We start from the raw sequence: 54,027 nt of genomic DNA, 5'->3' as shown, positions 1-54,027 counted from the left end.
CGCTATCGGCTGGATCCGGGAGAACCTCTTCTCGGGGCCGCTCAACACCATCCTGACGCTCGCCTCGATCGCGGTCGTCGCCCTCGCGCTGCCGGGCGTTCTCGACTGGGCGCTGTTCAAGTCGGTCTGGAACGCCTCGTCGCTGAGCGAGTGCCGCTCGATCATCGCCGAGAGCTTCGGCGAAGGGCAGGGCGGCGCCTGCTGGGCGGTGATCCGCGAGCGTTTCGACCAGTTGCTCTACGGCTTCTATCCCGCCGAGCTGCGCTGGCGGCCGAACGTGGCGTTCGTGCTGCTGATCGTCGCCATAGCGCCGATCCTGTTCGACAACGTCCGCGCCCTCGCCGTCGGGGCCGCCGCGATCGTCGCGCTGAAGGCGCTCGCAGGCGCGGCGGGCGTTGTGGACGGCGGCGTCGGCGGGCTCTTCGGCGCCACGACCGTCGTCCTCGCGGCGGCTGGCGCGCTGGCGTGGTTCTTCGGCGGCGGCGCGCACCGGCGCTACTGGCTGATGTTCTCGGCGGCGTTCCCGGTCATCGCCTATTTCCTGCTCTGGGGCGGGCTCGGGCTCGAGCCGGTGGCGTCGTCGCGGTTCGGCGGCTTCCTGCTGACCATGATCATCGGCGTGACCGGCATCGCCGCGTCGCTGCCGCTGGGCATATTGCTGGCGCTGGGCCGTCAGTCGAAGCTGATCTTCATCCACGCCATCTGCGTCGGCTTCATCGAGTTCATCCGCGGCGTGCCGCTGATCACGCTGCTGTTCGTGGCCTCGACGCTGCTGAACTACTTCATGCCGCCGGGGACGAACTTCGACCTGATCCTGCGCGTGCTGATCATGGTGACGCTGTTCGCCTCGGCCTACATGGCCGAGGTGATCCGCGGCGGCCTCGCGGCGCTGCCCAAGGGCCAGTACGAGGCGGCCGACGCGATGGGGCTGACCTATGCGCAGTCGATGCGGCTGATCGTGCTGCCGCAGGCGCTGAAGATCTCCATTCCGGGCATCGTCAACACGTTCATCGGCCTCTTCAAGGACACCACGCTGGTGGCGGTGATCGGCCTGCTCGACCCGCTCGGCCTGACCAACCCGATCCGCGCCGACAGCAACTGGAACGGCATCGTGTGGGAGCTATACGGCTTCATCGCGTTCTGCTTCTTCCTGTTCTGCTTCGGCATGTCCCGTTACTCGATGCACCTCGAAGGCCGCCTGCGCGCCGGCGAGCGACGCTGAGGAGACAGCCCATGAACGCACCCGCAGACGCCGCCGTGCAGGACCGCGCGATCGACCGGTCCAACATGAAGGTCTCCGACGAGATCGCCGTCGAACTCGTCGGGATGAACAAGTGGTACGGCGAGTTCCATGTCCTCAAGGACATCAACCTCACCGTCAACAAGGGTGAGCGGATCGTCATCTGCGGTCCGTCCGGCTCGGGCAAGTCGACGCTGATCCGCTGCATCAACCGGCTGGAGGAGCACCAGAAGGGCCGCATCATCGTCGACGGGATCGAGCTGACCTCGGACCTCAAGAAGATCGACGAGATCCGCCGCGAGGTCGGCATGGTGTTCCAGCACTTCAACCTGTTTCCGCACCTGACCATCCTGGAGAACTGCACGCTGGCGCCGATCTGGGTGCGCAAGGTTCCCAAGCGCGAGGCGGAGCAGACGGCGATGCACTTCCTGGAGCGGGTGCGCATCCCGGAGCAGGCGAACAAGTATCCCGGCCAGCTCTCCGGCGGTCAGCAGCAGCGCGTGGCCATCGCCCGCGCGCTCTGCATGCGGCCCAACGTGATGCTGTTCGACGAACCGACCTCCGCGCTCGACCCCGAGATGATCAAGGAGGTGCTCGACACCATGATCGGACTGGCGGAGGAGGGCATGACCATGCTCTGCGTCACGCACGAGATGGGCTTCGCGCGTCAGGTCGCGAATCGGGTGATCTTCATGGACCGCGGGCAGATCGTCGAGCAGAACGAGCCGGAGGAGTTCTTCAACAACCCCCGCTCCGACCGCACGAAGCTGTTTCTCAGCCAGATTCTGGGGCACTGATGCGCGCCCTCGTCCCTTTCGCGCTCGCGCTGCTGGCGGGCTGCGCCCAGCCGGTGGACTTCGCCGGGGTCGAGGGCGCGGGCCCGTCGCCGGCTGGCGCAGACGGTCCGATAGCGTTCTACACCGCCGGGCCCGGCGACGTGATGGTGGTCGCCGACCGCTGCGCCGTGGATATCTGCGACGACGCCGGGCTGGCCGCCGCCGACCGCTACTCCAGCCTCTCCTATCTCGGGATGCGCAGCGACACCGAGGCGGTGTTCCTGCGTCGCGTCGACGCCGCGCCGCCCGCAGACCTCCGGCCGACCGATGCGCGCGGGCTGTTCACGCCGGTGCGCCCGGAGACGCCGGCGACGATGGGAGATTTCATTCCGCCGCGTCCCGAGGGCGCGCCGGCCCCGCACGGCGTCGCAGAGATCGTGGTCAACCCGATCGCCGGCGTGGCGTTCGGGACGGACGCGTTCGAGATCGACATCGCCTCGGCGACGCCGGCGCGGGTGGTCTACACGATGTCGCCGGCGTTCTGACGGCGGCTTGCCCGCTCAGACGAGTTCGCGCGGGCAGGCGAAGGCCGTGAAACGGGCCGCGCCCCAGTCGACGGCGCTCCACGAAGCCGCGTCGAACTCGAACACCGCCGCCGCCGCCGTGGGATAGTGCTGGAAGGCGCGCGCGCACTGCGCCGGCGCCTCTCCGCGGCAGAGCTTCCGCGCAAAGCCGCCCACCCCCGGCTGATGGCCGATCATCAGCACCGTGCGCGCTTCCGTGGGGGCCGCGCGCAGGGCGTCGAGCATCGTCGCGGGGTCGGCATGGTAGAGCAGGGGCGTGACTAGCGGTTCCGGCGGCGCGTCGAACGCTGCGCTGGCCAGCGCCCAGGTCTCCTGCGTGCGCGCGCTGTCGGACATCGTCACATGGTCCGGGGCGAGGCCCTGCTCGCGCATCCAACCGCCCATCATCGGCGCCGCGCGCCTGCCGCGGGCGTTCAGGGGGCGGGCGTGATCGTCGAGTTCGGGGTCCGACCACGACGACTTGGCGTGACGCAGCAGTATCAGGCGGCGCATGGCGTGCTCCGGGGTGCGGCGATGGCGCGGGGGGCTCAAGATACGGTCCAGGGCGGCGGCAGGCGGGAAAAGAAGGCGGCGACGCCGGTTTCGGCCTCCGGGTCCTCCCACGCGTCGGCGAGCCGGGCGGCCGTGTCGGCGAGAACGGCGTCGTCGATGTCGGCCGCGAGGCTGCGCGCCAGCGCCTTTGCGCGGGCCGCGGCGCCCGGCGCCGTCTGGAGACAGGGCGCGATCTCCTCCTGCGCCGCGGCGTCGAGCTCGTCGGGCGTCGCGAGACGGTGCGCGAGGCCCATCGCCAGCGCCTCCGCGCCGCTGAAGCTGCGCGCCGAGACGAAGAGCCGCCGCGCCGCGCCGACGCCCACGCGCGCGACGACATAGGGCGCGATGGTGGCCGGGATCAGCCCGAGACGCGCCTCGGTGAGGCCGAAGCTTGCGTCCTCAGCCGCGACCACGGCGTCGCAGACCGCCATCAGCCCGACGCCGCCGCCATAGGCCCCGCCCTGGACGCGCCCGATGAGCGGCTTCGGCAGCCGGTCGAGGGCGCGCAGCATCCGCGCGAGCGCCATGGCGGAGGCGATGCGCGTCGCGCGGTCGGCGCCCATCTGCGCGCGCATCCAGTCGAGGTCGCCGCCGGCGCAGAACACGGCCCCGGTCCCCGAGAGCTCGACGACGCGCACGCCGGGGTCGGCCCCCAGCTTTTCGGCCGCATCGGTCAGCTCGGCGATCATCGTCGCCGACATGGCGTTGCGCTTTTCGGGGCGCGCCAGCGCCAGCCGCGCCACGCCGCGGGCGTCGACCGCGAGGGAGACCGTCTGATACGCCACGCCGCTCATTCCCAAGGGTTCTCCGGCGCATCGGCCTCGCGCCAGCCGAACAGCTCCCAGGTGCGGGCCATGTGCTCGGGCAGCGGCGCGGAGAGGTTCAGCACGCCGCCGTCGGGGTGGGGGATCTGGAGCGCGCGGGCGTGCAGGTGCAGCTTGCGGCTCACCGGCCCGCCGAGCTGCGCGCCCCAGCCGTCGCCCTCGTTGGTCTGGGAGTTGCCGCCATACTTGCCGTCGCCGACCACCGGGCAGCCGATCTCCGCCATGTGGGCGCGGAGCTGGTGCGTGCGCCCGGTCACGGGCCGCAGCGCCACCCATGAGGCGCGCCCGCCGGCGCTGTCGACCAGCGCATAGTCGCTGACCGCGCGCTGGGCCCCCTCGGTGGCCTTCACCTCGTCGGGGTGGACGCAGAGCATCTTCTCGCCGCGCGGCCCCGGCGCCTTGACCAGCCCGAAGCGGATCGTGCCGCGCGCCGGGCTGGGCTTGCCGGCCACCGCCGCCCAGTAGAGTTTTCGCGTCGTGCGCGCGTGGAAGGCCTTGGCCAGCGCCGCGGCGGCGGGCGCGGTGCGGCCCATCACCAGAACGCCCGAGGTGTCGCGGTCGAGCCTGTGCACCAGTCGCGGCGGCTTGTTCCTGCCGAACATCAACGCCGCCTCGAACTGGCCGAGATGCCTGATCCCGCCGGAGCCGCCCTGCACGGCGAGCCCGGCGGGTTTGTCGAGCGCCAGCACCGAATCGTCGATGTGGATCACGCGGGACTGGATGAAATCGGCGTCGGGTTCGATGACGGGCTTCGGTGGCGGCGGCTGCTCGGCGAGATCGTCGGGAAAGGGCGGCACCCGCACCGTCTGACCCGGCGCAAGGCGCGTCGCGGCGGTCACGCGGCCGCCGTCCACCCGCACCTCGCCCTTGCGCAGCATCTTCTCCAGCCGGCCATGGGGAAGCTGCGGGAAATGGCGGCGGAACCAGCGATCCACGCGCAGCTCGCCGTCGTCCTCGGCCACAATGAGCAGCTGGACCGGGGGCATCAGAGCGACCTCGCCGCGAGAAAGCCGACAAACAGCGCGCCGACGCCGAGCGCCACCGACGCGGCGACATAGGCGCCGGCCCTGAGCGCCTCGCCGCGCTCCAGCATCAGCGCGACCTCCAGCGAGAAGGCCGAGAAGGTGGTGAAGCCGCCCAGAACGCCGGTCAACAGGAACGCCGACCAGCGCGGAAAGGCGCCGGGGAGCCTTTCCATGAGCAGGACGGCGAGCATTCCCATCGCGAGCGACCCCGCGACGTTGACGAACAGGGTTCCCCACGGAAAGCCTGGGCCCATCAGGCGCAGGGCCGCCGCCCCGACAAGGTAGCGCGCCGAGGCGCCGAGGGCGCCGCCGGCGGCGACGGCGGCAAGGGTCGTTGCAGTCACCATGTCGTCATCAAGCCCCGACCGCACCGCGCGTCAAGCCGAACGCGCCGGCCGGGGCGCGCGCGGCGCGAATATCCCCTGTGCGACGGCCATGCCGACGAAGATCAGCGCCAGCGCGAGCAGGGCGCGCGGCGGGATCGCCTCGCCGAGAAACAGCGCGCCGAAGGCCAGCGCCCAGAGCGGGATCATGAAGTTCACCTGGCTGAGAAAGGGCGGTCCGGCGCGGCGCAGCACCTGCACCAGCAGCACCTGTGCGAAGGCCGTCGAGAGCAGCGCCAGCCACGCCACGGCGAGCCAGGCGCGCCCGTCCGGCGCCAGCGCGAAGGGCGCCTCGAACGCCAGCGCGAAGGGCGCGATCAGCGCGAAGCCCAGAAGCTGCACAGCCGCCGACAGGCTGACGGGATGGACCTGCGGCGCCAGCTTCGTGGTGATCGAGCCGAAGGCGTAGGAGATCACCACGCCGAGGCAGGCGAGCTCCGCCAGCAGCGCGACGCCCGCCCCCGAGAGGCCCGCCAGCGCCTGCGGGCCGATCAGCACCACCGCGCCGACCGACCCGGCGACGAAGCCGAGGCCCTTGCGCCGGCTCAGCCGCTCGCCAGGCACGAGCAGATGGCTGAGCGGCAGGATCATCAGCGGCAGCAGCGCCATGAACACCGACGCGACGCCCGCCGCGACATACTGCTGCGCCCAGTTGAGCAGCGCGAAGGGCAGCGCGTTCGAGAGCAGCCCGATGGCCAGCGCGAAGCCCCAGCCGCGCGGCCCCTCGGCCCCCCTGAGCGCCGGCAGCCGCAGGCCCATGGCCCATGCCGCCGCGAGCAGCGCCAGCGCCGCCAGCCCCATCCGCGCCGCGGCCAGAGACAGCGGCGTGAAGCCCTCCAGCGCCATGGCGATGGCGATGAAGGAGCCGCCCCAGACCATGCCGAGGAAGACAAGCCGCGCCCAGGCGCCGATGTCGTTCGAGCCGTTCATGGCGCGGGCGTTACAGCGCGGCGGCGAGCGCGTCCATGAGGCGGTCGACGTCCTCGGCGTCGTTGTAGAGATGCGGCGTGATCCGGAGCGAGTCGCCGCGCCGGCTGACATGCACGCCCTTCGCCGCGAGCCGGGCCGGCAGGTCGCCCGGCGCGCCGTCGGGCAGCGTGAGCGACAGGTAGTGCGGCCCGCGCCACGCCTCGGGCGGCGGCGTCAGGCCGACGGCGCCGGCGCGCGCGGCGATGGAGCGGGTCTGCGCGGCGAGGCTCGCCTCGATGGCGGCCGGCGTCCATTCCAGCAGCTGGCGCAGCGCGGCGACGAAGGCCGGCATCAGAGCGAAATTGGCGCGCTGGCCCATGTCGAAGCGTCTCGCGCCCGGCTGGTAGCCGGCCTGGTAGTCCACCAGCCGCGAGAAATCCTCCGCGCCCGCGCGCCCGAGCCAGGTCTCCTCCAGCGGCCGCCCGTCGCGCCGGTGCGGCGCGACCCACAGGAAACCCGTCGAGTAGGGCCCCAGCAGCCATTTGTAGGCGGCGGCGACGGCGAAATCGGGCTGGATGGCGGCGAAGTCCGTGACCAGCGCACCCGCCGACTGCGTGAGGTCGAGCGCCAGCGCAGCGCCCGCCTCGCGGCAGCGGGCGCCGATGCGCGCGAGGTCGAGCCGGGCGCCGGTCGTCCACAGCACCTCCGGCAGCGCGGCGACCGCGCAGCGCTCGTCGATCGCGGCGAGAACCGCGGCGGTCGGGTCGGCGCAAGCGGCGTCGACCGCGACGACCTCGGCTCCCACCGCCTCGGCCTCGGCGCGCCAGGGATAGACGTTGGAGGGAAACTGGTCCCTTAGCGTCACGACGCGGCGACCGGGGGCCAGCGCAATGTTGCGCGCGGCCACGGCCAGCCCGTAGCTTGCGGCCGGAACCAGCGCCACGCCCTCCGCGTCCGCCCCGACAAGCGCGGCGCACAGGGCGCGCGCCTCATCCGATTCGTCGAAGAAGCTCGACGGCGGCAGGAGCCAGGGGCGCGCCTTGCGGCGGACGCCGGCCTCGCCGGCCGCGACCGCGCTGCGCATCAGCGGGCTCATGTAGGCGCAGTTGAGCCAGGCGACCTCTCGCGGCAGGTCGAAGAGTTCACGCTGGCAGGGCAGCGGCGACGGGGCGGCTGACCCGGTGGAGGCCGGCCTGGGGGAGGCCGGCCCGGGGGCGCCTGGACTGGTGGAGGCGGGCGCGCTCACGTCAGCGCCTGCGCGAGATGCGGGCCGTCCGCCAGCAGCCGTGAGAGCCGCGCGACGCCCTCGGCGAGCTGGGTCCGGCTGGCGCGGGCGCCAAGTGCGACGCGCACGAAATCCCTCCCCTGCGCGCGGCCCACCGCGTAGGCCGCGCGCGGGGCCACCAGCACGTCCTGAGCGGCGGCGGCGGCGGCGAACTCGCCCGAGCTCAGGCCCTCCGGCATCGGCAGCATGACGAAGCCCGCGGCGGGATCGATGCGCGCGCCGCATGCGCCGAGCGCCTCCGTCGCCACCTCGGCGCGGGCGCGGATCTCGGCCGCGACGCGGCGTCGGATGATCTCGGCCTCGCCGCCGTCCACCAGCGCGGCGGCCAGCCCGCTCACGAGCCAGGGCGTCTGGTGCGCGATCGCCTGATGGGCGCGCAGGGTGCGCAGCGTCTCGCCCGGCGGCGTCATGATCATGCCGGCGCGCAGGCCCGCGGCGACGCATTTGGAGAAGCTGGTGACGAGCCAGCAGCGCTCCGGCGCCAGTTCAGCGAGGCTCGGCGGCGGCGCATCGAGCAGGTGGCCGTACACGGCGTCTTCCACCAGCGCCACGTCCCGCGCCCGCGCCACGGCGACGATCTCCTCGCGACGCCGCGCCGACATCGTGGCGAGCGTCGGGTTGTGGAAGGTCGTCGTCAGCAGCACGGCGTCGGGGCGGCGGCGCGCGCAGGCGGCGTGGAGCGCGTCGGGCAGCATTCCCTCGCCGTCCATCGCGATGGGCTCCAGCTTCAGCCGCGCCGCCTCGGCGCAGTCCTTGAGGCCGGGATGCACCAGGGCCTCGGTGAAGGCGACGCCCTCGCCGTTGCGGCTGAGCGCACAGAGGGCGGCCATCACGCCCTCCTGCGCGCCGGCGGTGATGATCAGTCGCCCCGGCTCGGCCGGCGCGCCGAAGCCCTGCAGCCAGCGGGCCAGCGACGCGCGGGCGGGGGCGTCGTCCTCGGCCGTGCGGTAGTCGGTCAGCGACAGCGGAGACGGGCCCTCCATCATGCGGCGCAGGGCGGCGTTGATCTCGACATGCTGGCCGACGTCGACGGCGCGGTTGCCGCGCAGGTCGATCTTGCCGCCGGGCGAGGGCGCCAGCAGCGCGTCCAGCGCGAAGCCGCGTGGGCCCGACGCGCGGGCGAAGGTGCCGCGGCCGACGGTGGCCTCGAGCGCACCGCGCTCGGTCGCGATGCGGTAGGCCCGCGCGACGGCGCCGGGGCTCACCTTGATGTCCCAGGCGAGATCGCGCACCGGAGGCAGCCGCGCGCCGGCCTTGATCGTCCCGCGCGACACCGCGTCGACGATCTGATCGGCGAGGGCGCGGTAGATCGGGCCCGGGGCGGCGGCGATATCGGGGCGCCAGTTTGTGTCCATGACAAGATCCGGGTGGTTCGACGTTTCAGGATTGTGTATCACACTTCTGCCCGATTGGAAGTCAAATCGGGAAAATTGTATCTACCATCGATCACCGGAAGGATTCTCGCCATGTCGCGTCACGCCGCGCCCTTCGCAGACGCCGCCGCCGACCGCGCTTCGGTCGGCGACGGTCTTCGCGCCCTGCCCACCCTCGTCGCCGCGACGCTGCGCCGGTGGTCGGAGCGCAGGCGGTCGCGCCGCGCGCTTGCGCTGCTGACGCCCGAGCTTCTCCGCGACATCGGCCTCGATCGCGAAGCCGCTCTGAACGAGGCCAAAAAACCATTCTGGCTGCGCTGAGCGCGCTCAGCCCGCCGCCGGAGCGAAACGGCGGCGGGCGAGAGCGTCCGCCACTTCAGCCGGCGTCGCGCCGCTTCGGGCGCTTTCTGCGAGCACCGTCTCCAGCGTGCGGGGCAACGCTTCGAGCCGCGCCAGCGCAGCGCCCTCGTCCATGCCGAGCGGCGGCTGCGCGACGCGGATCAATCCGCCGGCGTTGACGAGATAATCGGGACAGTAGAGCGCCCCGCGGGCCGCCAGACGCCCGCCGTCGGCGGCTTCCGCAAGCTGGTTGTTCGCCGCGCCGCAGATGATCTGCGCACCGAGCGCCGGGATTGTATCGATATTGAACTCGCCGCCCATGGCGCAGGGCGCGTAGACGTCGACCTCCGCCGCAAGCGCCGCTTCGACCGGGATGACGGCGGCCCCGAAGGCGCCGGCGGCGCGCGCGGCGACGTCGTCGCGGATGTCGGCGACGGTGAGCGCCGCGCCCGCGCCGTGCAACGCCTCCGCCAGTTTCCAGCCGACCGAGCCGAGCCCCTTCACGCACACCCGCGCGCCGGCGAGGCCGCGCCCGAGCCTGAGCCGCACGGCCGCTTCCAGGCACAGGAAGACGCCGCGCGCCGTCCATGGCGAAGGGTCGCCGACGCCGCCGCGTTCGGGAGAGCGCCCCGTGACATGGGCGGTCTCGTCGGCCATCGCGTCCATGTCCGCGACCGTCGCGCCCATGTCCTCCGCGGCGATGTAGCGGCCTGAAAGGCGCTCCACGGCGCGGCCCATCGCGCGCATCATCGCCGGCGTCTTGTCGCGCGCCGGGTCGGCGAGGACCACCGACTTGCCGCCGCCGAGCGCGAGGCCCGCCAGAGCCGCCTTGTAGGTCATGCCCCGCGACAGGCGCAGCGCGTCGCGCGCGGCGTCGGCCTCATCGGCGTAGGCGTGGATGCGGCAGCCGCCGAGCGCGGGCCCCAGCGCCGTGCTGTGGACTGCGATGACGGCCCGCAGGCCGGTCGCGGCGTCGCTGGCGAAGATCACCTGCTCGTGGTCGTCGAAGTCTGGCGAGTCGAAAACATGCATGGCGACGGCTCCCTTGCGCCTCGCCCCGAGACTCCGCGCCGCGCGCCCCGGTGGCAACCGCCGATCTCGTCGCGCCGCGGCATCCGGGCGCGTGGCGTGAACCGGTGCATGTTCGCGGTTGACCGACCGCGGACCGGGGCGTAACCGAACGGCGGGCGCGTCGCCGATGAGGGCGAGCGGCGGCGGGCTCAGCGATCTCGCCCTGACGATGGAGCGCGTCCCATGACGCTTCCCCCCAAGCCGCAGGCTGCGCCTGCGCGCGCCCTGTTCTCATCCGGTCCCTGCGCCAAGCGCCCCGGCTGGTCCGCCGCGGCGGTCGGCGCCCGCGCCGAGCTCGGCCGGTCGCACCGCGCCGGCGCCGCGAAGGCCCAGCTTCTCGAAGCCATCGAGAAGACGCGGACCCTGCTGGAGATCCCCGCCGACCACCGCATCGGCATCGTGCCCGCATCCGACACCGGCGCCTACGAGATGGCGATGTGGTCGCTGCTCGGCGCGCGGCCGGTGGATGCGCTCGCCTGGGAAAGCTTCGGCGCCGGCTGGGTCACGGACGCGGTGAAGCAGCTGAAGCTCGCCGACTGCCGCGTGATGACCGCCGACTACGGCGCGCTGCCCGACCTCTCGGCGGTGCGGCCCGGGGCCGACGTGCTGTTCACCTGGAACGGCACCACTTCCGGCGCCCGCGTCCCGAACGCCGACTGGATCGCGGCGGACCGCGCGGGCCTGACGCTCTGCGACGCCACCTCGGCGGCCTTTGCGCAGTGCCTCGACTGGCCGAAGATCGACGTCGCGACCTTCTCCTGGCAGAAGGTGATGGGCGGCGAGGCGGCCCATGGCGTGCTCGTGCTCTCTCCCCGCGCCGTCGAGCGGCTGGAAAGCTTCACACCGCCCTGGCCGCTGCCGAAAATCTTCCGGCTGACCAAGGGCGGCAAGCTGATCGAGGGCGTTTTCAAGGGCGAGACGATCAACACGCCCTCGATGCTGTGCGTGGCGGATTATCTCGACGCGCTGGACTGGGGCATCGGTCTCGGCGGCGGCGCGGCGCTGCGGGCGCGGGCCGACGCGAACTTCTCCGCGCTGCAGGGATGGGTGGACGCGACGGCGTGGGTCGAGAATCTCGTCGCCGAGCCCGCCTGCCGCTCCAACACCTCAGTCTGTCTGCGGATCGTCGATCCGGCGGTCTCGGCGCTCGACGACGCCGGCCAGCGCGCCTTCGTCAAGCGGATGACGACGACGCTGGAGAAGGAGGGCGCGGCCTTCGACATCGCCGGCTATCGCGACGCCCCGCCGGGCCTGCGCGTCTGGTGCGGGGCGACGGTCGAGGCGGCGGACGTCGCCGCGCTGACGCCCTGGCTCGACTGGGCCTTCGCCGACGCCCGCGCGGCGCTCGCCGCGGCCTGAGACCCCCTCACCCCGGCCCCCTCACCCCGGCCCCCTCACCTCGGCCCTCTCCCGCAGGCGGGAGAGGGGGCGACATCTTCGCGGACGGCGCCATGACGGCCGCCCCGCGCCAGCAACAGGACTGACAAATGCCCAAGGTTCTCATCTCCGACGCGCTCTCCGACGCCGCCGTGCAGATCTTCCGCGACCGCGGCGTGGAGGTCGATTTCCAGCCCGATCTCGGCAAGGACGCGGCGCGGCTCGCCGAGGTCGTCGGCGGCTATGACGGGCTCGCGATCCGCTCCGCGACGAAGGTCACGGCGGCGATCATCGAGAAGGCCGCCAGGCTGCGCGTGATCGGCCGCGCCGGCATCGGCGTGGACAATGTCGACATCCCCGCCGCCTCGGCGCGCGGGATCGTGGTGATGAACACGCCCTTCGGCAATTCGATCACCACAGCCGAGCACGCCATCGCGATGATGTTCGCCTCCGCCCGGCAGATCCCCGCCGCCGACGCCTCCACCCGCGCCGGCAAGTGGGAGAAGTCGAAGTTCATGGGGACCGAGCTGACCGGCAAGACGCTCGGCGTCGTCGGCTGCGGCAACATCGGCGGCGTGGTGGCGACGCGCGGCGTCGGGCTGCGCATGAAGGTCGTGGCCTACGACCCCTATCTCAGCGCCGACCGCGCGAAGACGCTCGGCGTGGAGAAGATCGAGACGGTCGAGGAGCTTCTGACGCGCGCCGACGTCGTGACGCTGCACCTGCCCAAGACGGCGCAGACCGCGAACCTGCTGAACGCGGAGCGCATCGCCCTGATGAAGCCGACCGCGCGGCTGATCAACTGCGCCCGCGGCGGGCTGGTCGACGAGCAGGCGCTGGCCGACGCGCTGACGGAGGGTCGGCTCGCCGGCGCCGCCTTCGACGTGTTCTCCGAGGAGCCGGCGAAGGACAATCCGCTGTTTCACGCGCCGAACGTCGTCTGCACGCCGCATCTCGGGGCCGCCACCGCCGAGGCGCAGGAAAACGTGGCGCTTCAGGTCGCCGAGCAGATGGCGGACTACCTGATGAACGGCGCGATCCAGAACGCGCTCAACGCGCCCTCGATCACCGCCGAGGAGGCGCCGCTGCTCAAGCCATGGGTGGCGGTCTGCGAGGCGCTGGGCGCCTTCGCCGGGCAGGTGACGGAGAACGCGATCAAGGAGATCGAGATCGACTATGTCGGTGCGCCCGGCCAGCTCAACCTCAAGCCGTTGACGGCCACGGTCACGGCGGCGATGCTGAAGCCGCTGCTCGGCGAGGGCGCGGTGAACATGGTCTCCGCGCCGCTGGTGGCCAAGGAGCGCGGCGTCGCCATCTCCGAGACGCGGCGCGACGCGCAAGGCGCCTTCGGCTCCTATGTGCGGCTGACGGTGGTGACGGAGAAGCAGACGCGCAGCGTCGCCGCGACGGTGTTCTCCGACGGCAAGCCGCGCTTCATCCAGATCAAGGGCATCGATCTGGAGGCCGAGCCGCAGCCCTTCATGCTCTACACCACCAACGAGGACACGCCCGGCTACATCGGCGCGCTGGGGGCGAAGCTCGGGGCGCTCGGCGTCAACATCGCCACCTTCGCGCTGGGCCGCGCGAGCAAGGGCGGGGAGGCGATCGCGCTGATGGGGGTGGACGAGGAGGTGCCGGCGGCGGCGCTGGCGGAGATCGTGGCGCTGCCGCAGGTGCGGCAGGCCAAGGCGCTGCGGTTCTGAACAGGCGCCGCAGGCGAAGACCGCGCCGGGCGCGCACTTCCGGCGCGGGCCCGGCGCTGGTAGCGTCCTCACGCATATCGAGGGGAAACGCATGGCCAACGTCGCGGTGATCGGCGCCCAGTGGGGCGACGAGGGTAAGGGCAAGCTGGTCGACTGGCTCAGCGAGCGCGCCGATGTCATCGTCCGCTTCCAGGGCGGCCACAACGCCGGGCACACGCTGGTCATCGGCGGCGTGACCTACAAGCTGTCGCTGCTGCCGTCGGGCATCGTCCGGCCCGGCAAGCTGTCGGTGATCGGCAACGGCGTGGTGCTCGACCCCTGGGCGCTGGTGGCGGAGATCGACAAGCTGCGCGGGCAGGGCGTCGAGATCTCGCCCGAGACGCTGATGATCGCCGAGAACGCCCCGCTGATCCTGCCCGTCCATGGCGAACTCGACCGCGCGCGGGAGACGGCGAACACCGTGGCGCGCATCGGCACCACGGGGCGCGGCATCGGCCCGGCCTATGAGGACAAGGTTGGGCGGCGCACCGTGCGCGTGGCGGACCTCGCCGACGACGCGACGCTCGAGCTCAGGCTCGACCGCCTGCTCGTGCATCACGACGCGCTGCGCCGGGGGCTCGGTCTCGACCCGGTGGACCGCGCGGCGCTCACCGCGGCGCTGAAGGAGGTGCGCGAGCACATCCTGCCCTACGCCGCGCCGGTCTGGCGGGTGCTGGCGGAGAAGCGCCGCGCGGGCAGGCGCATCCTGTTCGAGGGCGCGCAGGGCGCGCTGCTCGACGTGGATTTCGGCACCTATCCGTTCGTGACCTCCTCCAACACGCTGGCCGGCGCGGCGGCGGCGGGGTCCGGCATCGGGCCGGACGCGATCAACTTCGTGCTCGGCATCGTCAAGGCCTACACCACCCGCGTCGGCGAGGGGCCGTTCCCGACCGAGCTGCACGACGCGATCGGCCAGCGCCTCGGCGAGCGGGGCCGCGAGTTCGGCACGGTGACGGGGCGCAAGCGCCGCTGCGGCTGGTTCGACGCGGCGCTCGTGCGCCAGACCTGCGCCGTCTCGGGCGTGAAGGGCGTCGCGCTCACCAAGCTCGACGTGCTCGACGGACTTGAGGAGCTGAAGATCTGCACCGGCTACCGGCTGGACGGGCGCGAACTCGACTACCTGCCCACCGCCGCCGACCTGCAGGCCCGCGTCGAGCCGATCTACGAGACGTTGCCCGGCTGGTCGGAGAGCACCTTCGAGGCGCGGCGCTGGCTCGACCTGCCCGCCGAGGCGATCAAGTACGTCAAGCGCGTCGAGGAGCTGATCGGCGCGCCGGTGGCTCTGCTCTCCACCAGCCCCGAGCGCGACGACACCATTCTCGTGACGGACCCTTTCGCGGACTGATTTTCCTTTGTCATCGCCGGCCTGCGACATATTCTCTCTCTCGACGCCGAGCTAATCGGCGCGACGCGATGGGAGGATACGCGATGATGGAACCTCGGTTCAGCCGACGTGGATTTCTTGTGGGCGCCGGAGGCGCGACGGCGCTCGGCGCCGGCGGCGTGGCGTTCGACGGCGCCCATGCGCCGGCCGCGGCGCAGGAGGGCGGCCTGCCCGACTATGCCGCATGGAAGGACGCCGACGCGCTCATCATCCACTCCAGGAACACCATGGAGACGAAGCGGGGCGCGGTCGGATCCGGCGGACTGACGGCGTCGGACCGGCTTTTCATCCGCAACAACCTGCCGTCGCCGGACGCTTCGATCACCGCCGACCCCGACGCGTGGGAGATCGCGATCGAGGGCGTGGCGCGGCCGGGGACGATGACGCTGGGCCAGCTCAAGCGGCTCGGCGTGACGTCCGAGGCGTCTGTGCTGCAGTGCTCCGGCAACGGCCGCGGCTTCTTCACGCACGGCGCCAGCGGGTCGCAGTGGCTCACGGGCGCGGCGGGCTGCGTGATCTGGACGGGCGTGCCGGTCGCCGCGATCGTCGAGGCGATGGGCGGCCCGGCCGAAGGCGCCACCCTGATGACGTCCACCGGCGGCGAGACCCTGCCCGACGGCGTGGACCCCGCCTCGATCATGGTGGAGCGTTCCGTGCCGATCGCCGCGCACGCGCATGCGATGATCGCTTTCGAGATGAACGGCGCGCCGCTTCCGCTGACCCATGGCGGCCCGGCGCGCGTGGTGATCCCAGGCTATTACGGCGTGAACAACGTCAAGTACGTCAAGCGGCTGGCCTTCGGAACGCAGGAGAGCGGCGCCAAGATCCAGACCTCGGGCTATCGCGTGCGTCCGGTGGGCGAGGGCGGCGCCGCCTCCCAGCCGTCGATGTGGGACATGACGGTGAAATCGTGGGTCACGCATCCGCTGACCGACCCCGGTTCGGGCCGGGTGCAGATCCATGGCGTCGCCTTCGCGGGGCCGGAGCGCGCATCGGGCGTGGCGGTCTCGCTCGACGGGGGGCAAAGCTGGGAGCAGGCCCGCTTCTACGGACCCGACCTCGGGCGCTTCGCGTGGCGCAGCTTCGTGATGGAGGCCGATCTGGCGCCGGGCGTCTACGCCGTGGCGAGCAGGGCGACCGCCGAGGGCGGCTCCGTCCAGCCGGAGGACTTCCCGCCCAACGAGCGGGGCTACGGCCATAACGGCTGGCGCGCGCACGCCGTCGAACTGACGGTCGCGTGATGCCGCGGCCCGTTGCGGCGATGGCGGCGGGGCTTGCGGTGGCCGCAGGCGTCGCCATGGCCGACGACCTCGCCGAGGGCCGCCGCCTGTTCGTGGAGGGGACGGAGCCGGCCTGCGCCATCTGCCACAGCCTCGCCGATGCGGGGGCGGAGGGCGAGATCGGGCCCAGTCTCGATGAACTCAGGCCGGACGCCGCCCGGGTGGCCCGGGCGGTGCGCGGCGGCGTGGGGGTGATGCCGGCGTTCCAGGAGACGCTGAGCGAGGACCAGATCGCCGCCATCGCCGCCTATGTCGCGCGGGCCGCCGGCGGCGGATGACCATGGGGGCAGCGCGGGAAAATCGCGGGCGGGCGCGCGCAGGCCCGCCCTGTTAGGGCGGCGCTAACGGGCGGGGCGCAACGTCGCCCCCATGGTTACAGTAGCCCCGACCATGTCCTGCGGGTCCGTCCCGTCACAGCGTCCGCCCAGTTCGCTGGGCTATGTCGCCGCCATGCTGTCCATGGCCGCATTCGACGCCGTGATGACCGCGATCTTCGCCGTCGTGTCGGGCCGCCCCGAGGCGATGTTTGCGCGCGCGCCCGAGATGGCGCTGTTTCTGGTGGTGCTGACGCTCGCAGGCGCGCGCGGCATCTACGGTCCGGTTGCGCTCTGCGCGGCCGGGCGCGGCGATCCGGCGGCGGCGGCCAGTCGCCTCACGCGACTGGCCAGGGATTCGGCCTTCTGGGCTCTCTTCACCGGCGGGCTCTTCTCGATATGGGCGTTCATCGTCGCGCCCATCATGCTGTTCGACGCGCCGCCGACATCGGACGTTCTGGCGCTGCTGTTTTCGCGGGCGCTGGTCTGGATCGTGCTGCTGCCGTTCCTCGTCTATTTTCTGGTGCATGACCATGCGAGGCTCATGCTGCGGTGGATCTTCGAGACCTACGGCGTGACGGCGCCGCCCGGCGACGTGCGCCTCGGGGGCAAGCTGGCGCTGATCCTCGGCGCGGGGGCCGTGGCTCCGGGTCTCGCGGTGGCCGCCACGATGGCGTTCGTGCCCCCGGTCTCGCCGATCACGGGCCTGCCGCGCGAGACCATCGTGCTGGTGACGCTGCTCGGCGGCGCCGTCGCGCTGTCGGTCGCCTTCTGGAGCGTCGAGCGCGCCATGAGCGAGAGCGTGCGCTCGCTGACGGACGCGCTGGATGCGATCCGCGCCGGCGACGTGGCGCCCCGCCTCGCCGTCGAGACCGACGACGAGCTCGGCAAGCTCAGCGCCGGCGTCAACGCGCTGGCCGCTGCGCTGGAGGAAAGCCGCAGCGCGGAGTCCCGCAGCGCCGCCGAACGCGCGGAGGCCGCCACGATGTTTCACGAGGCGCAGAAGCAGTCGGCGCTCGGCCAGCTCGCCGCCGGCGTCGCGCATGACTTCAACAACATCCTGACCATCGTGCTGGGCTACACGCAGTCGGCGCGCAAGCGCATGGGCGAGGAGGATCCCTCCCGCAAGCGGCTTGGCGAGGTTCTGTCCGCGGCCGAGCGCGGCCGGGCGCTCATCGCGCAGATCCTCGCCTTCGCCCGCGCCGGGTCTCCCGACCGCAAGCCGGTCGATCTGTCCGCCTGCGTCGGCGAGAGCGTCGAGTGGCTCCGGGCGACCCTCGGCGCGGCCTATCCGATCCGCTTCTCGACGCCGGACACGCCGGCCGTCATTCTTGGAGAGCCCGCCTCGGTCCACCAGATCGTCGCCAACCTCTGCATCAACGCGTCGCACGCGATGGCCGGCGGCGGCCGCCTCGACGTGTGGATCGACACGCTCGACATCGACGGCGGCCGCGCCGAGGGCCTGTCGCGCCGCGGTCTGCCGAAGGGGCCGGAACTCCTTGTCGAGGCGACGCCCGAGGGCGGCGCCAGGGCCTGGGTCGGCGTTCTGCACCCCGGGCCGCACGCCCGCCTGACTGTCGCCGATGTCGGCAAGGGGATGGACGCGGCCACGCTCCGCCGCGTCTTCGAGCCCTATTTCACGACCAAGGCCGTTGGCGAGGGCTCCGGGCTCGGCCTCGCCGCCGTGCACGGGGTCGTCAGCGGATGGGCCGGCGCCATCGCGGTGCAGACCATGCCGGCCCCCGCGGACGGGCATGGAACCCGCTTCGAGGTATTTCTGCCCCTAGCACCCGCTTCCGGAGACTGACGCCATGGCGCATGTTCTGCTGATCGACGACGAACCGGCCATCGGCGCGCTTTTCGCCGAGGCGCTCGAGGAGGCCGGCCACCGCGTCGACGTCGCCAGCGACGGCCGGGTGGTCCACGGCAAGGGCGCCACCGATCACTACGACGTGGTCGTGACGGACCTCATGATGCCGAACGTCGACGGGCTCGAGGTCATCCGCATCGTGGCGATGGCCAATCCGCGCGCCCGAATCCTTGCGGTGTCGGGCGGCGGCGCCTTCGTGAGCGCCGACTACCTGCCCATCGCGAAGGAGCTCGGCGCCCATGTCGTGCTCTACAAGCCGATCCTGCCCGATGATCTCGTGCAGGAGGTGGCGCGGCAGCTCGACGCCGCCGCGCGGGCGTGACCGGCCCTAGGCCGGCTTGCGCAGACGCATGACGCCCCAGACGAGCGCGCCCTCGTCGGCCGCCCTGACCCATGCGGCCAGCCCCGCCTGCATCCCGTCGAGATAGGCGGGGGAGGCGTTCTCCAGCAGCGCCGCGCGGCGGGCCTGCATCTCCTCCGCCACCCGCGCGTAGTGGGTGCGCAGGTTCCCGGTCATCTCGTCGAAACCGACCACCTCGAAGCCCGCGGCGCGGGCGGCCTCGGCGTAGAAGCGCGGCGAGGCGAGCGAGTTGAGCCCCAGCCGGTCGTAGACCTGCTTCAGCGCGGCGGGGTCGGCGTCGTCGGCCTGCATCGGGTCGGTGAAGACGAACTCGCCGCCCGGCCGCAGCACCCGGAACGCCTCGGCCAGAACCTGCTCGCGCGCGTCGGAGTGCAGGATGGCGTCCTGGCTCCAGGCCGCGTCGAAGGTCGCGTCGCGTTCGGGGATCTCCTCGAAGGCGCCGTGCACCACGGCGATGCGGTCCGCCAGCCCGGCCTGACGGCTCTTGTAGCGGTTGGCGTCGTTCTGCACGTCGGAGATGTTGAGGCAGGTGACATGGCAGCCGAACCGCCGCGCGAGCCGCCGGGCCGAGCCGCCATAGCCGGCGCCGAGGTCGATGACGCGATGCCGGTCGTCCAGCTTCGGCAGCAGCGCGGCCATGCGGTCGACCGTCTCGGCGGAGGCGGTCTTCACATCCTGCGTCTGCTCGTAGCAGCCGATGTGCAGATCCTCGCCGCCCCAGATCATCGAGTAGAAGGCGTCGGCGTCCTCGCTGTCGTAATAGGCCTCCGCCGCCTCGCGGATGTCGCTCTGGCCGGGCGCCAGCGTCGCGCCGCCCCATTTGCGCAGGTGCAACGAGGATTTCTCGGCGATGTGGATGAAGAAATCCGGCTCCGCCTCCTGATACGTCTCCTGAAAGTCGCCATAGGTGCGGATGCGCTCGAAGCCGGCCTCCTTCAGCAGCCGCCGCACATAGTTCTTGCGGATCGGGCAGAGGTTGAGCGTGTACTCGGAGTTGTCGGGAAAGGTGTACTTGAAGCGGCAGAGCCCTTCGTCGATGTGCTCCGGCTCGGCGGAGACGCGGTCGCCGCAGTAGTAGAACTTGTGCTTCGTGGAGAAGCCCTGGTCGAGGATCATGTCATAGTTGCGCTGGTCGAGGATCAGCATGCCGTCATGCTTCAGCGCGGCGTAGAACTCCGCCAGCGCACGGCGGCGGTCCATCTCGTCGTGCAGGTGGGTGAACGAGTTGCCGAGGCAGATGATCGCGTCGTACTTGCCCTGGATGTCGCGGTTGAGCCACCGCCAGTCGGCCTGGACGGTCTTGAGGATGAGCCCGCGGCGCTGCCCGTTCTCGAAGGCCTTGCCGAGCATCGCCGCCGAGCCGTCGCCCGAGGTCACGTTGAAGCCGGCCTCGATCAGCCGCACCGAATGGAAACCGGTGCCGGTGGCGACGTCGAGCACCGTCTCCTTCCCCCGCGCGCGCAGGATGTCCATGAAGAACTGGCCCTCGCTCTTGGCGCGGGCGGTCCAGTCGATCAGCTCGTCCCACTTCTCGACGAAGCTCTTGACGTACTCGCCACGGTAGAGGTCGGTCTCGCGGTCTTCGATCGGATTGTCGCCGTAGGTCTGTTCTTCCAGCAGAAGTTCGGCGTTGGCGGTCGTGTTCGTCATCTGGCGTCTCCGCATGGCGCCGCCGCGGCGGCGGGATCGCCGCGCGACAGACTGGTGTCAGGAGCCGGCGCTGCCGGCTGCGGGAGGCGTCCCGCAGGAGATGCAGGCGGTTCTCGCGCGCAGTCCCGCGCCTGCGGGCGCTTCACGCCCGCTTTCACCCATTGTTCGGGCGACCTGCACGAATGCTTTTACCCTGCACAAACCTCGATAACAGGCTTGACAGACGATTAATGCGGCCGAGGCGTCATGGCATCCTGGGCTGGGCGACGGCCTCGGCGGCGGCCAGCGCGTCTTGCGAGCTCAGGTTCGGGCCTGCGGGATCCTGCGCGACTGCGGTGATGACGCTGCGCACCGCGGCCATCTGATCGGCATGGCCGAGCCAGTCCAGCGCGGCGGCGAGGTCGTCGGTGACGAGAAAGGCCACGTCGCCGTCCCGCCGGTCGCCCCAGAGCGCGGCATAGGCCGTGGCGAGTTCGCGCGTGCGCGGATTGTTCGCGACGACTGCGGCGCGGAACGACAGCATGTCGCGCCCCGCCAGTTCGGCCGCGCGCACGCGCTCCTGCAGCCTGAGCATGGCGTGGAAGCTCATGGACTGGCCGCGGGTGTCGGGCAGGAACACGTTCACCGTGTCCATCCCCGGCCGATAGCGCCCGGAGACGATGGCTTCGTCGAAGCCGTCGATGATGTCCTGATAGGTGAGATCGCCGAACGCGACCCCGACCTCCAGTGCGCCGCCAGGCAGAGGTCTGAGCGTGAACGGCATGCTGCGCTCCAAAAAACTGTGAAGCGCAAGTCTAGCAGAGAATGCGGGGCGGCGGAATTGCGCCGCCCCGCCGCGTTCGGCGCGGACCTACTCCCCGCCCTCGTCCACGATCAGCGCGACGCTGACAACGCGCTCGCCGGGCGCGGTGTTGAGCACCCGCACGCCGCGCGCCGCCCTGCTGCTCATCGAGACGTCGGAGACCGGGCACCTGATCGACTGTCCGGCGTCCGTCACCAGCATGATCTGGTCGTCCTCGCCGCAGGGCCACGCTGCGACCACGCGCGCGTCGGCGCGGTCGGGGTCGCTGGCGCGGGGGCTCAGATTGGCCGCCGCGACACCCATGCCGCCGCGTCCACGCAGCGGGAACTCGTGGCTGGAGGTGCGCTTGCCGAGGCCCTTGCTGGTGACGGTGAGGATCACGTCCTCCGCCGCGCTCATCTCGGCGTAGCGCGCCTGGCTGAGCGCGATGTCGGCCACCGCCTCCTCGCCCTCGGCGTCGGCTTCGGCTTCGGCTTCGGCGGCGGGATCCTCCTCCTCGCCCTCGCCGGAGACGGCGCGGCGCATCTTGAGATAGGCCTGACGCTCCTCCGCCGTCGCCTCGAAGTGGCGGATCACGGCCATCGACACCACTTCGTCGTCGCCGGACAGGCGCACGCCGCGCACGCCCGTGCTGTCGCGCCCTGCGAACACCCGCACGTCGGTCACGCGGAAGCGGATGGCGCGGCCCTGCGCGGTGGAGAGCAGCAAGTCGTGGTTCTCGTCGCAGATGCGGGCGCCGATCAGGCGCGTCTGCGCGTCCTCGCCCTCGAACTTCATCGCGATCTTGCCGTTGCGCTTCACGTTGGTGAAGTCGCTGAGCAGGTTGCGCCGCGCGCCGCCCTTCGAGGTGGCGAAGACGATCTGCAGCTTGTCCCACTCGTCCTCGGGCTTGTCGACCGGCGTGACGGAGGCGATGCCGACGCCGGGCGCCACCGGCAGCACGTTGACCAGCGGGCGGCCGCGTGTGGTGCGCCCGCCGATCGGCAGCCGCCAGGTCTTGAGCTGGTAGACCATGCCGTCGGTGGTGAAGAACAGGATCGGCGTGTGGGTGTTGGCGACGAAGAGGGTGGTGACGAAGTCCTCCTCCTTCATCGTCATGCCGCCGAGGCCCTTGCCGCCGCGCGCCTGCGCCCGGTACTCCGCCAGCGGCGTGCGCTTGACGTAGCCGCCATGGGTGACGGTCACGACCATGTCCTCGCGCTCGATCAGGTCCTCGTCGTCGAGGTCGCCGTCGAACTCGATGATCTCGGTCTTGCGCGGGGTGCCGAACAGGGTCTTCACCTCGGTCAGCTCGTCGGAGATGATCTGCATGATCCGCGGGCGCGAGCGCAGGATGTCGAGGTAGTCGGCGATCTTCGCGGCCAGCTCCTCCAGCTCGTCGGTGACTTCCTTGACGCCGAGCGCGGTGAGGCGCTGGAGCCGCAGCTCCAGGATCGCGCGGGCCTGCGCCTCGGAGAGGTTGTAGGTGCCGTCCTCGTTCAGCCGGTGCAGCGGGTCGTCGATCAGCGCAAGGTAGCCTGCGATGGCGCGGGCCGGCCAGCGGCGCTCCATCAGCTTGGAACGCGCCTCCGCGGCGTCGGCCGAGGCCCGGATGGTGGCCACCACCTCGTCGACGTTCTCCACCGCCACGGCGAGGCCGCACAACACATGCGCCCGCTCGCGCGCCTTGCGCAGCTCGAAGGCCGTGCGCCGGGCCACCGCGTCCTCGCGGAAGCGCAGGAACGCCGAGAGCATCCGGCTCAGCTCCATCTGCTCCGGCCGGCCGCCGTTCAGCGCCAGCATGTTGCAGCCGAAGGAGGTCTGCATCGGCGTGAAGCGGTAGAGCTGGTTGAGCACCACGTCCGGCGTGGCGTCGCGCTTCAGCTCGATGACAACGCGCACGCCGAAGCGGTCGCTCTCGTCCTGCACATGGGCGATGCCCTCGATCTTCTTGTCGCGGGCGAGTTCGGCGATCTTCTCCACCAGCGTCGCCTTGTTCACCTGGAACGGCGTCTCCTCGATGATGATTGCGTAGCGGTCCTTGCGCAGCTCCTCGACCCTGGTTCTGGCGCGCATGATCACCGAGCCGCGCCCGGTGAGATAGGCCGAGCGCGCGCCGGAGCGGCCGAGGATCAGCGCGCCGGTCGGGAAGTCGGGCGCCGGGACGTATTGCATCAGCTCCGCCGAGCTCAGGTCGGGGTTCTCGATCAGCGCGAGGCAGGCGTCGATCACCTCGCCGAGATTGTGCGGCGGGATGTTGGTGGCCATGCCCACGGCGATGCCGCCGGCGCCGTTCACCAGCAGGTTCGGGAAGCGCGCGGGCATCACGACGGGCTCGCGGTCCTGCCCGTCGTAGTTGGGCTGGAAGTCCACCGTCTCCTTGTCGAGATCGGCGAGCAGGAACGACGCGCTGCGCGCCATGCGCACTTCGGTGTAGCGCATCGCCGCCGGCGGGTCGGCGTCCATCGAGCCGAAATTGCCCTGACCGTCGAGCAGCGGCAGGCGCATGGAGAAATCCTGCGCCATGCGCACCAGCGCGTCGTAAACCGACTGGTCGCCGTGCGGGTGGTATTTGCCGATCACGTCGCCGACGACCCGGGCGGACTTGCGATAGGGCTTGTCGTGGGTGAAGCCGTTCTGGTGCATCGAGAACAGGATGCGGCGATGCACGGGCTTCAGGCCGTCGCGCAGGTCTGGGATGGCGCGGCTGACCACGACGCTCATGGCGTAGTCGAGGTAGCTGCGGCGCATCTCGTCCTCGATCGAGATCGAGGGGCCGCGGGGGGCTGCGGCGGGCGCCGGCGCGTCGTCTCCCGGCGGCGGCGACCCTGCGCCGTTGTCGTCGTTCTCGCTCAAGCCTGCGCCTCCATCCGGGCTGTCTCACGCCCGCGCGCCACTGTAAGGCTCAGGGCGCCGGGCGGCAATCGCGGGCGGCCGCGCCGGCTGGCGCGTTGGCGCCTCCGAGGGGGAAGAATGCGATGATCCGGCACGGTTTCGCGCCGACAGGGGCGGCGTCGGACACGGCGCCGGCGGCGGGGCGCGCGGCGCGATGACCGCGGCCGCCGCCGCGCGCCGTCGCGCCGCGCTCGGGCTGGGGCTGACGCAGACGCTGGCCTGGGGCGCGAGCTACTACCTGCCGGCGATCCTCGCCGCGCCGATGGCGCGCGACCTCGGCGTGAGCACGCCCACCGTCTTCGCCGCCTTCTCCGTCGCGCTGCTGCTCACCGCGGCGCTGGGCCCGGCGGTCGGGCGCTGGATCGACCGGCGCGGCGGCCGTCCGGCGCTGACGGCCTCCAACCTCATCTTCGCCGCCGGGCTGGTGGGGCTGGCGCTGGCGCAGGGGCCCGCCACGCTCTTCGCCGCATGGCTGGTGATGGGACTGGGGATGGCGACGGGCCTCTACGAGGCGGCCTTCGCGGCGCTCGCGGCGGCTTTCGGGCGCGAGGCGCGCGGGCCGATCACCGGCGTGGCGCTGATCGCGGGCTTCGCCTCCACGGTCTGCTGGCCGGCGAGCGCGTGGATGGAGGCCGAGTTCGGCTGGCGCGGGGCCTGTCTGGTCTGGGCGGCGCTGCATCTGGTCTTTGCGCTGCCGCTCAACCGCCTGCTCGCCCCGCCCCGCGCCGCCCCGAAGGCGCGCGCGTCCGACGCGTCCGACGCGTCCGCCGCGCCGCCGGCGGCCGACGCGGCGTGGACGTCCGCCGCGCTCGCCTTCGTCTTCGCCGCGACGTGGATCGTCAGCGTCGGGCTGGCCGCGCATCTGCCCCGCCTGCTGGAGGAGGCCGGCGCGACGCCCGCCGCAGCACTCGCCGCGGCGGCGCTCGTGGGGCCGGCGCAGGTGGGGGCGCGGCTGCTGGAGTTCGGCCTGATGCGGCGGATGAACCCGCTCGTCTCGGCGCGGCTGGCCTGCCTCGCGCACCCGCTCGGCGCGGCTGCGCTGGCGGCGCTGGGCGCGCCCGCCGCGGCGGCGCTGACGGTCCTGCACGGCGCGGGAAACGGCGTCATGACCATCGCCAAGGGAACGCTGCCGCTCGCGCTGTTCGGCCCCGAGGGCTACGGGCGGCGCACCGGGCTGCTGATGGCGCCGGCGCGGCTGGGCCAGGCGGCGGCGCCGCTGGGCTTCGCGCTGCTGATCGACGCGTGGGGCGCGTGGACCTTCGCCGTCACGTCGGGGCTGATGTTCGCCGGCTTCGTCGTACTGATGGCGCTCGGCCCCCGCCGCTGAGGCGCTTCGTCACGCGCCGGACGTGACGCGCGCCAGGGTCTCGGCCGCGATGCGCGCGCGGCCGCTGTCGATGGCCTCGGCGGCGAGCGCCGCGCCCTCCTTGAGGTCGGCGGCGCGGTCGGCGACCATCAGCGCCGCCGCGGCGTTGAGCACCGCCGCGTCGCGGTAGGCGCCCGGCGCCCCGTCGAGCAGCGCCCGCAGCGCGACGCCGTTCTCCTTCGGGCTGCCGCCCAGCACCGCCTCGAAGGGGTGGACCGGCAGGCCCGCGAGTTCCGGCGACACCTCGAAATCCTCGATCACGCCGTCCGAGAGCGACACGACATGCGACGGCCCGGAGATGGAGATCTCGTCGGTCCCGTCAGCGCCGTGCACCAGCCACGCCTTGATCGAGCCGAGCGCGCGCAGCGTCTCGGCCATCGGCCGCAGCAGCGACAGCGCGAAGGCGCCGGTGAGCTGGCGCTCCACGCCCGCCGGGTTCGTCAGCGGCCCGAGGATGTTGAAGATGGTCCGCGCGCCCAGCTCCACCCGCACCGGCTGGACGTGGCGCATCGCCGGGTGGTGCATCGGCGCCATCATGAAGCCGATGCCGGCCTCGGCGATGGCCTGCTCGACCACCTCGGGCGGCGCGGCGAGATTCACGCCGATCTCCGACAGCGCGTCCGCCGCGCCGGCCTTGCTGGAGAGCGCCTTGTTGCCGTGCTTGGCCACGGACGCGCCGGCGCCGGCTGCGATGAAGGCCGCGGCGGTCGAGATGTTGAGCGTGCCCTTGCCGTCGCCCCCGGTGCCGACGATGTCGATGGCGCCGGCGGGCGCCTTCACCTTCACGCAGCGCGCGCGCATCACGCTGGCGGCGGCGGCGTATTCGTCGACCACCTCGCCGCGCCCCCGCAGCGCCATGAGGAAACCGGCGATCTGCACCGGCGTCGCTTCGCCGGCCATGATGATCTCGAAAGCGGCCTCGGCCTCCTCGCGCGTCAGCGGCCCCAGCGCCGCCTGGCCGATCAGCGCGCGCATGTCCTTGATCTCGCCCATGCTCACGCCGCCGCCGCCCGCCGCACGCCGGCCAGCGCGAGGAAATTCGCCAGGAGCGCGCGCCCTTGCTCCGAGGCGATCGATTCGGGGTGGAACTGGACGCCGTGGATCGGCAGGTCGCGATGCGCGAGGCCCATGATCACGCCGCTCTGTGTCTCGGCGGTGACGCGCAGGCAGTCGGGCAGGGTCGCGCGCTCGACGTCTAGGCTGTGGTAGCGCGTCACGCGGAAATCCTGCGGCAGCCCGTCGAAAAGGCCGGTCCCGTCGTGGCGGATGGCGCTGAGCTTGCCGTGCAGCGTCTCGGCGCAGCGCACGACGCGCCCGCCGAAGGCCTGCCCGATCGCCTGATGGCCAAGGCAGACGCCCATCAGCGGCACGCGCCCCGCGCTCTCGCGGATGAGGTCGAGGCATATCCCGGCGCGGTCGGGGTCGCAGGGACCGGGCGAGAGCAGGATCGCCTCGGGGCCAAGCGCCATCGCCTCCGCCGCGGTGAGCGCGTCGTTGCGGCGCACGACCACCTCGGCCCCCAGCTCGCCGAGATAGTGGGCGAGGTTCCAGGTGAAGCTGTCGTAGTTGTCGATCAGCAATAGCATCGGCGAAGCTCCAGCGACGTCCGCCCCGCGCGCGCTGGCCACGCGGCGATGCGCCGGGGTGCGCCGGGCCATTTCGCCGAACCGCCCCCGGACGGATCGTCCGGCATGTGGCCCGTCGCGCAGGCGCGGTGTAAGGATGGCGCGTGGCGCGCGATGGCGTCAAGCAGCCCAGCCGGAGCGGAACCGTGGCGGAAGGTTCGAAGAGCGCATCGGGGTCGAAGGCGACCGGGTCGGCGCAGGCGCAGGGCGCGCCGAGGACGCGGCGTCGCGGCGGCGGTTTTCTCGGCGGCGCGGCGACCGCGCTCGCCCTCTCGGCGCTGGCTGCGGCGGCGCTGTCGCTGAGCGCGCCGGGCGACGGGCTTCGCGACGGGGCCGCCGACGTTGACGCGGCGGCCCCGTCGCGGACGGCGCTGGAGGCTGCACCCGAGAATGCGCCCGAGCGACAGTCTGCGGCGGCCGGGCCGGCGGCTGCGCCGGCGGAGCCTGTTCCCGACACGCGTGAGATGGAGACTGCGGCGGCTTCCGAGCCGTCGCCGGCGCAGGAGGCGCCGGCGCCGAACTCGGCCGGCGCGACCGCTTCCGGCCCGGCGGTCTCTGGCCCGGCGGTCTCTGGCGCGACGATTTCTGGCGCGACGAGTACTGGCGCCGCCTCCGAAGGCGCGGGCGAAAGCGCGCGGGTCGAGGCGGAGGCCGCCCCTGCGGCGGCGGCGGCGGCGGCCTCGCAGCCGGCCTGGCGCCTGAACGCGGCTGCGCCCGGGCTGGGCGCCGGCGAGGGCGCGCCGGTCGCCGTGGTGATATCGGGCCTGGAGCGACGCGCGCCGCTGGCGCGGCGGGCGCAGGCGCTGGGCGTGCGGACCTTCGCGATCGACCCGCTCGCGCCCGGCGCGGAGGAGCTGGCGCGGGAGGCGCGGGCCGCCGGGCTGGAGTTGTTGTCGATCGGCGCGCCGGCGACGCCGGACCGCTACGCCGGGGTCGTCTTGCCCTCCGCCGAAGCGCCCGCAACGGCCGCCGGCCCAGGGATGCTGGCGCTCGGCCTGAAGCCGGGCGCGGCCCTGCCGCAAGGCGACGCGCCCGCCTTCACCGCCGCGGTCGTGCTGCCGCCGGCCGAGGACCCCGCCGCCGGGGCGCGGGCGCTGCTCGCGCTCCAGGCGGCGTCTGCTGCGTCGGAGGGCCGGGAAATGGTCGTCTACGCGGCCGCGACCGAGGCGAACCTCACGGCGCTCGCCCGTTGGCGGGCGGCGACGGGCGCGCGCGTCACGCCGCTGACGGCCCTGGCGCGCGCGCAGGCGGACTGATCGCCGCGCCTGCGCGTTCGGGCGTGGCGCGGCGGCGCCAGGCCGCCGCCGCGCTGGCGGTCAGAGCGTAGCGAGCACGGCCTCGGCGGTGGAGCGCTCGGCGTCGCCGGGGCTGTCTTCGACCGCGACGCTGCTGACCGCGCCGTTCTCGACGACCATGGCGTAGCGCTTCGAGCGCACGCCGAGCCCGGCGCCTGAGCCGTCGAACTCCAGCCCCAGCGCCCTGGTGAAGGCGGCCTCGGGGTCGGCGACGAGGAGGACGCCGGCCTCCGTCGCGCCGGTCGCCTTGCCCCATGCGTTCATCACGAAGGGGTCGTTGACGGAGACGCACACGATCCTGTCGACGCCCTTCGCCTTGAGCTGGGCGACGTTGGCCACGAAGCCCGGCATGTGGCGCTCGCTGCAGGTCGGGGTGTAGGCGCCCGGCACGGCGAACAGGACGGTGCGGCCCGAGCCGAAGAGCTCGGCGCCCGGCACGTCCCTGATCCCCTCGGAGGAGAAGGTCTTGAACGTGGCGGCGGGAAGGGTGTCGCCTGCGGTGATGGTCATGGCGGGTCTCCTTGTTGAGAGGGACGGCGGAGCGGCGAAGGTCGCGGCATGTGTGATACGTCGGCGATGCGGCGCGGTCATCCCCCGACCTGCGTTTCGCGCTCAGGCGGAGGGCGCGGCGACGCGCACGAGCTGCTTGCCGAAGTTGCCGCCCTCCAGCATCGAGATGAACGCCTCCGGCGCCGCCTCCAGCCCTTCCGCCACGCTCTCGCGCCAGCGGATGCGGCCCTCGCGCAGCATCGGCGCCACTTCCTGCAGGAAGATCGGCCGGCTGGCCTCGTGGTCGAAGATGATGAAGCCCTGCGCGCGCAGCCGGCGGGTGAGGATCAGCCGCCAGACCGGGGGCAGCGGCATCGGGTCGGCCGCGCCCCGGCCCGAATACCAGCCGATCATCCCGCACACCGCGATGCGGCCGTGGACGTTCATCAGGGGGAGCACGGCGGCGAGCGTGGCGGCGCCGACATTCTCGAAATAGACGTCCACGCCCTGCGGCGCGGCCTCGGCGATGCGCGCGGAGAGCGTCGCCGCGTCGGCGCCGCGATGGTCGAGGCAGGCGTCGCAGCCGAGCTTCTCCACCGCATAGGCGCATTTCTCCGCGCCGCCGGCGACGCCGATGACGCGCATCCCCTTGATCCGCGCGAGCTGACAGGCCAGCGAGCCGACCGCCCCGGTCGCGGCGGAGACGACGATGGTCTCCCCGTTGCGGCCCTCGCCGATCTCGTTGAGGCCGACCCAGGCGGTGTGGCCGGGCATGCCGAGCACGCCGAGCGCCGTCGAGACCGGCCCCAGCGCGGGGTCCACCCTGCGCACGCCCGCGCCGCCCGAGACGGCGTGGCTCGTCCAGCCGAAACGGCCGGCGACGATTTCGCCCACGGCGAAGCCGGGGTGGCGCGAGGCGACGACCTCGGCGACGCACTCGCCCTCCATGGTCCCGCCAAGCGGAACCGGCGGGGCGTAGGAGGCGACGTCGTCCATCCGCCCGCGCATGTAGGGGTCAAGCGAGAGCCACAGCGTGCGCGCGAGGAACTCTCCCTCGGCGGGCTCTGGAACCGGCGCCGTCTCCAGCCGGAAGTCGGTCGGTCTCGGCGCGCCCTGCGGCCGGGCGGCCAGCGCGATTCGCCTCATCTCGTCCGCCATCGCGGGTCCTCCGGCCACTGCGCCTTCCCGGCGACGCGCGAGCCTGCGCCCGGCCGCGCCCCGCTGTCGAGCCCCCGGCGGCGACTCAGCCGGCCAGAGGCGGCAGCGCCGCCTCGATGCGGTCGCGCAGCGGCTCGTGCCGGCGGGGCAGCTTCAGCGCCTCTCCGAGGCTCTCGAACGGCTCGTCGACCGCGAAGCCCGGCTCGTCGGTCGCCACCTCGAACAGGACGCCTCCGGGGGTGCGGGCGTAGATCGCCCAGAAATAGTCGCGATCGATGGGTTCAGTCACGCGCAGGCCGTGCGCCTCCATCGCGGCGCGGACCGCAAGCTGCGCGGCGCGGTCCTTCACCGCGAAGGCGACATGGTGGACGGTTCCCGCGCCGTCCGATCCCTGCGGCTCGTCGGGGTTCTCCCGCACGTCGACGACCCCGGCCGCCGAGCCCGGCAGCCGCCAGCGCGTCAGCCCCGGCGCGGTCGCTTCCCAAGCGTATCCGAACAGCCGCAGCACCTCTCCCACGCCGGCCCCGTCGCTCAGCGACAGGGTGACGCCGCGAAAGCCGCGGATCGCAATCGCCGGGTCGATCTCTGGCGTCGTCCACGGCGCGCGGGCGTCCTCCGTCTCGACCAGAGCGAAGAGCAGGCCGTCGGGATCGGCGAAGAGCGCCGCCGCGTCGCCGAAGGGCGCCTCACCGTCGACGGGCGTTGCGCCGAGGCCCGGCAGCCGCGCGCGCCAGAAGGACAACGCCCCCGGCGGCACGGCGAACTGGGTCAGGGCGACCTGCCCGGCGCCGCGCCGCCCGCGGCGCGCGCCGGGCCACACGAAGAAGGTCATCACCGTCCCTGGCGCTCCGGCGCCGTCGGCGTAGTAGAGGTGCCAGGCGCCCGGATCGTCGAAATTGACCGTCTGCTTGACGCGCCGGAGCCCGAGGGCATGGCTGTAGAAGCGGTCAGCGCCAGAGGCCGAGGACGCGATGGCGGTGACGTGGTGCAGCCCCTCGACGTGGGTCATGCTCGGCTCCTTTCGGCTGGCGCAACGACATGGCGGGACATCGTGGCGCAGCGTATTCAGGACAATGCCGGCCTTGCTCCACAGATTGTTTCTTGCGGAAGGCGCTGCGCCGCCCTTTCGCGCCTGCTCCGTCGCACGCGCCTGCGACGGGCGCCCCTCGGCAATCGCCATGCCATCAGCGCGTCAACCGACTGGCGGGCATCGACGCCGGGTCTCTCCGACCCTTGCGCGGCGACCTGCCCGCAGACCGCGGCCGGCGGCTTCCCGATTGCGGCGGCCCCGATGCGTTATACTATGTTCACAGGCGGACAACGTGCTAACTTTCAGCAAAATGCTGGCAACCGGAGTGCGAGGGGTCGATTTGAGTCAGGGCGTGCCGCATTTTTTGATCGTCTGCTACGGCAACATATGCCGCTCACCCATGGCGCAGGGCATATTCGAGCGTCTTGGGCGGAGCATGTGCGCGCCGTTGGCAGTCGACAGCGCCGGCGTCAGCGGCTGGCACGCCGGGTCGCCGCCGGACCCGCGGGCCATGATCGCCGCGGCGCGCCGCGGCGTCGACATCACCAACCAGCTTTCGCGCGGCCTCCGCGAGGCAGATTTCTTCGAGGCGGACCATATCCTTGCAGTGGATCGGCGGGTCTTTGCGACACTGCGGCTGCGCGCCCCGGCCGGGATGCGCGCACGTTTGGGGATGCTGATGGAGCTCGCGCCGGACGGAGACATTGAAGTTCCCGACCCGTACAACGACGGTGCGGAAGTCTTTGATGCGATCTACGACCAGATGGAGCGCGGGGCTCGCGCGCAACTCGAGCATGTCCTGCTGGCGACGGTGCGGTGACGCGCGCCACGGTCCCGCATTCAGGCGGGGCGCGCTGGATGTGCGCAGGCGTCAGCTGCCAAGCGCGGCCGGGAACACCCCGGTGTACTCGTCGCCGTCGGTGTCGGCCGCCCGCACTTGGAAGGGTTCCTCGCCTGACGGCGTGAAGCTGAACCGGATGCTCGGATCCTCGCTGAGCGAAATGCCGCCCCGCATCCGGAACATCAGCTGCTCGCCCTGCACGACCTCGAGTTCGTCGACGAAATAGGCCGGGATGTGCAGGTGAGTGACCTGATCCATCTGGAAGCCGGAATACTGGGGATGGCGCAGCATGACCTGCGCCTCGGGCCGGGCCGCGTCGGCGGCAGGAAACACCCGCAGCTTCATCTGGCCGGCAGCGGCGAGGGCGGCCTCCGCATCCTTCAGGTTCGGGGCGGAGCAGCCTCCGGACGCCTTGACGAAGCGCGCCGCGCCGAAGAGTTCGCCGTCGTCCAGCTCGGCGATCACCCGCACGTTCGAATAGGCGTCGACGCGGATGCGCGTCGAAAGTTCGATCGTCCTGCCGAGGCCCGGGCCGGGCGTGAACTCCGCGGCGACCGGAGCCGGGTTCTCGTCGATGATGATCTGGAAGGAGCGCACGGTTTTGCCGAGCGGCGGCGCGATCCTGATCTCGATCGGGACCACGGCGGCGTCGTGGGCGCGGTAGGGCGCTTCGAGGGTTATCATCTCGCCGGCTTCCGCCACCGCGCGATCCGCGAAAATCAGACGACGAAGCTCGTCCCACGATTCGCTCTCGGCCGAGGCGGTCGCCCGCAGGTCGCCGGGTGTTTCTCCGCCTGCCGCGAAGGCCGGGCCGGACGCCAGCGCCAGCGCGGCGGCGAGATGGATGAGACGCATGAGAACCCTCAATCTGCTGCTGCTGACGATATGAACCCCGATGATTACCGAATCCATCGCTGCTGGGAAGTCAATTCGACCGTGATGTTGCGCTGCGGCAAGTATGTTGCGCAGCAAAATATGCTCTTATTTGATGAGAGTCACCTGAGAGCGGCGTACGGCACGCTTGACGTAATTCGGTTGTCTCGCGAAATGTGTGGCGAGCACGGCGGTGAGCGTCGTGTCGCCGAACGAAACACCATGGAGGAAATCATGGCCTGGACCGCTCCGATGATCGACGAAGTGACCTGCGGCATGGAAGTCAACATGTACTTCCCGGCCGAGGACGAGGCGGGCGACCTGCTCTGATCCACGTCTGAGGGAGGGCGCATGGCCATGGCGCTGCGCGCCCTCATTCTCGGCGCCGCCGCGGGAGGCGGACTGCCGCAGTGGAACTGCAACGGCGCCAACAGCGCCGGCTTCTGGGGCAGGGGCGACCGATTGTCGCCTGCGACGCAGTCTTCGCTCGCCGTGTCCGTGCGCGACGGGGAGTGGGTGGTGCTGAACGCGTCTCCCGACATCCGCGCGCAGATCATGGCCCGGCCGCAGCTTCAGCCGCGTGACCCCGCCGCCCATGGCCTGCGCGACACGCCGATCGCGGCGGTCGTCCTGACCAACGGCGACATTGACCACATCGCCGGCCTCCTCACGCTGCGCGAGAAGCAACGGTTCGATCTGTGGACGACGCCGGTGATCGCCGACATCCTCCGCGCCAACCCGATCTTCGACGCGCTGGACCCGACCTGCGTCGCGCGCCGTGAAATCGGGCTCGACGCGCCTTTCGAGCCGGTTCCCGGTCTGACCCTCGAACTGTTCGCGACCCCCGGCAAGACGCCGCTGTTTCTCGAGGGCGCGGCCGGCGACGCGGTGCAGACCGATGTCGAGGGCGAGCAGACGGTCGGCGTGCGCCTGAGCGACGGAACGCGCGAGGCGTTCTACGTTCCCGGCTGCGCCAGGATGACGCCGGCGCTGGCCGCCCGGCTGCGCGGCGCGGCGCTAGCGTTCTTCGACGGAACGGTTTTCCACGACGATGAGATGATTCGCGCCGGGGTGGGTCACAAGACGGGCAAGCGGATGGGCCACATGGCGATGGCCGGGCCGGACGGCTCGCTCGCGGCGTTCGCCGACCTCGACGTGAAGCGCAAGATTTTCGTCCACATGAACAACACCAATCCCGTCTGGCGCAAGGACAGCGCCGAGCGCGCCGAGGTCGAGGCGGCGGGGTGGGAGATCGCCCATGACGGGCTGGAGGTGACGCCATGACCGTGATGACGCCCGACCAGATGGAGGCCGCGCTGCGCCACATCGGCGAGACGCGCTATCACCATCTCCACCCGTTCCACCAGATGCTGCACTCGGGCGAATGCGACAAGGATCAGGTGCGCGCCTGGGCGCTCAACCGCTTCTGCTACCAGCGCATCATTCCCCTGAAGGATGCGACGGTTCTGGCGCGGATGGACGACACCGTGCTGCGTCGCGTCTGGCGGCAGCGCATCGTGGACCATGACGGCGAGATCGGCGACGCGCCCGAGGGCGGCCTGCGCCGCTGGCTGGCGCTGACCGACGGGCTGGGTCTCGACCGCGACTACGTCACCTCGATGGAGGGCGCCCTGCCAGCGGTGCGCTTCGCCTGCGACGCCTACATCGCCTATGTCCGCGACCGCACGCTGCTGGAGGCCGTCGCCTCCTCGCTGACCGAGATGTTCTCGCCGATGATCATCAAGGCGCGGGTCTCGGGGATGCTGAAGCACTACGACTTCATCAACGAGGACGTGCTGCGCTACTTCCGCAACCGCCTGACGGAGGCGCCGCGCGACGCCGACTTCGCGCTGGAATACGTCAAGAAGCACGCGACGACGCCCGAGACGCAGGCCGCGGCGCTCAAGGCGCTGGAGTTCAAGTGCGCGATGCTTTGGACGCAGCTCGACGCGATCCAGCACGTCTATGTCAACGGGGCCCCGGCGCCCGGCGCCTGGCGACCGGGAGAGGCGCTCGTCGCCGAGGCGGCGTGACTGGCGCCGCGCCGGCCGCCGAGGCGCCGCCGATCGACGGGAGCGCCCGGCCGTTCCTGCCGCGCGGCGTGCGGCTGAAGTTCTGCGAAGTGCGCAAAAGCTGGTTCCTGCTGGCGCCGGAGCGGGCCCTGAAGCTCGACCAGACCGGCGTGGCCGTCCTTCAGGCGGTTGACGGAGAACGCGATTTCGACGCGATCACCGCGCATCTGGCGGCGGCGTTCAACGCGCCGCACGACCGGATCGCCGCGGATGCGGGGCGCTTCCTCGCCGCGCTGATCGCCAGACGAATGGTGGAGACGGCATGAACGACCAGAGCCCGATCGCCCGGCCCGAGTTCGACCCGCAGGCCGCGCCTGCGCCCATGGCGATGCTGGCGGAGCTGACGCACCGCTGCCCGCTGAAGTGCCCCTACTGCTCCAACCCGCTCGACCTCGCCCGCCGCTCCGAGGAGCTGACGACCGAGGAGTGGGTCAGGGTGTTCCACGAGGCGGCGCGCATGGGTGTGCTGCAGCTTCACCTCTCAGGCGGCGAGCCCGCGGCGCGGCGCGACCTGCCGGACATCCTGACGGGCGCGGTGGAGGCGGGGCTCTACAGCAACCTCATCACCTCCGGCGTCGGCCTGACCGAAAAGACCTACGCGGAGCTGGTGGCGCGCGGTCTCGACCATGTGCAGCTGTCGATCCAGGGGACGGACGCCGAGACGGCGGACCGGATCGGCGGCTACAGGGGCGGCTTCGACGCCAAGCTGCGCGTGGCGGAATGGATCGGCGCGTCCGGCGTGCCGCTGACGGTGAACGCGGTGATGCACCGTCAGAACCTCGACCGGCTTGAGCAGACCATCGAGCTCGCGGTCCGTCTCGGCGCGCGGCGGCTGGAGATCGCGCACACGCAGTATCACGGCTGGGCCTACCGCAACCGCGCCGCGCTGATGCCGACCGCCGCCCAGGTGAAGCGCGCCGGAGAGATCGCGCGCGAAGCCGCAGTGCGCCTCAAGAACGTGCTGGTGATCGACTACGTCACGCCTGACCACCTCGCCACCTATCCCAAGCCCTGCATGGGCGGCTGGGGGCGCGTCGGGCTCAACGTGACGCCGACGGGCAAGGTGCTGCCCTGCCACGCCGCCGAGACGATCACCGCGCTCAGCTTCGACAACGTGCGCGACAGGCCTCTGGCCGAGATCTGGGAGCGCGGCGAGGCGTTCACCGCCTATCGCGGCGTGGACTGGATGCCCGACCCGTGCAAGTCCTGTGACCGCCGCTTCAAGGACTGGGGCGGCTGCCGCTGCCAGGCCTTTGCGTGGAACGGCGACGCGGCGACGGTCGACCCCGCCTGCTCCAAGGCGCCGAACCATGCGCAGATGCGCGAGGCGGCGCTCGCCGAAGGCGGCGAGGCGCATCAGGACGCCTTCGACTATCGCGTGATGTGATCGGCCGTCGCCTGACCGCAGCGGCCGTTTACTGACCGGCGGATTCGCTCCGCAGGCTTTCCCGATCGGGCGATAGCCAAACGCGCCTGCGCTTTGGTGGGCATCCCTACAATGGTGCACATTTTGCGGCCCTCCGCAGCCGGCGTTTAACTACACGTTCAGCGCCGACAGGCCTCATCGCCATGTATCCAAGCGGTGGGGAGAACGGCGATGATATCCGCCGATCACAACAGCAATAATCCGCGCGAGCGCGTCGCGGCGCCGCTTGGCGCGCTAGCGCTGGGGGCTTCGGCGCTTGCGCTAGCCGGATCGGGCTACGCTGCGCTGGGCGGCGGCGCCGCAGGGGTCTACACGGCCGCGGCGGCTGCGGGAGTGGCCCTTCTGGCGAGCGCCGGCGCCCTGTTGCTGGGGCGCGGGGCGGCGCTTTCGGCGGGCCAATACAATCAGGCGAAATGCTGGCGCGCCGCGCTCGACGCCGCCTCGTCGCAGATCATGATCGCGGACCCCGATCTGAACATCACCTATGTCGTGCCGAGCCTGGAGAGGTCCCTTGAAAAGTCCGGCGCCTACTGGCGCAACAAGGGCCTGACCGACATCAGCAAACTTGTCGGCATGAACATCGACGTCTTCCACAAGAATCCGGCGCACAACCGGCGCATGCTGCAAGGCATGAATGCCGAGATGAAGGCGAAGATCGAGTTCGACGGCCGCAGCTTCGATCTGAGCGTCTCGCTGATCGGCAACGACGCCGGCGGGCATGACGGGTACATTGTCGAGTGGATCGAGAAGACCGAGCAGCTTCGGTCGAGCGCGGTGATCGCCGACGTCATCGGTCAGGCCCGTCACGGCGACTTCGACAGCCGCATCGAAGTCAACACGCTGACGCCCGAGACGCAGATGGTGGCGCGCGCGCTCTACGAGATCTACGACCTGCTCGGCGGCTATCTGCGGCAAATGCGGGACGTTCTTTCGCGGCTGGCCGACGGCGACCTCACCCATCGCATGCCCGCCCATGGCGAGGGGCTGTTCGGGGAGCTCGCGGGCGCGACCAACTCCACCGTCGATCAGCTGGCGAGCCTCGTCTCCCGGATCAAGACGACCGCGGAGGCGCTGCGCGCCGCGACCGGCGAGATCGCCGAGGGGTCCACGCAGCTTTCCAGCCGGGCCGAAAGCCAGGCGGCGTCGCTGGAGGAGACTGCGGCGACCATGGAGGAGATGGCCTCCACCGTCCGCTCCAACGCCGAGAACTCCGAGCGGGCGAACGGGCAGGCGACGGATGCGGCGACCAAGGCCGTCAACGGCCGGGCCGTCGTCACCGAGGCGGTTTCGGCGATGGATCGGATCGAGAAGAGCTCCGGGCGGATCTCCGACATCACCGCGCTGATCGACAGCATCGCCTTCCAGACCAACCTGCTCGCGCTGAACGCCTCCGTCGAGGCGGCGCGCGCCGGCGAGGCGGGCCGGGGCTTCGCCGTGGTCGCCTCGGAGGTGCGCACGCTCGCCCAGCGCTCTGCCGACGCGGCGCGCGAGATCAAGGAGCTCATCGCCGAAAGCTCGACGCATGTCAGCAGCGGCGTCGATCTCGTCAACCGGTCGGGCGAGGCGCTGGACGGCATCACGTCGTCGATCACCAGCCTCGCCGAAAGCATCGCGGAAATCTCGTCCGCAAGCCGCGAACAGAGCGCCGGCGTCGAGGAAATTTCCTCGGCGGTAACCCGAATGGACGAAATGACCCAGCAGAACGCCGGTCTCGCGGAGCAAAGCGCGACGGCTGCGCGCACGCTGGAGAACCAGGCCGCCGAACTCGGCGAGCTCGTGAGCGTCTTCCGCCTCGAAGGTGGGGGAGGCCGCGTGATGCACGCGGCCGAATGAACCCCGAAACCGAAGCCGTCCCGAAAGGATGCCGAAAATGAAGAACGCAGTCTCCTTCCTCGCCCTCTCGGTCGCCCTCGGCGCCGCCGTCCCCGCCGGCGCCTCGCAGGACCTGACGGCCGCGATCGGCGCGCTGGTGGAGGAGGGCTTCCGCGCCCAGGTCGCCAATCCGGCCGTTCTCGCGGCGCTGGCGGACCAGAACGACGCCAACAAGGGCCTCAGCGAGGCCGAGATCGACGCGCTGGACAAGACCTGGCGCGCGGAAGTCGCCGCAGGCGGCGGCGCGATGATCGACGCCGCCCTCGCCAGCGCCGCCTCGGCGACCCTCAAGGAGATGCAGGCCGCGAGCCGCGGGCTGATCACCGAGATCTTCGTGATGGACGTCGTCGGGCTCAACGTCGCCCAGAGCGGCCTGACCTCCGACTACTGGCAGGGCGACGAGGCCAAGTGGCAGAAGACCTATCCGGTCGGTCCCGACGCCGTGTTCGTCGACGAGGTCGAGCTCGACGAGTCGACCCAGACGCTCCAGAGCCAGGTCAGCTTCACCCTCGTCGACCCCGCCAGCGGCGCGCCTGTCGGCGCCGTCACCATCGGCGTGAACGTCGAGCTTCTCGGTCTCTGAGCCGTCTCGTCTGCGGCTCCGCCCCGGCGCGCCGGGGCGGCAATCTACGGACGTCGTGAAAATGGGAGTGCTTGAGATGGCCATGAGTGGCGGACCGGCGGCGGCCGGCGGCGGCATCGGCAGAAAGGTCGCAACGGTCGCGGCATGCGTGATCGTGCTCGGCGTCGGCATTCTGGTCGCCCTGCAGTTCGTCGCGCTGCGGTCCGCCGCGGTGAACGCCAGCATGGGCGCGCAGCATGCGACGGTCACGCTGATGGCCGATCAGATGGCCGGCGGCGTGAAGTGGGGCCGGCTGGAGGTCGTCGAGGGCGTTCTCGATCGGCTGCTCGGCCAGAAGGGCGGGGGCGTGCGCCACGCGCTCGTCGTTTCCGCCGCGGGCGATACCCTGGTCGAGCGCGGTTCGATCGACGCCGCCGGGCTGGAGACCCTCGCCCGGGCCCGCCAGACGGGCGCGATCGCGGTCGGCGCTTCCGGCGATCTGAAGCATATCGCATTGCCGATCGGCGACGTCGGCGCCCTCGTCACCACATGGGACGAGAGCGACGTGACCGCCGCCGCGACCGGCAGCGCGCTGCAGTCCAGCCTTGCCGGGCTGGTGATCGCGGCGCTGGCGATCGCTGTGATCCTGATCTTCGTCTCCCGCGTCGTGACCCGGCCGCTCGGCGAGCTGAGCGACGCCATGGACAAGCTCGCCAGCGGGCAGCTCGACCTGGAGATCCCCGAGAGCGGGCGTCACGACGAAGTCGGCCGCATCGCCGCCGCGCTGCATCAGTTCCGCGCCGCCGCGATCGAGAAGATCGAAATGGAGCGGGACTCCGCACAGGCCCGCGCCTCACGCGACGCCGAGCGCGAATCGGCGGAGTCGGAACGCGCGGCGCTGCTGCGCGAGCAGGCCGACATGGTGTCGGCGCTGGCCGCGGCGGTGTCGCATCTCGCGGCGGGCGACCTGACCCATCGCGTGTCGACCGCTTTCCCCGCCGAGCACGGGCGCCTGCGCGATGAGCTGAACGCCGCGTTCGAAGCGCTCCAGTCCTCCATGACGCAGATCGTTGAGAACGCCGCTGCGGTCAACGTCGCGACGGTCGCCATCACCTCGGCCGCCGAGGACCTGTCGGCGCGCACCGAGAGCCAGGCGGCGAGCCTTGAGGAGAGCGCCGCCGCCATCGAGGAGATCGCCGCGACCACCCGCAAGACCGCGGACGGCGCCTCGGCGGCTTCGGCCACCGTGGCCCGCGCCAAGGGCGAGGCCGAAAGCGGCGGCGAGGTCGTCCGCGACGCGGTGGCCGCCATGAGCGAGATCGAGGCGTCCTCCGAGAAGATCGGCCAGATCATCGGCGTGATCGACGAAATCGCTTTCCAGACCAACCTGCTGGCGCTGAACGCCGGCGTCGAGGCCGCCCGCGCCGGCGAGGCGGGCCGCGGCTTCGCGGTCGTCGCCTCGGAGGTGCGCGCGCTTGCGGGCCGATCGGCCGACGCCGCCAAGCAGATCAAGGATCTCATCCTGTCCTCGAAGGAGCAGGTGGAGCGCGGCGTGAAGCTCGTGGACGGCGCCGGCGCCGCGCTGGAGCGGATCATCTCGGGGGTCTCCGAGATCAACGCCGCGGTCGGCGAGATCGCCATCAGCGCCCAGGAGCAGGCGTCCGGCCTGCAGGAGGTCAGCGGCGCCGTGGGCCAGATGGATCAGTTCACCCAGCAGAACGCCGCGATGGTCGAGCAGGTCACCAGTTCGGTGCGCTCGCTCTCGTCCCAGGCCGATGCGTTCGCCAGCCTCGTCTCGCGCTTCAAGACCGGCGCGAAGCCGGCGGCAAGGCAGGCCGCGCCTAAGCCTGCCGCCGCGCCCAGGCCGGTGGCGGCGCCGAAGCCTGCCGCGACGCCGAAGCCTGCCGCGGCGCCGAAGCCTGCCGCGGCGCCCAGGCCGGCCGCAGTCAGAATGGCCCCCGCGCCCGCCAGCCCGAAGCAGCCGGCCCAGCCTTCCGGCGGCGTGACCCCGCTGCGGCCCGCCGAACCCAAACCGAAGCCCAAGGCGACGCCGGCCGCGCCGGCCGCCCCGATACGCGCAGCCGCCGGGGGCGGCGACGCAGGATGGGAGGAGTTCTGAGATGAAGGATCTTGCCGACGAAGGCGCGACGCGCCTCGCCTTGCCGGACGTGCTCGACAGCGCGGCGGCCCCCGGCCTCGCCGACAGCTTCCGCACCGTGCGCGGGGCGGCGGTGACGGTCGACGGGGGTGCGGTCAAGCGGCTCGGCGGCCTCTGCGCCCAGGTGCTGCTCTCTGCGGCCGCAAGCTGGCGCGCCGACGGTTCTGAACTGAATCTTGAGAATCCTTCGGAAGAAATGACCGACGCGCTTCGTCTGATGGGCCTGGAGCCCGCCAGCCTCACCTCCGGAGACCATACTGCATGACCCAGACCGTTCTCACCGTCGATGACAGCCGGACCATGCGGGACATGCTCCGCGTGACCCTCGAGGAAAGCGGCTATCGCGTTCTTCAGGCGGCCGACGGCCTCCTTGGCCTCGAGGTGCTGCGCGACGTGGTGCCCGACGTCATCGTGACCGACATCAACATGCCGAACCTCGACGGCTTCGGCTTCATCGAGGCCGTGCGCGGCGACCGGCGCTTCGCCGGCGTGCCCATCCTCGTGCTGACCACCGAGAGCTCCCAGTCCCTGAAGGACCGGGCGCGCAAGGCCGGCGCCACAGGGTGGATCACGAAGCCCTTCGAACAGTCCAAGCTCGTGGACGTCGTTCGCAGGGTTGCGGCCTGACGGGGCTTTTCCCCGCAGGCCCTGAATTCAGGAGACAGGCATGAGCGACGCGCTGGAATCTCTTCGTCAAACCTTCTTCGAGGAGTGCGAGGAACAGCTCGCAGAACTCGAATCGGGCCTTCTGCAGATGCAGGACGGCGCGACCGACAAGGAGACGGTCAACGCCGTCTTCCGGGCGGTGCATTCCGTGAAGGGCGGCGCCGGCGCGTTCAAGCTGACCACGCTGGTGAGCTTCGCGCATGTCTTCGAAACGGCGCTGGACGAGATCCGCGCCGACCAGCTCGACCCCGGCCCCGAACTCATGAAGGCCATGCTGCGCGCCAGCGACGTGCTGGCCGACCTCGTGTCGGCTGCGCGCAGCGGCGAGGAGGCCCCGGAAGGCAAGTGGAAGCCGCTCGCCGACGAGATCGCCTCGTTCTGCGGCGGCGGCGCGGTCCCCGCACCCGCCGCAGCTTCGGCCGAGGCGGCGACGCCCGCGGACGACGGCGGCGCCTTCGCGCCGATGCCGATGGCCATCCCCGGCCTCGGCCAGCCCTCGGGCGGCGACTTCACGCCGACGCCGATGGCGCTGCCGACGCTGCAGCGCGCGCCGCAGGGCAAGGTGTTCAACATCTTCTTCCGCCCAAAGGTCGAGCTCTACGAGAAGGCGAACGACGCCGTCGTGCTGTTGCGCGAGATCGGCCGCCTCGGCGAGATGCGGGTCATCTGCGACCTCGCCGCCGTGCCCCTGCTCGACCAGCTCGATCCGCTCGGCGCCTGCCTGGCCTTCGACATCAAGCTCCGGACGGAGAAGGACGATCGCGCGGTCCGCGACGTCTTCGAGTTCTGCGAAGAGGACTGCGAGCTGACCATCGCGCCCGGCAAGGACGATGAGGAGCCGATCGCGCCACCCGCCGCGCCGAAGGGGCCGACGGAGGCGGAGACGGCGCTCCTGCGCTCCTTTCGCCCCGCCGAAGTGACGCCCGAGCCCGAGCCCGAGCCGGAGTCCGCCGCTCAGCCGGCTCCGGCCGCCGACGGGCCCAAGCCGGGGGCCAAGGCGGAGGAAGGGGCTCAGGCGCGCGCCGCCTCCGCCGCGCCCGGCGCGACGATCCGCGTCGATCTCGACCGCGTGGACCGTCTCATCAACCTCGTGGGCGAGCTCGTCATCAACCAGGCGATGCTGGCGCAGGCCGTCAAGGGCGGCGAGGGCGACAACGACCCCGCCATCGCGAGCGGTCTGGACGAACTGGACCAGCTCACCCGCGAGATCCAGGAAAGCGTGATGGCGATCCGCGCGCAGCCGCTCAAGCCGCTGTTCCAGCGCATGAGCCGGATCGTCCGCGAGGTCGCCGACGCCACGGGCAAGAAGGTCAGGCTGGTCACGGAAGGCGAATGGACCGAGGTCGACAAGACCGTTGTCGAGCGCCTCGCCGACCCGCTGACCCACATGATCCGGAACGCCATCGACCACGGGCTCGAGAAGCCCGAGAAGCGCGTCGAGGCCGGGAAGCCCGAGGAGGGCGTCGTCCGCCTCGCTGCGGCGCATCGTTCGGGGCGCGTGGTGATCACGATTTCCGACGACGGCGCCGGCGTGAACCGCGACAAGGTCAAGGAGATCGCAGCGGCGAAAGGGCTCATCCCGACCGATGCGCAGCTCACCGAGAGCGAGATCGACAACCTGATCTTCCTGCCGGGTTTCTCGACGCAGACCGCCGTCTCGGCGATCTCGGGGCGCGGCGTGGGCATGGACGTCGTGAAGCGGTCGATCCACGCCCTGTCTGGCCGCATCTTCCTCAAGTCCCAGCGGGGCAAGGGCTCGGAGTTCACGCTCTCGCTGCCGCTGACGCTGGCGGTGCTCGATGGCATGGTCGTCGCCGTGGAGGGCCAGACCCTCGTGGCGCCGCTCAGCGCCATCGTAGAGACGCTGAGCCTCGACCCCTCCAAACTCCGCCCGTTCGGCGAGAACGGGTGCGTGCTCGCCGACCGCGACGGCTTCGTTCCGCTGATCGACACGGCGTCCGAACTCGGCTTCCGCAGCCCGCGCAACCCCGCGAGCCTCGAGAAGGGCGTCGCGCTGATGGTCGAGAGCGAGGGCGGCGGACGCACTGCGCTGGTGGTGGACGAGATCCAGGACCAGCGGCAGGTCGTCATCAAGAGCCTCGAGACCAACTACGGCCGCGTGCCGGGCGTCGCCGCCGCCACCATTCTGGGCGATGGGCGCGTCGCGCTCATCCTCGACGTCGATGCGCTCGTCGCCCGCGCCAAGGGCGCCCAGAGCGCCGATCCCTTCCTCGCAGCAGCCGGGTGAATGCCATGACTCAGAGCAAAGACGTCTCCCCCAACATGCCCAAGGAACTGGTGGCGTTCCGGATCGGCGCCCAGGAATACTGCATCGACATCATGGCGGTGCGGGAGATCCGGGGCTGGACGCCGGCCACGACGCTGCCCCACGCGCCGCATTTCGTGCAGGGTGTGATCAACCTGCGCGGCGCGGTGCTGCCCATCGTCGACCTCTCCTCGCGGCTCGGCCTTGGCGAAGCCGAGCCGACGGCCCGTCACGTCACGATCGTCACGCAGATCGGCGAGCAGGTCATGGGGCTGCTCGTGGACGCGGTGTCGGACATCCTCAACATCACGGCCGACCAGCTGCTCCCCACGCCGGAAGTCGCCTCAGAGACCACGCGCCAGTTCGTGAAGGGCGTGTTCGCGCTGGAGGGCCGCATGATCAGCCTCATCGAACTCGATCAGGTGCTGCCCAGCTTCGACCGAGAGGCCGCCTGACGTGACCGCGCCCAGCGCCCTCGCGGCCGCGATGTCCGCCGCCGAGATTTCGCGGGACGCTGCGCCCCGCGAATTCTCCTTCAGCGCGGCGGAGTTCGGCGAGATCGCCCGGCTCCTCCGCGCCGAGGCGGGCATCGACATGCCGCCGGCGAAGGAGCCGCTTGTCTATGCGCGACTGGCCAAGCGGCTGCGCGCGCTGAGGCTGCGGACGTTCAAGGAGTATCTCGCGCTCGTGACCGAGCCGGGCTCTCCGGAACGCGCGCAGATGCTGGCTGCGCTCACCACCAACGTCACGCGCTTCTTCCGCGAGCCGCACCACTTCGAAGACCTCCGTCGCAAGGTTCTGCCGCCGCTGGCGGAGCGGGCGAAGGCTGGCGGGCGCGTGCGCATCTGGTCCGCCGGCTGCTCCACGGGCATGGAGACCTACTCCATCGCGATGTGCGTGCTCGAAGCGATCCCCGACGCGGCGAGCCGCGACGTGAAGATCCTCGCGACGGACATCAATCCGAAGGTGCTCGCCGAGGGCGCGGCGGGCCGCTATCCGGCCGACGCCCTGCGCGACGCGCCGGAAGTCCTGCGGTCGCGCACCTTCGAGAGCGTGGAGGGCGGGCAGCTTCAGGCGAACGCGGCGATGCGGTCGCTCATCACGTTCCGCGAGCTCAATCTGATGGGCGACTGGCCCATGAAGGGCCCCTTCGACATCCTGTTCTGCCGCAACGTCGCGATCTACTTCGACGAGGAGACGCAGCAGCGGCTGTGGAAGCGTTTCGCCGACCTGCTGCCGCCCGGCGGACGCCTCTGCATCGGCCATTCGGAGCGCATCGCAGGGCCGGCGTCGGCCATGCTGATCAGCGACGGCGTCACCTCCTACGAACGCAGCGGGGGCTGAACCGCATGTGCCGGCGTCCCACCAGGCTGATCGCGATCGGCGCCTCGACGGGCGGCGTCGAGGCGCTGGTCACGGTGTTGTCGCGGTTTCCGGCGAACACGCCGCCGACGGTCGTGGTGCAGCACATGCCCCAGAACTTCACGGGCAGCTTCGCCGCAAGGCTGGACACTCTCTGTGCGCCGAGCGTGGCGGAAGCCTGGGACGGCGCGCCGCTGGAGCAGGGCCGGATCTATGTCGCGCCGGGCGGCGCCACGCATCTCGAGGTCGAGTGGGGCGCCGTGCGCTGCGTGCGGCTCACACCGACGCCGCCGGTCAATCGCCATCGTCCTTCGGTCGACGTGGCGTTCCACAGCATCGTGCGGGCGGGCGCCTCGGGCGTGGTCGCCGCGCTTCTCACCGGCATGGGGCGCGACGGCGCCGAAGGGCTTCGCGCCATTCGGGCGGCCGGCGGCCGCACCATCGCACAGGATCGCGCGACCTGCGTCGTCTTCGGCATGCCGCGCGCCGCAATCGAGATCGGGGCGGTCGACGTCGGCACCCCGCTCGAGTCCATCGCCGACGAAATCTTTTCAAACGAACTCGCAACGAAGGAGGCCATCTGATGGCGCTGAAGGAACTTCTCGAAGTCGCGGTCGTCGACGACACGTCGGTGAGCCGTGGCCTGCTGGTCGCCGCGCTCGAAGAGATCGGCCTGCGCAACATCGAGATCTACAAGAACGGTCAGGAGGCGCTCGACGGACTCAAGCGCCACCCCCGGCATCTGGTGATCTCGGACATGAACATGCCCAAGCTCGACGGGCTTCAGCTTCTGGAGGCCCTGCGCGGCCATGAGCCGACCAGCCAGGTCGGGTTCGTGCTCGTCACCGGCCGCAGCGACGCGACGCTCATCGAGCGCGGACGCCAGTTCCGGATGAACAACTATCTGGAAAAGCCGATCGATGCGCCGAAGATGAAGCGCTGCATCGAGGCCATCGTCGGCTCGATCGACTGACGGCGCGCCCAGTGTCCTCAAAGCGCATCACCGTCATCCAGGGCGAATGGGTCGTCTCGCGCGATCCCGAAGTCGTGCTGACGACCGTCCTCGGTTCCTGTGTCGCGGCCTGCATCCGCGACGCGGAGGCCGGGGTCGGCGGCATGAACCACTTCCTCTTGCCGGACGGGGGCGAGGGCGCGCGAAAGGGCGATGCGGAGCGTTACGGCGTCCATCTCATGGAGCTTCTCGTGAACGGCCTTCTGAAGCAGGGCGCGCGCCGCGAAAGGCTCGAGGCCAAGCTGTTCGGCGGTTGCGCCTTCATGTCCGGGCGCTACGCCGTCGGGGCGAGAAACGCCCAGTTCGCCGAGCAGTTCCTGCGCGATGAGGGCATCGCCTATCTCGGCGGCAGCGTCGGCGGCGCACAGGGGAGGCGCATCGAGTACTGGCCGGTGACGGGTCGGGCGCGACAGATCTTCCTCAAGGTGGACGCCACGCCTCCGCCGCAGCCGAAATCCGTGCGCCGCGAACCCGTCGGCGGCGACATCGAACTGTTCTGACGCAAGAGCAAGCCGGCAGGAGCGAGCCCATGAGCCGAACCGTGACGACGCCCGACTGGGCGCGCCCCGAATACGATGGCGCCGAGCCTGCCCTCGGCGAAGCCTCGTCACGCCCGCATCCGCTCGCGGACCCGCGGGAACAGGGCGGCGCGCAGGATGTCGCGCCGGTCGCCGCCTATCTGATGAGCGTGTCGGTGGAGCTGCGCGCGCTTCAGAAGACGGCGTCGGACCTTGAGACGGCGGTTGGCGACCTCGTCGCCCACGCCAATGCGCACATGCTGCCGCATCTGCGCGGCCTTCAGGAACTCGATCGGCTGTCCCAGCATCTGGGCGGGCTCTCGGACTTCCTCGAAACCCTCAGCGAGCAGTCCGGCGCTGGCGGTGAGATCGACGCCGGCCCGGCGCTGTCGCGCATCAAGCTCGGGCGACTGGCGGACGCCCTGTCCGGCCGTGCGCCGCATACCGGATGGCCGGGAGACCAGAGCGGCGGCGACGTGGACCTGTTCTGACCTCGCCCCGTAGCGGCCGCCACTGGGCGGCCGCTACGGGGCGGCCGTCGCCCCGCGCTGCGAATCCTCTCAGGCGACCGGGATCTCGGAGCAGTCGATCACGCTGCTGTCGCGCCTGACGACCGCGACGCTGGCGCCTCCCTCAAGAGGCTCGGCTTCGACGCCGCCGGGCGTGTCCCAGATCCTCCAGCAGGAGAAGGCGTTGGCGTAGAGGAAGCAGACGCCGCCGTTTCGTGGCGCCCACACGCCGCGGACGCACGCCCCGCCGGCAGGCTTCCAGAGGACTTCTCCGCGCTCGAAGTAGCTTTCGGCCCCGAAGGCGCGGCCATTCTCCTCGAAATGCAGGGTCCAGCCTTCGCTGAAGGCGCGGAACTCCTCCGGCGACATCTGACGTCGCGTGTCGCGTTCCTCCCCGTGCGCCGCCAAGGTCGCGCACAGAAGATACGCGGCCAGAAGGGCGCCTGATCGGACGAACATCGTCGGAGTCTAGCGGCCGTGCTGCGCGCCGTCGAGAAGATCGTCGGTTTGAGCGCGGTCAAGGCGCCTGGCGCGGCGGCGTGGACGCATGGCGGAATGCGCCGCTGTGGCGTATCGTGGTGCTACAAGAAACATGGGAGGCTGCGGCCATGTCGGACGCAAATGCAGGCGCTGACGATCTCGTTGGCGCGCGCGTGGTTGGCGAACTTGCGCGCCGCGCGCCGACGATCCGGACGATCACCGTCGAAGACGTCTCTGCCGCGCTGCGCGAGGGGGCGGAAGATTTCCGGGCGATGCCGGCGTTCGGCATGGCGATCGGGCTGCTGTTCGCCATTGGCGGCATGGCGATGCTGGCGCTGGCCTACCAGTACGACATGGTGGTGCTGGTGTTCCCGATGCTGGCGGGCTTCGCGCTGATCGGCCCCTTCGCCGCGATGGGGCTCTACGAGGCGAGCCGGCGCCGCGACGCCGGCCAGGCGGTCGGCCTCGGCGACCTTTTCAACATCCGGCGCGCGACGACGAACGTGAACATCCTGTTCCTCGGCTTCATCCTGCTTTTCGCCGTCTTCGTCTGGCTGCGGGTGGCGCTGCTGATCTACGCGCTGTTCTTCGGCCTCTCGCCGACGCCGCTCGACCATCTGCTCTCGGAGGTGTTCACCACCGTCAACGGCTTCACCTTCATGCTGGTGGGCAACGCGGTCGGCGCCGGGTTCGCCTTTGTGGTGTTCTCGATCACCGTCGTCTCGTTCCCCTACATGCTGGAGAAGGACGTCGACCCGGTGACGGCGGTGGCGCTCTCGGTCTCGGCGGTGGCGAAGAACCTGATGCCGCTGCTCGGCTGGGGCCTGTTCGTCGCCATCGCGCTTGCCGCGTCATGGCTGCCGTTCTTTCTCGGCCTGATCGTGGTGCTGCCGGTGCTGGGCCACGCCACCTGGCGGCTCTACAAGCGGATGATCGTGCATCCCGACTGACGCCCCGGCGCGGCCCGCGGCCGTCGCGTCAGCTTGAAAGCGGCGGCTCGCAGCTCAGCGGCTCCGTGGTGATGCGCTCGATGACCTGCTCAGCTCCGTCGCCGAGCGGCAGGGCGAGCAGCATGTCGCCGCGGCGGACATGCCGGAAACAGTCCATGCCCGTGTAGGAGAAGCAGAAAACCCCATCCGCATAGACCCACGGCGCCGTCACGCAGTCGCCATCGGCGGATACGAACGTCGCGCTGTCGCGGTCGGCGTGGAAATATTCGCGGCCCCAGTGTCGCCCGGCCAGGGAATAATGGACGGTGCGGCCCTCCGTCATCTGGCGCCATTCCTGCAGTTCGATCACCTGATCGCCCTCGGCGAGTTCTCCGGCGAAACCGATCGCAGGGCTCGCGGCGGCGATCGTCGCTGCGGCCAGGAAGGCTGCGGCGGTGCGGTGGAACTGGGGCATCGGTCGTTTCTCCGGCGGTGCGTCTGGCGAGAAGATAGGGAGTGTTCGCGAACATGTCTCCGTTGGATGGGAAGGCCGGGGTCTGGAAATCGGCGCGCGGCAAGGGGCGCACCGGCGTCAAGGGGCGCGGCCTCGACGACGCCGCTCTGGCGGAGGTCCGCGCGCTGCTTGGCGACCGGCCGCGCCGGCGCGACCTGCTGATCGAGTTCCTGCACCTGATACAGGACGCCCACGGCCGCCTCGGCGCCGCGCATCTGCGCGCGCTCGCGGAGGAGATGCGGCTCAGCCAGGCGCAGGTGTACGAGGTCGCCACCTTCTACGCGCATTTCGACGTGGTGCGGGAGGGCGAGGCCGGGCCGCCCGCGCTGACCATCCGCGTCTGCGACAGCGTGAGCTGCATGCTGGCGGGCGCCGAGAGCCTGCGCGCCGCGCTCACCCAAGGCCATGACCCGCAGGCGGTGCGCGTCGTCCGCGCCCCCTGCATGGGGCGGTGCGACGCGGCGCCCGTGGTCGAGGTCGGCCACAACCACATCGACCATGCGACGCCGGAGACCGTCTCCGCCGCCGTCTCGGCGGGCGACACGCATCCGGAAATGCCGGATTATCAGACTCTTGAAGCCTACGCCGCCGCCGGTGGCTACGCGACGCTCAAGGCGCTGCGCGGCGGCGCGCGCAGCGTCGACGAGGTGCAGGCCGACGTGCTGGAGGCGGGCCTGCGCGGCATGGGCGGCGCGGGCTTTCCCGCCGGGCGCAAATGGGGCTTCGTGCGCGGCGCGGAGGGGCCGCGTCATCTCGCCGTCAACGGCGACGAGGGCGAGCCCGGCACGTTCAAGGACCGCTGGTTTCTGGAGCGCGAGCCGCACCGCTTCCTGGAGGGGATGCTGATCGCGGGCTGGGCCATCGAGGCGCAGACCTGCTTCATCTACATGCGCGACGAATACCCGGCGGTGCTGGAGATCCTGCGGCGCGAGATCGCGAAGCTCGAGGCCGCCGGGATCGTCGCGCCGGGCCACATCGACCTGCGGCGCGGCGCCGGCGCCTACATCTGCGGCGAGGAATCCGCGATGATCGAGTCGATCGAGGGCAAGCGGGGCCTGCCGCGCCACCGACCGCCCTATGTCGCTCAGGTCGGCGTCTTCGGCCGCCCGACGCTGGTGCACAACGTCGAGACGCTGTGCTGGATCGCCACCATCGCCAAGGAGGGGCCGGGCGCCTTCAACGACCACGGCGCCAACGGGCGCAAGGGGTTGCGGAGCTTCTCGGTGTCGGGCCGGGTGCGCGAGCCGGGCGTGAAGCTGGCCCCGGCGGGCGTGACGATGCGCCAGCTCATCGACGAGCATTGCGGCGGCATGGCCGAGGGCCACAGCTTCAAGGCCTATCTGCCGGGCGGCGCGTCAGGCGGCATCCTGCCCGCGACGATGGACGACATCCCTCTGGATTTCGACACGCTCCAGCCGCATGGCTGCTTCATCGGCTCCGCGGCGGTGGTGGTGTTCTCCGACAGGGACTCGATGAAGGACGTCGCCCTCAACCTGCTGAAGTTCTTCGAGGACGAGAGCTGCGGGCAGTGCACGCCGTGCCGCGTGGGCTGCGAGAAGGCCGTCAAGCTGATGGCTGCCGAGAAGTGGGACCGCAAGCTGCTGGAGGAACTCGGCCGCGCGATGGAGGACGCCTCGATCTGCGGTCTGGGCCAGGCGGCGCCGAACCCGATCCGCTCGGTGCTGCGGCACTTCCCGGACGAGGTCTGAGCGAACCCTGCGCGCGGCGGCCCAGAGGGGGCGCCGCCGCGCAGGACCCCGCGGCTCGGGCGCGAGCCCGCGATGGGACGGGCGCCCCCGCGATCGCCGTCATGTTCCCGACGCAGGCGGGGACGGCGCTGCGCCTTCCGGCGACCGGGGCGCCCAACGCGCCGGGAGACAGGCGTTTTCACGGTGCGCTGTGGCGGGGTCTTCGCGGCGATCCACGCTGACCGCGTCATCCCCGAAACCTGCGCAGAACGGCGTGCTGCCCCGGAGCGGGGCCGTTCCTGGTCGATCAGGCGCTGCACGCGGTTGCGGCGATATCGGGACGAAGACGAGTACCAAGGCGGGGCGGCGGAAAAGAAAAGCCCCGGCTTGCGCCGGGGCTCAAAGGTCTCGTCGTGATGCGAGGGTCAGGCCGCCTTGCGGCGCGACAGAGCCGCGATGCCGCCGAGACCGGCGAGGAGCATCCACGCGGCGGCGGGCAGCGGGATCGGCGACGCGGTCTGGACCGCGGTCAGGTTCACGCCGTCGATGCGGGCGTTCCCTCCGTTGGTGGTGTAGAAGGTGATCGAAGACACCGCTTCGAAAACCGCGCCGAAATCATAAAAGTGGGTGGTGTTCTTCGCGAACGCAGGCACGGAGAACGACACGATGTTTTCCGGCGCCGCGCCCGTTTCGCCCACAAAGAGCGTGTTGCCGACGCCATTGCCGAGAAGACGGAACGACATCGAGTCGAGGTCGAAAAGGCCGCCATCCACTCGGGTCAGGACAGACGCCTCATTGTTGTTGAGCGCCAGGCAAGGTCCGCTGATCGGGCAGTTGCCGTTGACGATCCGCGCATCGGCGATGCTGAAGCCGTCTTCGATGTACGGGTTCGCATCCGCGGCGTCGAAGTCGATCGTCGTCGCCATGGCGGTCTAGCACATGACGAACAGCGCCGTTGCGGCCACCGAAACGACGGCGAAAAACTTAACCATATTTCCGAGCCTCCACATCCAAGACAGGAGGGTTGCATGAAGCTTCTCCGCCTTTGTGTCAATTTGCTTCGGTCCCGGCGGCGGCAATTACAGCCGAGGGTTGAGTTGGCCGGCTGGGTCGATCTGCCGCCGGATGTGTTTAGCCACCCGGCGGGGCGCCAGTGGCGGTATGCGCGCGCCGCGTCGGGGCTCGGGCGGCGAATCACCGGCGGCGCCCGCCGCTTCGCAGCAGCCCGAATGCGCGGATGGATCCCCGCGCGGGGACGGCGCCGGGCCGATTTGCAAAACCCGTCGCGACACCCTATCTTGCACCGCACAAGGCGAGCGGGCTCTCCGCGCGTCATTCGCGCCCGTCACTCTTCGGCTGGCTCCAGCGCCCCTCGCGAGGCGGCAGGGGCCTTTGAATGCCGGGCCGGCGCGACCAACCAGCGACGGAGTTGCTCATGGCGCAGACGCGCATCCTTATGGTTTTGACGTCCAACGACCGCACCGGCTTCAACGGCGGCCCCACCGGCCTGTGGCTCGACAGCTTCGCGGCCCCCTTCTACGCCTTCGAAGACGCCGGGCTGGCTCCCGAGATTGCGACCATCAAGGGCGGCGCGCCGGCCATCGACCCCGCCTGCGAGACCGACGAGGCGCTGACCGAGGCGGTGCGCCGCTTCCGGGGCGACGCGCGGCTCACCGAAGGACTGACCGCGGCGCCGGCGCTGCGCAAGGTCCAGATCACCGCCTACGACGCGATCTTCCTGCCCGGCGGCCGCGGCGCGATGTGGGACTTCACGGCCTGCCCCGAGCTGACCGTGGCGCTGGAGCAGTTCGCGCTCAAGGCTCGGCCCATCGGCGCCGTCGGCCATGGCGTCGCCGGCCTGACGCCGGTGATGGACCCGCGCGGCCAGCCGCTGACGCGCGGCCGCAAGGTCGCCTGCTTCACCGACGCCGAGGAGGAGGCCGAGGGCTACGCCGGCGCCATGCCCTACTCGCTGGAAGGCAAGCTGCGCTCGCTGGGCGCCGAGGTCGAGCCGACCGCGCCGTTCACGCCGAACGTGGCGGTGGACGAGCTGCTGGCGACCGGGCAGAACGCTGCCTCCGCGATGGGTGTGGCCGAGGCGCTGGTCGAGATCGTGCGCGGCGTGCGCGTCGCGGCCTGATCAGGGCCAGCGAGGATCAGAGGGGGCGCGCCGGGCGGAAGCTTGGCGCGCCCTTTTCGTTTGCGGGTCAGCCCCGCGTCAGCTCGATCCACTGGGTCGTGTTCGCCATGTTGACGAGCAGGATGTCGTCGTCGCGGTGGTACGGCAGGAACCAGTTCCCGTCGTCTTTCTCGCCCATCACGATGATCCGCGGCAACCTCGCATTACGATCGGAGCTCAGGGTGTCGAAGCGGGCGAAATCGCCCGGACCCGTGGCGCCGCTCCCATACGTCAGCGTCTTGTCGGGATTGAACGTGACCGTTCCCCACTCGCCCTTTTGCGTGCGGAAGGTCCATCGCCCGCCGATGCGCGTTTCGGCGGCGGGCGGCAGCGTCCACCCCACCCCCTCTGCGAGCGATCGGGTGCGCTCAATGTCGTTGGGCTCGATCAAGCCGGGCAGGGCGGCGATCAGCGCCTCGCGGCTGCCGGGCGCGGCGGCGACGGGGGGGCCTGAGCCGGCCGTCTCGGTGCAGCCCGCCAGCGCTGCGGTGCAGAGCGCTGCGGCGAGCAGTGTGCGCCGGCCCGGAAGAATGCTATCGTCGTGCAAATGAGCTTCCGTGTCTGGGCCGCCGGTTTCGTGCGGCGGGGCGGATGGTCGCCGAGAGGACCGACAGATCGCAAGGAGATCCGATGCCGTCGCCAGCCGCGCGGGCTCTCCGCTCGTGCCGAAAGTCCGGTGGCGGAGACTATCTCGACCTAATTCGGGGCGAGCGCGCCGCGGCCTGCTCGGCCAGACACCGGAAGCGTCGGCCGCGCGCCGAGCGCGCTCGTTTTTATGGGCGGAGCCATCAGTCGCGCGTCAGTTCGATCCAGTAATTCTTGTCATTTATGGCGACCAGAAGAATGTCGTTGTCGCGGTGATAGGGGTGGTACCATACTCCGTCGTCCTTTCCTCCCAGATTGCCGTCCTTTGCGCCAAGAATGACGATCATTGGCCAGGTTGCGTCAACGTTAGAGGTGAGCAATTCAAACTTCTGAAAACTGTCCGGGCGCGCGCCGCCGGTTCCGTAGGTCAGCGTCTTGTCATCGTTGAAGGTGATCGTTCCCACCCAAGTTCGACAACAGATTGGCTAAGTGATTGAAATTGCGAACCCGCGTTTGGCCTTTTTGCCACAACCGCTGATCGTCAGGCAGGCTTTGGAA

The 54,027-nt window shown here is 71.1% G+C and carries 56 protein-coding genes (1 of these 56 only partly in view); 34 read left to right on the top strand and 22 right to left on the bottom strand.

The window, feature by feature from the left end:
• The 3 genes in view from BLW43_RS15470 to BLW43_RS15460 are tightly spaced (at most 11 nt apart) and all read left to right on the top strand, a layout consistent with a single transcriptional unit that may run on beyond the window.
• A protein-coding gene (locus tag BLW43_RS15470; protein ID WP_093254815.1) for an amino acid ABC transporter permease crosses the window boundary here: on the top strand, window positions 1–1,222 show its 3' portion. It extends 83 nt beyond the left edge of the window; the window shows 1,222 of its 1,305 coding nt (coding positions 84–1,305); the start codon falls outside the window, past its left edge; it ends in the stop codon at window positions 1,220–1,222.
• 11 nt (window positions 1,223–1,233) lie between these two features.
• A complete protein-coding gene (locus BLW43_RS15465; protein WP_093254814.1) occupies window positions 1,234–2,037 on the top strand; it encodes an amino acid ABC transporter ATP-binding protein in 804 nt (267 codons plus the stop codon).
• Window positions 2,037–2,561, top strand: coding sequence for a hypothetical protein (locus BLW43_RS15460; RefSeq protein ID WP_093254812.1), 525 nt, complete (start codon window positions 2,037–2,039; stop codon window positions 2,559–2,561). The genes BLW43_RS15465 and BLW43_RS15460 overlap by 1 nt, the downstream gene beginning before the upstream one ends.
• Window positions 2,562–2,576: 15 nt before the next feature.
• Here BLW43_RS15460 and BLW43_RS15455 read toward each other — a convergent pair whose 3' ends face one another.
• Genes BLW43_RS15455 through BLW43_RS15425 form a run of 7 tightly spaced genes read right to left on the bottom strand, consistent with a single transcriptional unit; the run spans window position 2,577 to window position 8,912 of the window.
• Window positions 2,577–3,092: a SixA phosphatase family protein gene (locus BLW43_RS15455; protein ID WP_093254811.1), complete on the bottom strand. Its 516-nt coding sequence runs from the start codon at window positions 3,090–3,092 to the stop codon at window positions 2,577–2,579.
• Between the two features lie 35 nt (window positions 3,093–3,127).
• The gene (locus tag BLW43_RS15450; protein ID WP_217632201.1) at window positions 3,128–3,925 is read right to left on the bottom strand and encodes a crotonase/enoyl-CoA hydratase family protein; all 798 of its coding nucleotides are present in this window, start codon (window positions 3,923–3,925) and stop codon (window positions 3,128–3,130) included.
• Window positions 3,922–4,941, bottom strand: a complete 1,020-nt coding sequence (locus BLW43_RS15445; protein WP_093254810.1) for an RluA family pseudouridine synthase — start codon at window positions 4,939–4,941, stop codon at window positions 3,922–3,924. The genes BLW43_RS15450 and BLW43_RS15445 overlap by 4 nt, the downstream gene beginning before the upstream one ends.
• Entirely contained in the window at window positions 4,941–5,327 is a 387-nt protein-coding gene (crcB, locus tag BLW43_RS15440; protein ID WP_093254809.1) for a fluoride efflux transporter CrcB, read from the bottom strand. Before crcB ends, BLW43_RS15445 begins: the two co-directional genes overlap by 1 nt.
• A gap of 30 nt (window positions 5,328–5,357) precedes the next feature.
• The gene (locus BLW43_RS15435) at window positions 5,358–6,293 is read right to left on the bottom strand and encodes a DMT family transporter (protein WP_093254807.1); all 936 of its coding nucleotides are present in this window, start codon (window positions 6,291–6,293) and stop codon (window positions 5,358–5,360) included.
• A 10-nt stretch (window positions 6,294–6,303) separates the two neighbouring features.
• Entirely contained in the window at window positions 6,304–7,518 is a 1,215-nt protein-coding gene (locus tag BLW43_RS15430; protein WP_217632200.1) for an aminotransferase class V-fold PLP-dependent enzyme, read from the bottom strand.
• Complete coding sequence (locus BLW43_RS15425; RefSeq protein WP_093254804.1) at window positions 7,515–8,912, bottom strand: aminotransferase-like domain-containing protein; 1,398 nt, start codon at window positions 8,910–8,912, stop codon at window positions 7,515–7,517. Before BLW43_RS15425 ends, BLW43_RS15430 begins: the two co-directional genes overlap by 4 nt.
• 111 nt (window positions 8,913–9,023) lie before the next feature.
• Here BLW43_RS15425 and BLW43_RS15420 point away from each other — a divergent pair, with 111 nt between their 5' ends.
• Complete coding sequence (locus tag BLW43_RS15420) at window positions 9,024–9,251, top strand: YjiS-like domain-containing protein (RefSeq protein WP_093254803.1); 228 nt, start codon at window positions 9,024–9,026, stop codon at window positions 9,249–9,251.
• A gap of 6 nt (window positions 9,252–9,257) precedes the next feature.
• On the opposite strand, the gene BLW43_RS15415 is transcribed toward BLW43_RS15420, so the two are convergent.
• Entirely contained in the window at window positions 9,258–10,301 is a 1,044-nt protein-coding gene (locus tag BLW43_RS15415; RefSeq protein WP_093254801.1) for a Glu/Leu/Phe/Val dehydrogenase dimerization domain-containing protein, read from the bottom strand.
• Between the two features lie 222 nt (window positions 10,302–10,523).
• Here BLW43_RS15415 and BLW43_RS15410 point away from each other — a divergent pair, with 222 nt between their 5' ends.
• From BLW43_RS15410 to BLW43_RS15380, 7 genes are all read left to right on the top strand, one after another.
• Window positions 10,524–11,699: a phosphoserine transaminase gene (locus BLW43_RS15410; protein ID WP_093254799.1), complete on the top strand. Its 1,176-nt coding sequence runs from the start codon at window positions 10,524–10,526 to the stop codon at window positions 11,697–11,699.
• A gap of 128 nt (window positions 11,700–11,827) precedes the next feature.
• Window positions 11,828–13,420, top strand: a complete 1,593-nt coding sequence (serA, locus tag BLW43_RS15405; protein WP_093254798.1) for a phosphoglycerate dehydrogenase — start codon at window positions 11,828–11,830, stop codon at window positions 13,418–13,420.
• Window positions 13,421–13,511: 91 nt separating this feature from the next.
• Window positions 13,512–14,804, top strand: a complete 1,293-nt coding sequence (locus BLW43_RS15400) for an adenylosuccinate synthase (protein ID WP_093254796.1) — start codon at window positions 13,512–13,514, stop codon at window positions 14,802–14,804.
• Between the two features lie 83 nt (window positions 14,805–14,887).
• Complete coding sequence (sorT, locus tag BLW43_RS15395; protein ID WP_245731070.1) at window positions 14,888–16,084, top strand: SorT family sulfite dehydrogenase catalytic subunit; 1,197 nt, start codon at window positions 14,888–14,890, stop codon at window positions 16,082–16,084.
• On the top strand, window positions 16,084–16,401 hold the full coding sequence (gene sorU, locus BLW43_RS15390; RefSeq protein ID WP_093254794.1) for a SorU family sulfite dehydrogenase c-type cytochrome subunit: 318 nt from the start codon (window positions 16,084–16,086) through the stop codon (window positions 16,399–16,401). The genes sorT and sorU overlap by 1 nt, the downstream gene beginning before the upstream one ends.
• 112 nt (window positions 16,402–16,513) lie before the next feature.
• The gene (locus BLW43_RS15385) at window positions 16,514–18,244 is read left to right on the top strand and encodes an ATP-binding protein (protein WP_175478941.1); all 1,731 of its coding nucleotides are present in this window, start codon (window positions 16,514–16,516) and stop codon (window positions 18,242–18,244) included.
• Between the two features lie 4 nt (window positions 18,245–18,248).
• On the top strand, window positions 18,249–18,629 hold the full coding sequence (locus tag BLW43_RS15380) for a response regulator (protein WP_093254791.1): 381 nt from the start codon (window positions 18,249–18,251) through the stop codon (window positions 18,627–18,629).
• Window positions 18,630–18,635: 6 nt separating this feature from the next.
• Here BLW43_RS15380 and BLW43_RS15375 read toward each other — a convergent pair whose 3' ends face one another.
• The 3 genes from BLW43_RS15375 to gyrA form a co-directional block, all read right to left on the bottom strand.
• Window positions 18,636–20,318 carry a glycine/sarcosine N-methyltransferase gene (locus BLW43_RS15375; protein ID WP_093254790.1) on the bottom strand — a complete coding sequence of 561 codons (1,683 nt, stop codon included), beginning with the start codon at window positions 20,316–20,318 and terminating at the stop codon, window positions 18,636–18,638.
• A 244-nt stretch (window positions 20,319–20,562) separates the two neighbouring features.
• Complete coding sequence (locus BLW43_RS15370; protein ID WP_093254788.1) at window positions 20,563–21,081, bottom strand: hypothetical protein; 519 nt, start codon at window positions 21,079–21,081, stop codon at window positions 20,563–20,565.
• Between the two features lie 87 nt (window positions 21,082–21,168).
• A complete protein-coding gene (gyrA, locus tag BLW43_RS15365; protein WP_093254932.1) occupies window positions 21,169–23,850 on the bottom strand; it encodes a DNA gyrase subunit A in 2,682 nt (893 codons plus the stop codon).
• 298 nt (window positions 23,851–24,148) lie between these two features.
• On the opposite strand from gyrA, the gene BLW43_RS15360 reads away from it, so the two are divergent.
• Window positions 24,149–25,321: an MFS transporter gene (locus tag BLW43_RS15360; RefSeq protein ID WP_093254786.1), complete on the top strand. Its 1,173-nt coding sequence runs from the start codon at window positions 24,149–24,151 to the stop codon at window positions 25,319–25,321.
• Window positions 25,322–25,330: 9 nt separating this feature from the next.
• On the opposite strand, the gene trpD is transcribed toward BLW43_RS15360, so the two are convergent.
• Window positions 25,331–26,353 (bottom strand): anthranilate phosphoribosyltransferase, encoded by a 1,023-nt coding sequence (gene trpD, locus BLW43_RS15355; protein ID WP_425441188.1) that lies wholly within the window; start codon window positions 26,351–26,353, stop codon window positions 25,331–25,333.
• Between the two features lie 2 nt (window positions 26,354–26,355).
• Entirely contained in the window at window positions 26,356–26,946 is a 591-nt protein-coding gene (locus tag BLW43_RS15350) for an anthranilate synthase component II (protein ID WP_093254785.1), read from the bottom strand.
• Window positions 26,947–27,131: 185 nt separating this feature from the next.
• Here BLW43_RS15350 and BLW43_RS15345 point away from each other — a divergent pair, with 185 nt between their 5' ends.
• Window positions 27,132–28,241, top strand: coding sequence for a polysaccharide deacetylase family protein (locus tag BLW43_RS15345; RefSeq protein WP_093254784.1), 1,110 nt, complete (start codon window positions 27,132–27,134; stop codon window positions 28,239–28,241).
• Window positions 28,242–28,301: 60 nt separating this feature from the next.
• On the opposite strand, the gene BLW43_RS15340 is transcribed toward BLW43_RS15345, so the two are convergent.
• The 3 genes from BLW43_RS15340 to BLW43_RS15330 form a co-directional block, all read right to left on the bottom strand.
• Window positions 28,302–28,790, bottom strand: a complete 489-nt coding sequence (locus BLW43_RS15340; RefSeq protein ID WP_093254782.1) for a peroxiredoxin — start codon at window positions 28,788–28,790, stop codon at window positions 28,302–28,304.
• A gap of 102 nt (window positions 28,791–28,892) precedes the next feature.
• Window positions 28,893–29,927 (bottom strand): NADP-dependent oxidoreductase, encoded by a 1,035-nt coding sequence (locus BLW43_RS15335; protein WP_093254781.1) that lies wholly within the window; start codon window positions 29,925–29,927, stop codon window positions 28,893–28,895.
• A gap of 85 nt (window positions 29,928–30,012) precedes the next feature.
• Window positions 30,013–30,936: a ring-cleaving dioxygenase gene (locus tag BLW43_RS15330; protein WP_093254780.1), complete on the bottom strand. Its 924-nt coding sequence runs from the start codon at window positions 30,934–30,936 to the stop codon at window positions 30,013–30,015.
• A gap of 313 nt (window positions 30,937–31,249) precedes the next feature.
• Here BLW43_RS15330 and BLW43_RS23635 point away from each other — a divergent pair, with 313 nt between their 5' ends.
• The gene (locus BLW43_RS23635) at window positions 31,250–31,777 is read left to right on the top strand and encodes a low molecular weight protein-tyrosine-phosphatase (RefSeq protein ID WP_175478940.1); all 528 of its coding nucleotides are present in this window, start codon (window positions 31,250–31,252) and stop codon (window positions 31,775–31,777) included.
• Window positions 31,778–31,828: 51 nt separating this feature from the next.
• Here BLW43_RS23635 and BLW43_RS15320 read toward each other — a convergent pair whose 3' ends face one another.
• Window positions 31,829–32,653: a quinoprotein dehydrogenase-associated SoxYZ-like carrier gene (locus BLW43_RS15320; RefSeq protein ID WP_093254779.1), complete on the bottom strand. Its 825-nt coding sequence runs from the start codon at window positions 32,651–32,653 to the stop codon at window positions 31,829–31,831.
• On the opposite strand from BLW43_RS15320, the gene pqqA reads away from it, so the two are divergent.
• From pqqA to BLW43_RS15235, 17 genes are all read left to right on the top strand, one after another.
• Window positions 32,639–33,001 (top strand): pyrroloquinoline quinone precursor peptide PqqA, encoded by a 363-nt coding sequence (gene pqqA / locus BLW43_RS24745; RefSeq protein WP_425441187.1) that lies wholly within the window; start codon window positions 32,639–32,641, stop codon window positions 32,999–33,001. The genes BLW43_RS15320 and pqqA overlap by 15 nt on opposite strands.
• A gap of 27 nt (window positions 33,002–33,028) precedes the next feature.
• A complete protein-coding gene (gene pqqB, locus BLW43_RS15310; RefSeq protein ID WP_093254921.1) occupies window positions 33,029–33,955 on the top strand; it encodes a pyrroloquinoline quinone biosynthesis protein PqqB in 927 nt (308 codons plus the stop codon).
• Window positions 33,952–34,704, top strand: a complete 753-nt coding sequence (pqqC, locus tag BLW43_RS15305) for a pyrroloquinoline-quinone synthase PqqC (RefSeq protein ID WP_093254777.1) — start codon at window positions 33,952–33,954, stop codon at window positions 34,702–34,704. Before pqqB ends, pqqC begins: the two co-directional genes overlap by 4 nt.
• Window positions 34,701–35,009 (top strand): pyrroloquinoline quinone biosynthesis peptide chaperone PqqD, encoded by a 309-nt coding sequence (gene pqqD, locus BLW43_RS15300; RefSeq protein ID WP_245731069.1) that lies wholly within the window; start codon window positions 34,701–34,703, stop codon window positions 35,007–35,009. The genes pqqC and pqqD overlap by 4 nt, the downstream gene beginning before the upstream one ends.
• Window positions 35,006–36,130, top strand: coding sequence for a pyrroloquinoline quinone biosynthesis protein PqqE (pqqE, locus tag BLW43_RS15295; protein ID WP_093254776.1), 1,125 nt, complete (start codon window positions 35,006–35,008; stop codon window positions 36,128–36,130). The genes pqqD and pqqE overlap by 4 nt, the downstream gene beginning before the upstream one ends.
• 210 nt (window positions 36,131–36,340) lie before the next feature.
• The gene (locus BLW43_RS15290) at window positions 36,341–38,002 is read left to right on the top strand and encodes a methyl-accepting chemotaxis protein (RefSeq protein ID WP_093254774.1); all 1,662 of its coding nucleotides are present in this window, start codon (window positions 36,341–36,343) and stop codon (window positions 38,000–38,002) included.
• Window positions 38,003–38,039: 37 nt separating this feature from the next.
• Window positions 38,040–38,624, top strand: a complete 585-nt coding sequence (locus BLW43_RS15285; RefSeq protein ID WP_093254773.1) for a hypothetical protein — start codon at window positions 38,040–38,042, stop codon at window positions 38,622–38,624.
• 82 nt (window positions 38,625–38,706) lie between these two features.
• Window positions 38,707–40,722, top strand: coding sequence for a methyl-accepting chemotaxis protein (locus BLW43_RS15280; protein WP_139284087.1), 2,016 nt, complete (start codon window positions 38,707–38,709; stop codon window positions 40,720–40,722).
• A 1-nt stretch (window position 40,723) separates the two neighbouring features.
• Window positions 40,724–41,026 carry an STAS domain-containing protein gene (locus BLW43_RS15275; RefSeq protein ID WP_093254769.1) on the top strand — a complete coding sequence of 101 codons (303 nt, stop codon included), beginning with the start codon at window positions 40,724–40,726 and terminating at the stop codon, window positions 41,024–41,026.
• Window positions 41,023–41,388 (top strand): response regulator, encoded by a 366-nt coding sequence (locus BLW43_RS15270; RefSeq protein WP_093254768.1) that lies wholly within the window; start codon window positions 41,023–41,025, stop codon window positions 41,386–41,388. Before BLW43_RS15275 ends, BLW43_RS15270 begins: the two co-directional genes overlap by 4 nt.
• A gap of 40 nt (window positions 41,389–41,428) precedes the next feature.
• A complete protein-coding gene (locus tag BLW43_RS15265; protein ID WP_093254765.1) occupies window positions 41,429–43,675 on the top strand; it encodes a chemotaxis protein CheA in 2,247 nt (748 codons plus the stop codon).
• 5 nt (window positions 43,676–43,680) lie between these two features.
• Window positions 43,681–44,148 (top strand): chemotaxis protein CheW, encoded by a 468-nt coding sequence (locus BLW43_RS15260; RefSeq protein WP_093254764.1) that lies wholly within the window; start codon window positions 43,681–43,683, stop codon window positions 44,146–44,148.
• A 1-nt stretch (window position 44,149) separates the two neighbouring features.
• Window positions 44,150–45,037: a CheR family methyltransferase gene (locus BLW43_RS15255; RefSeq protein ID WP_245731068.1), complete on the top strand. Its 888-nt coding sequence runs from the start codon at window positions 44,150–44,152 to the stop codon at window positions 45,035–45,037.
• A gap of 5 nt (window positions 45,038–45,042) precedes the next feature.
• Complete coding sequence (locus tag BLW43_RS15250; RefSeq protein ID WP_093254762.1) at window positions 45,043–45,639, top strand: CheB methylesterase domain-containing protein; 597 nt, start codon at window positions 45,043–45,045, stop codon at window positions 45,637–45,639.
• Window positions 45,639–46,028: a response regulator gene (locus BLW43_RS15245; RefSeq protein WP_093254761.1), complete on the top strand. Its 390-nt coding sequence runs from the start codon at window positions 45,639–45,641 to the stop codon at window positions 46,026–46,028. Before BLW43_RS15250 ends, BLW43_RS15245 begins: the two co-directional genes overlap by 1 nt.
• 11 nt (window positions 46,029–46,039) lie before the next feature.
• On the top strand, window positions 46,040–46,567 hold the full coding sequence (locus BLW43_RS15240) for a chemotaxis protein CheD (RefSeq protein ID WP_245731067.1): 528 nt from the start codon (window positions 46,040–46,042) through the stop codon (window positions 46,565–46,567).
• A gap of 29 nt (window positions 46,568–46,596) precedes the next feature.
• Window positions 46,597–47,076: a hypothetical protein gene (locus BLW43_RS15235; RefSeq protein WP_093254758.1), complete on the top strand. Its 480-nt coding sequence runs from the start codon at window positions 46,597–46,599 to the stop codon at window positions 47,074–47,076.
• A gap of 69 nt (window positions 47,077–47,145) precedes the next feature.
• On the opposite strand, the gene BLW43_RS15230 is transcribed toward BLW43_RS15235, so the two are convergent.
• The gene (locus tag BLW43_RS15230) at window positions 47,146–47,463 is read right to left on the bottom strand and encodes a hypothetical protein (RefSeq protein WP_093254756.1); all 318 of its coding nucleotides are present in this window, start codon (window positions 47,461–47,463) and stop codon (window positions 47,146–47,148) included.
• Between the two features lie 239 nt (window positions 47,464–47,702).
• On the opposite strand from BLW43_RS15230, the gene BLW43_RS15225 reads away from it, so the two are divergent.
• Complete coding sequence (locus tag BLW43_RS15225) at window positions 47,703–48,524, top strand: DUF2189 domain-containing protein (RefSeq protein WP_093254754.1); 822 nt, start codon at window positions 47,703–47,705, stop codon at window positions 48,522–48,524.
• A 28-nt stretch (window positions 48,525–48,552) separates the two neighbouring features.
• Here BLW43_RS15225 and BLW43_RS15220 read toward each other — a convergent pair whose 3' ends face one another.
• On the bottom strand, window positions 48,553–48,978 hold the full coding sequence (locus tag BLW43_RS15220; RefSeq protein WP_093254753.1) for a hypothetical protein: 426 nt from the start codon (window positions 48,976–48,978) through the stop codon (window positions 48,553–48,555).
• Window positions 48,979–49,031: 53 nt separating this feature from the next.
• Here BLW43_RS15220 and BLW43_RS15215 point away from each other — a divergent pair, with 53 nt between their 5' ends.
• Window positions 49,032–50,726 (top strand): NAD(P)H-dependent oxidoreductase subunit E, encoded by a 1,695-nt coding sequence (locus BLW43_RS15215; protein WP_093254918.1) that lies wholly within the window; start codon window positions 49,032–49,034, stop codon window positions 50,724–50,726.
• Between the two features lie 404 nt (window positions 50,727–51,130).
• Here the strand turns inward: BLW43_RS15215 and BLW43_RS15210 are convergent, their stop codons facing one another.
• Window positions 51,131–51,631 carry a VPLPA-CTERM sorting domain-containing protein gene (locus tag BLW43_RS15210; RefSeq protein WP_093254751.1) on the bottom strand — a complete coding sequence of 167 codons (501 nt, stop codon included), beginning with the start codon at window positions 51,629–51,631 and terminating at the stop codon, window positions 51,131–51,133.
• Between the two features lie 509 nt (window positions 51,632–52,140).
• Here BLW43_RS15210 and BLW43_RS15205 point away from each other — a divergent pair.
• Window positions 52,141–52,845, top strand: coding sequence for a type 1 glutamine amidotransferase domain-containing protein (locus BLW43_RS15205; RefSeq protein ID WP_175478939.1), 705 nt, complete (start codon window positions 52,141–52,143; stop codon window positions 52,843–52,845).
• Window positions 52,846–52,912: 67 nt separating this feature from the next.
• Here the strand turns inward: BLW43_RS15205 and BLW43_RS15200 are convergent, their stop codons facing one another.
• The gene (locus tag BLW43_RS15200) at window positions 52,913–53,431 is read right to left on the bottom strand and encodes a hypothetical protein (protein WP_093254748.1); all 519 of its coding nucleotides are present in this window, start codon (window positions 53,429–53,431) and stop codon (window positions 52,913–52,915) included.
• A 241-nt stretch (window positions 53,432–53,672) separates the two neighbouring features.
• Entirely contained in the window at window positions 53,673–53,933 is a 261-nt protein-coding gene (locus BLW43_RS15195) for a hypothetical protein (protein WP_093254747.1), read from the bottom strand.
• Window positions 53,934–54,027 lie beyond the last annotated feature (94 nt).

It is taken from the genome of Rubrimonas cliftonensis, assembly GCF_900107585.1.
Lineage (GTDB): Bacteria > Pseudomonadota > Alphaproteobacteria > Rhodobacterales > Rhodobacteraceae > Rubrimonas > Rubrimonas cliftonensis.
Note: the sequence above shows the minus strand (reverse complement) of the source record. Positions and strands in the feature narration are given on the sequence as shown.

What these genes read in the sequence shown, in the direction of transcription:
- BLW43_RS15225 (WP_093254754.1), top strand. Translation starts at nt 47,703, where the DNA reads ATGTCGGACGCAAATGCAGGCGCTGACGATCTCGTTGGCGCGCGCGTG.
- BLW43_RS15460 (WP_093254812.1), top strand. Translation starts at nt 2,037, where the DNA reads ATGCGCGCCCTCGTCCCTTTCGCGCTCGCGCTGCTGGCGGGCTGCGCC.
- BLW43_RS15210 (WP_093254751.1), bottom strand. Translation starts at nt 51,631, where the DNA reads ATGGCGACGACGATCGACTTCGACGCCGCGGATGCGAACCCGTACATC.
- BLW43_RS15275 (WP_093254769.1), top strand. Translation starts at nt 40,724, where the DNA reads ATGAAGGATCTTGCCGACGAAGGCGCGACGCGCCTCGCCTTGCCGGAC.
- trpD (WP_425441188.1), bottom strand. Translation starts at nt 26,353, where the DNA reads ATGGGCGAGATCAAGGACATGCGCGCGCTGATCGGCCAGGCGGCGCTG.
- BLW43_RS15235 (WP_093254758.1), top strand. Translation starts at nt 46,597, where the DNA reads ATGAGCCGAACCGTGACGACGCCCGACTGGGCGCGCCCCGAATACGAT.
- BLW43_RS15435 (WP_093254807.1), bottom strand. Translation starts at nt 6,293, where the DNA reads ATGAACGGCTCGAACGACATCGGCGCCTGGGCGCGGCTTGTCTTCCTC.
- BLW43_RS15445 (WP_093254810.1), bottom strand. Translation starts at nt 4,941, where the DNA reads ATGCCCCCGGTCCAGCTGCTCATTGTGGCCGAGGACGACGGCGAGCTG.
- crcB (WP_093254809.1), bottom strand. Translation starts at nt 5,327, where the DNA reads ATGGTGACTGCAACGACCCTTGCCGCCGTCGCCGCCGGCGGCGCCCTC.
- sorT (WP_245731070.1), top strand. Translation starts at nt 14,888, where the DNA reads ATGATGGAACCTCGGTTCAGCCGACGTGGATTTCTTGTGGGCGCCGGA.
- BLW43_RS15385 (WP_175478941.1), top strand. Translation starts at nt 16,514, where the DNA reads ATGTCCTGCGGGTCCGTCCCGTCACAGCGTCCGCCCAGTTCGCTGGGC.
- BLW43_RS15285 (WP_093254773.1), top strand. Translation starts at nt 38,040, where the DNA reads ATGAAGAACGCAGTCTCCTTCCTCGCCCTCTCGGTCGCCCTCGGCGCC.
- BLW43_RS15410 (WP_093254799.1), top strand. Translation starts at nt 10,524, where the DNA reads ATGACGCTTCCCCCCAAGCCGCAGGCTGCGCCTGCGCGCGCCCTGTTC.
- BLW43_RS15380 (WP_093254791.1), top strand. Translation starts at nt 18,249, where the DNA reads ATGGCGCATGTTCTGCTGATCGACGACGAACCGGCCATCGGCGCGCTT.
- BLW43_RS15370 (WP_093254788.1), bottom strand. Translation starts at nt 21,081, where the DNA reads ATGCCGTTCACGCTCAGACCTCTGCCTGGCGGCGCACTGGAGGTCGGG.
- BLW43_RS15400 (WP_093254796.1), top strand. Translation starts at nt 13,512, where the DNA reads ATGGCCAACGTCGCGGTGATCGGCGCCCAGTGGGGCGACGAGGGTAAG.
- serA (WP_093254798.1), top strand. Translation starts at nt 11,828, where the DNA reads ATGCCCAAGGTTCTCATCTCCGACGCGCTCTCCGACGCCGCCGTGCAG.
- BLW43_RS15250 (WP_093254762.1), top strand. Translation starts at nt 45,043, where the DNA reads ATGTGCCGGCGTCCCACCAGGCTGATCGCGATCGGCGCCTCGACGGGC.
- BLW43_RS15415 (WP_093254801.1), bottom strand. Translation starts at nt 10,301, where the DNA reads ATGCATGTTTTCGACTCGCCAGACTTCGACGACCACGAGCAGGTGATC.
- pqqC (WP_093254777.1), top strand. Translation starts at nt 33,952, where the DNA reads ATGACCGTGATGACGCCCGACCAGATGGAGGCCGCGCTGCGCCACATC.
- BLW43_RS15425 (WP_093254804.1), bottom strand. Translation starts at nt 8,912, where the DNA reads ATGGACACAAACTGGCGCCCCGATATCGCCGCCGCCCCGGGCCCGATC.
- gyrA (WP_093254932.1), bottom strand. Translation starts at nt 23,850, where the DNA reads ATGCGCCGCAGCTACCTCGACTACGCCATGAGCGTCGTGGTCAGCCGC.
- BLW43_RS15260 (WP_093254764.1), top strand. Translation starts at nt 43,681, where the DNA reads ATGACTCAGAGCAAAGACGTCTCCCCCAACATGCCCAAGGAACTGGTG.
- BLW43_RS15320 (WP_093254779.1), bottom strand. Translation starts at nt 32,653, where the DNA reads ATGCGTCTCATCCATCTCGCCGCCGCGCTGGCGCTGGCGTCCGGCCCG.
- sorU (WP_093254794.1), top strand. Translation starts at nt 16,084, where the DNA reads ATGCCGCGGCCCGTTGCGGCGATGGCGGCGGGGCTTGCGGTGGCCGCA.
- pqqA (WP_425441187.1), top strand. Translation starts at nt 32,639, where the DNA reads ATGGATGAGACGCATGAGAACCCTCAATCTGCTGCTGCTGACGATATG.
- BLW43_RS15230 (WP_093254756.1), bottom strand. Translation starts at nt 47,463, where the DNA reads ATGTCGCCGGAGGAGTTCCGCGCCTTCAGCGAAGGCTGGACCCTGCAT.
- BLW43_RS15265 (WP_093254765.1), top strand. Translation starts at nt 41,429, where the DNA reads ATGAGCGACGCGCTGGAATCTCTTCGTCAAACCTTCTTCGAGGAGTGC.
- BLW43_RS15330 (WP_093254780.1), bottom strand. Translation starts at nt 30,936, where the DNA reads ATGACCCACGTCGAGGGGCTGCACCACGTCACCGCCATCGCGTCCTCG.
- BLW43_RS15340 (WP_093254782.1), bottom strand. Translation starts at nt 28,790, where the DNA reads ATGACCATCACCGCAGGCGACACCCTTCCCGCCGCCACGTTCAAGACC.
- BLW43_RS15455 (WP_093254811.1), bottom strand. Translation starts at nt 3,092, where the DNA reads ATGCGCCGCCTGATACTGCTGCGTCACGCCAAGTCGTCGTGGTCGGAC.
- BLW43_RS15215 (WP_093254918.1), top strand. Translation starts at nt 49,032, where the DNA reads ATGTCTCCGTTGGATGGGAAGGCCGGGGTCTGGAAATCGGCGCGCGGC.
- BLW43_RS15245 (WP_093254761.1), top strand. Translation starts at nt 45,639, where the DNA reads ATGGCGCTGAAGGAACTTCTCGAAGTCGCGGTCGTCGACGACACGTCG.
- BLW43_RS15205 (WP_175478939.1), top strand. Translation starts at nt 52,141, where the DNA reads ATGGCGCAGACGCGCATCCTTATGGTTTTGACGTCCAACGACCGCACC.
- pqqB (WP_093254921.1), top strand. Translation starts at nt 33,029, where the DNA reads ATGGCGCTGCGCGCCCTCATTCTCGGCGCCGCCGCGGGAGGCGGACTG.
- BLW43_RS15360 (WP_093254786.1), top strand. Translation starts at nt 24,149, where the DNA reads ATGACCGCGGCCGCCGCCGCGCGCCGTCGCGCCGCGCTCGGGCTGGGG.
- BLW43_RS15420 (WP_093254803.1), top strand. Translation starts at nt 9,024, where the DNA reads ATGTCGCGTCACGCCGCGCCCTTCGCAGACGCCGCCGCCGACCGCGCT.
- BLW43_RS15350 (WP_093254785.1), bottom strand. Translation starts at nt 26,946, where the DNA reads ATGCTATTGCTGATCGACAACTACGACAGCTTCACCTGGAACCTCGCC.
- pqqE (WP_093254776.1), top strand. Translation starts at nt 35,006, where the DNA reads ATGAACGACCAGAGCCCGATCGCCCGGCCCGAGTTCGACCCGCAGGCC.
- BLW43_RS15280 (WP_139284087.1), top strand. Translation starts at nt 38,707, where the DNA reads ATGAGTGGCGGACCGGCGGCGGCCGGCGGCGGCATCGGCAGAAAGGTC.
- BLW43_RS15375 (WP_093254790.1), bottom strand. Translation starts at nt 20,318, where the DNA reads ATGACGAACACGACCGCCAACGCCGAACTTCTGCTGGAAGAACAGACC.
- BLW43_RS15220 (WP_093254753.1), bottom strand. Translation starts at nt 48,978, where the DNA reads ATGCCCCAGTTCCACCGCACCGCCGCAGCCTTCCTGGCCGCAGCGACG.
- BLW43_RS15290 (WP_093254774.1), top strand. Translation starts at nt 36,341, where the DNA reads ATGATATCCGCCGATCACAACAGCAATAATCCGCGCGAGCGCGTCGCG.
- BLW43_RS15450 (WP_217632201.1), bottom strand. Translation starts at nt 3,925, where the DNA reads ATGAGCGGCGTGGCGTATCAGACGGTCTCCCTCGCGGTCGACGCCCGC.
- BLW43_RS15270 (WP_093254768.1), top strand. Translation starts at nt 41,023, where the DNA reads ATGACCCAGACCGTTCTCACCGTCGATGACAGCCGGACCATGCGGGAC.
- BLW43_RS15335 (WP_093254781.1), bottom strand. Translation starts at nt 29,927, where the DNA reads ATGGCGGACGAGATGAGGCGAATCGCGCTGGCCGCCCGGCCGCAGGGC.
- BLW43_RS15465 (WP_093254814.1), top strand. Translation starts at nt 1,234, where the DNA reads ATGAACGCACCCGCAGACGCCGCCGTGCAGGACCGCGCGATCGACCGG.